At 73.2% G+C, this 49,322-nt stretch carries 42 protein-coding genes (1 of these 42 running past the window's edge); 23 read left to right on the top strand and 19 right to left on the bottom strand.

Annotated features, from left to right (window positions below):
- Nucleotides 1-468 (top strand): HNH endonuclease signature motif containing protein (locus AB0I29_RS22320; RefSeq protein ID WP_357485912.1); only part of this gene is annotated, 468 nt, incomplete at its 5' end.
- Between the two features lie 26 nt (nucleotides 469-494).
- Here the strand turns inward: AB0I29_RS22320 and AB0I29_RS22315 are convergent.
- On the bottom strand, nucleotides 495-1,169 hold the full coding sequence (locus tag AB0I29_RS22315) for a pyridoxamine 5'-phosphate oxidase family protein (protein WP_357485910.1): 675 nt from the start codon (nucleotides 1,167-1,169) through the stop codon (nucleotides 495-497).
- 359 nt (nucleotides 1,170-1,528) lie between these two features.
- On the opposite strand from AB0I29_RS22315, the gene AB0I29_RS22310 reads away from it, so the two are divergent.
- Nucleotides 1,529-2,857 (top strand): PLP-dependent aminotransferase family protein, encoded by a 1,329-nt coding sequence (locus tag AB0I29_RS22310; RefSeq protein WP_357485908.1) that lies wholly within the window; start codon nucleotides 1,529-1,531, stop codon nucleotides 2,855-2,857.
- Nucleotides 2,858-2,867: 10 nt separating this feature from the next.
- On the opposite strand, the gene AB0I29_RS22305 is transcribed toward AB0I29_RS22310, so the two are convergent.
- The 8 genes from AB0I29_RS22305 to AB0I29_RS22270 form a co-directional block, all read right to left on the bottom strand.
- Entirely contained in the window at nucleotides 2,868-4,727 is a 1,860-nt protein-coding gene (locus AB0I29_RS22305; protein WP_357485906.1) for an ABC transporter ATP-binding protein, read from the bottom strand.
- Nucleotides 4,724-6,649 (bottom strand): ABC transporter ATP-binding protein, encoded by a 1,926-nt coding sequence (locus AB0I29_RS22300; RefSeq protein ID WP_357485904.1) that lies wholly within the window; start codon nucleotides 6,647-6,649, stop codon nucleotides 4,724-4,726. Before AB0I29_RS22300 ends, AB0I29_RS22305 begins: the two co-directional genes overlap by 4 nt.
- A gap of 96 nt (nucleotides 6,650-6,745) precedes the next feature.
- Nucleotides 6,746-7,549 (bottom strand): dimethylargininase, encoded by an 804-nt coding sequence (gene ddaH / locus AB0I29_RS22295; RefSeq protein ID WP_357485902.1) that lies wholly within the window; start codon nucleotides 7,547-7,549, stop codon nucleotides 6,746-6,748.
- A 56-nt stretch (nucleotides 7,550-7,605) separates the two neighbouring features.
- On the bottom strand, nucleotides 7,606-10,263 hold the full coding sequence (locus tag AB0I29_RS22290) for a GNAT family N-acetyltransferase (protein WP_357485899.1): 2,658 nt from the start codon (nucleotides 10,261-10,263) through the stop codon (nucleotides 7,606-7,608).
- Between the two features lie 36 nt (nucleotides 10,264-10,299).
- Nucleotides 10,300-12,828, bottom strand: coding sequence for a GNAT family N-acetyltransferase (locus tag AB0I29_RS22285; RefSeq protein WP_357485897.1), 2,529 nt, complete (start codon nucleotides 12,826-12,828; stop codon nucleotides 10,300-10,302).
- Nucleotides 12,825-14,312 carry a SidA/IucD/PvdA family monooxygenase gene (locus AB0I29_RS22280; RefSeq protein ID WP_357485894.1) on the bottom strand — a complete coding sequence of 496 codons (1,488 nt, stop codon included), beginning with the start codon at nucleotides 14,310-14,312 and terminating at the stop codon, nucleotides 12,825-12,827. Before AB0I29_RS22280 ends, AB0I29_RS22285 begins: the two co-directional genes overlap by 4 nt.
- The gene (locus tag AB0I29_RS22275; protein WP_357485892.1) at nucleotides 14,309-15,907 is read right to left on the bottom strand and encodes a pyridoxal-dependent decarboxylase; all 1,599 of its coding nucleotides are present in this window, start codon (nucleotides 15,905-15,907) and stop codon (nucleotides 14,309-14,311) included. Before AB0I29_RS22275 ends, AB0I29_RS22280 begins: the two co-directional genes overlap by 4 nt.
- A gap of 139 nt (nucleotides 15,908-16,046) precedes the next feature.
- Entirely contained in the window at nucleotides 16,047-16,910 is an 864-nt protein-coding gene (locus AB0I29_RS22270) for a universal stress protein (RefSeq protein WP_357485891.1), read from the bottom strand.
- Nucleotides 16,911-16,970: 60 nt separating this feature from the next.
- On the opposite strand from AB0I29_RS22270, the gene AB0I29_RS22265 reads away from it, so the two are divergent.
- Complete coding sequence (locus tag AB0I29_RS22265) at nucleotides 16,971-17,696, top strand: SDR family NAD(P)-dependent oxidoreductase (RefSeq protein WP_357485890.1); 726 nt, start codon at nucleotides 16,971-16,973, stop codon at nucleotides 17,694-17,696.
- Nucleotides 17,697-17,726: 30 nt separating this feature from the next.
- Here AB0I29_RS22265 and AB0I29_RS22260 read toward each other — a convergent pair whose 3' ends face one another.
- Entirely contained in the window at nucleotides 17,727-18,602 is an 876-nt protein-coding gene (locus AB0I29_RS22260; RefSeq protein ID WP_357485889.1) for a helix-turn-helix transcriptional regulator, read from the bottom strand.
- A gap of 130 nt (nucleotides 18,603-18,732) precedes the next feature.
- On the opposite strand from AB0I29_RS22260, the gene AB0I29_RS22255 reads away from it, so the two are divergent.
- The gene (locus tag AB0I29_RS22255) at nucleotides 18,733-19,776 is read left to right on the top strand and encodes an alcohol dehydrogenase catalytic domain-containing protein (RefSeq protein ID WP_357485888.1); all 1,044 of its coding nucleotides are present in this window, start codon (nucleotides 18,733-18,735) and stop codon (nucleotides 19,774-19,776) included.
- 48 nt (nucleotides 19,777-19,824) lie between these two features.
- Here the strand turns inward: AB0I29_RS22255 and AB0I29_RS22250 are convergent, their stop codons facing one another.
- Nucleotides 19,825-20,583, bottom strand: a complete 759-nt coding sequence (locus AB0I29_RS22250) for a DeoR/GlpR family DNA-binding transcription regulator (protein ID WP_357485887.1) — start codon at nucleotides 20,581-20,583, stop codon at nucleotides 19,825-19,827.
- 48 nt (nucleotides 20,584-20,631) lie between these two features.
- On the opposite strand from AB0I29_RS22250, the gene AB0I29_RS22245 reads away from it, so the two are divergent.
- Both AB0I29_RS22245 and AB0I29_RS22240 read left to right on the top strand, forming a co-directional pair.
- Nucleotides 20,632-21,333, top strand: coding sequence for an NUDIX domain-containing protein (locus AB0I29_RS22245; protein WP_357485886.1), 702 nt, complete (start codon nucleotides 20,632-20,634; stop codon nucleotides 21,331-21,333).
- Nucleotides 21,334-21,399: 66 nt separating this feature from the next.
- Nucleotides 21,400-21,768 carry a TraR/DksA family transcriptional regulator gene (locus AB0I29_RS22240; RefSeq protein ID WP_357485885.1) on the top strand — a complete coding sequence of 123 codons (369 nt, stop codon included), beginning with the start codon at nucleotides 21,400-21,402 and terminating at the stop codon, nucleotides 21,766-21,768.
- On the opposite strand, the gene AB0I29_RS22235 is transcribed toward AB0I29_RS22240, so the two are convergent.
- From AB0I29_RS22235 to AB0I29_RS22225, 3 genes are all read right to left on the bottom strand, one after another.
- Nucleotides 21,765-22,514: a hypothetical protein gene (locus AB0I29_RS22235; protein WP_357485884.1), complete on the bottom strand. Its 750-nt coding sequence runs from the start codon at nucleotides 22,512-22,514 to the stop codon at nucleotides 21,765-21,767. The two genes, AB0I29_RS22240 and AB0I29_RS22235, sit on opposite strands and share 4 nt — an antisense overlap.
- 25 nt (nucleotides 22,515-22,539) lie before the next feature.
- Entirely contained in the window at nucleotides 22,540-23,430 is an 891-nt protein-coding gene (locus tag AB0I29_RS22230) for an aldo/keto reductase (RefSeq protein WP_357485882.1), read from the bottom strand.
- Nucleotides 23,431-23,502: 72 nt separating this feature from the next.
- Nucleotides 23,503-24,369, bottom strand: coding sequence for an oxidoreductase (locus tag AB0I29_RS22225; RefSeq protein ID WP_285105958.1), 867 nt, complete (start codon nucleotides 24,367-24,369; stop codon nucleotides 23,503-23,505).
- 74 nt (nucleotides 24,370-24,443) lie between these two features.
- Here AB0I29_RS22225 and AB0I29_RS22220 point away from each other — a divergent pair, with 74 nt between their 5' ends.
- From AB0I29_RS22220 to AB0I29_RS22210, 3 genes are all read left to right on the top strand, one after another.
- The gene (locus AB0I29_RS22220; protein WP_357485879.1) at nucleotides 24,444-25,085 is read left to right on the top strand and encodes a TetR/AcrR family transcriptional regulator; all 642 of its coding nucleotides are present in this window, start codon (nucleotides 24,444-24,446) and stop codon (nucleotides 25,083-25,085) included.
- A 66-nt stretch (nucleotides 25,086-25,151) separates the two neighbouring features.
- Nucleotides 25,152-26,078: a phosphotransferase gene (locus AB0I29_RS22215; protein WP_357485876.1), complete on the top strand. Its 927-nt coding sequence runs from the start codon at nucleotides 25,152-25,154 to the stop codon at nucleotides 26,076-26,078.
- Between the two features lie 334 nt (nucleotides 26,079-26,412).
- Nucleotides 26,413-26,634 carry a hypothetical protein gene (locus AB0I29_RS22210; protein WP_285105964.1) on the top strand — a complete coding sequence of 74 codons (222 nt, stop codon included), beginning with the start codon at nucleotides 26,413-26,415 and terminating at the stop codon, nucleotides 26,632-26,634.
- A gap of 33 nt (nucleotides 26,635-26,667) precedes the next feature.
- Here AB0I29_RS22210 and AB0I29_RS22205 read toward each other — a convergent pair whose 3' ends face one another.
- Nucleotides 26,668-26,937: a hypothetical protein gene (locus tag AB0I29_RS22205; RefSeq protein ID WP_285105965.1), complete on the bottom strand. Its 270-nt coding sequence runs from the start codon at nucleotides 26,935-26,937 to the stop codon at nucleotides 26,668-26,670.
- On the opposite strand from AB0I29_RS22205, the gene AB0I29_RS22200 reads away from it, so the two are divergent.
- Complete coding sequence (locus AB0I29_RS22200; RefSeq protein ID WP_285105966.1) at nucleotides 26,890-27,987, top strand: SDR family oxidoreductase; 1,098 nt, start codon at nucleotides 26,890-26,892, stop codon at nucleotides 27,985-27,987. The two genes, AB0I29_RS22205 and AB0I29_RS22200, sit on opposite strands and share 48 nt — an antisense overlap.
- A 490-nt stretch (nucleotides 27,988-28,477) precedes the next feature.
- Entirely contained in the window at nucleotides 28,478-31,003 is a 2,526-nt protein-coding gene (locus AB0I29_RS22195; RefSeq protein ID WP_357485872.1) for a LuxR C-terminal-related transcriptional regulator, read from the top strand.
- Here AB0I29_RS22195 and AB0I29_RS22190 read toward each other — a convergent pair.
- On the bottom strand, nucleotides 30,981-33,650 hold the full coding sequence (locus AB0I29_RS22190; RefSeq protein ID WP_357485870.1) for a sigma-70 family RNA polymerase sigma factor: 2,670 nt from the start codon (nucleotides 33,648-33,650) through the stop codon (nucleotides 30,981-30,983). The genes AB0I29_RS22195 and AB0I29_RS22190 overlap by 23 nt on opposite strands.
- 218 nt (nucleotides 33,651-33,868) lie before the next feature.
- Between AB0I29_RS22190 and AB0I29_RS22185 the strand changes: the two genes are divergently transcribed.
- Nucleotides 33,869-34,657 (top strand): hypothetical protein, encoded by a 789-nt coding sequence (locus AB0I29_RS22185; RefSeq protein WP_285105972.1) that lies wholly within the window; start codon nucleotides 33,869-33,871, stop codon nucleotides 34,655-34,657.
- Between the two features lie 17 nt (nucleotides 34,658-34,674).
- Here the strand turns inward: AB0I29_RS22185 and AB0I29_RS22180 are convergent, their stop codons facing one another.
- The 3 genes from AB0I29_RS22180 to AB0I29_RS22170 form a co-directional block, all read right to left on the bottom strand.
- Nucleotides 34,675-35,313 carry a sigma-70 family RNA polymerase sigma factor gene (locus AB0I29_RS22180; RefSeq protein ID WP_357485867.1) on the bottom strand — a complete coding sequence of 213 codons (639 nt, stop codon included), beginning with the start codon at nucleotides 35,311-35,313 and terminating at the stop codon, nucleotides 34,675-34,677.
- A 159-nt stretch (nucleotides 35,314-35,472) separates the two neighbouring features.
- Nucleotides 35,473-36,066 (bottom strand): hypothetical protein, encoded by a 594-nt coding sequence (locus AB0I29_RS22175; protein ID WP_357485865.1) that lies wholly within the window; start codon nucleotides 36,064-36,066, stop codon nucleotides 35,473-35,475.
- Between the two features lie 92 nt (nucleotides 36,067-36,158).
- Nucleotides 36,159-37,217: an Ig-like domain-containing protein gene (locus AB0I29_RS22170; RefSeq protein WP_357485863.1), complete on the bottom strand. Its 1,059-nt coding sequence runs from the start codon at nucleotides 37,215-37,217 to the stop codon at nucleotides 36,159-36,161.
- 466 nt (nucleotides 37,218-37,683) lie between these two features.
- On the opposite strand from AB0I29_RS22170, the gene AB0I29_RS22165 reads away from it, so the two are divergent.
- From AB0I29_RS22165 to AB0I29_RS22115, 11 genes are all read left to right on the top strand, one after another.
- Nucleotides 37,684-38,373, top strand: a complete 690-nt coding sequence (locus AB0I29_RS22165; protein ID WP_285105978.1) for a hypothetical protein — start codon at nucleotides 37,684-37,686, stop codon at nucleotides 38,371-38,373.
- Nucleotides 38,374-38,580: 207 nt separating this feature from the next.
- Nucleotides 38,581-40,461, top strand: coding sequence for an acyltransferase family protein (locus AB0I29_RS22160; protein ID WP_357485860.1), 1,881 nt, complete (start codon nucleotides 38,581-38,583; stop codon nucleotides 40,459-40,461).
- A gap of 109 nt (nucleotides 40,462-40,570) precedes the next feature.
- Nucleotides 40,571-41,071, top strand: coding sequence for an Ig-like domain-containing protein (locus tag AB0I29_RS22155; RefSeq protein WP_357485858.1), 501 nt, complete (start codon nucleotides 40,571-40,573; stop codon nucleotides 41,069-41,071).
- A gap of 183 nt (nucleotides 41,072-41,254) precedes the next feature.
- Nucleotides 41,255-41,440 (top strand): hypothetical protein, encoded by a 186-nt coding sequence (locus AB0I29_RS22150; RefSeq protein ID WP_285105982.1) that lies wholly within the window; start codon nucleotides 41,255-41,257, stop codon nucleotides 41,438-41,440.
- Nucleotides 41,437-42,045: an archaeosortase/exosortase family protein gene (locus AB0I29_RS22145; RefSeq protein ID WP_357485856.1), complete on the top strand. Its 609-nt coding sequence runs from the start codon at nucleotides 41,437-41,439 to the stop codon at nucleotides 42,043-42,045. Before AB0I29_RS22150 ends, AB0I29_RS22145 begins: the two co-directional genes overlap by 4 nt.
- Nucleotides 42,042-43,391, top strand: coding sequence for a glycosyltransferase (locus tag AB0I29_RS22140; RefSeq protein ID WP_357485854.1), 1,350 nt, complete (start codon nucleotides 42,042-42,044; stop codon nucleotides 43,389-43,391). The genes AB0I29_RS22145 and AB0I29_RS22140 overlap by 4 nt, the downstream gene beginning before the upstream one ends.
- Complete coding sequence (locus AB0I29_RS22135) at nucleotides 43,388-44,845, top strand: hypothetical protein (protein WP_357485852.1); 1,458 nt, start codon at nucleotides 43,388-43,390, stop codon at nucleotides 44,843-44,845. Before AB0I29_RS22140 ends, AB0I29_RS22135 begins: the two co-directional genes overlap by 4 nt.
- A gap of 100 nt (nucleotides 44,846-44,945) precedes the next feature.
- Nucleotides 44,946-46,124 (top strand): UDP-N-acetylglucosamine 2-epimerase (non-hydrolyzing), encoded by a 1,179-nt coding sequence (gene wecB / locus AB0I29_RS22130; RefSeq protein WP_357485849.1) that lies wholly within the window; start codon nucleotides 44,946-44,948, stop codon nucleotides 46,122-46,124.
- A gap of 229 nt (nucleotides 46,125-46,353) precedes the next feature.
- Nucleotides 46,354-47,406, top strand: a complete 1,053-nt coding sequence (locus tag AB0I29_RS22125) for a LacI family DNA-binding transcriptional regulator (RefSeq protein ID WP_285105990.1) — start codon at nucleotides 46,354-46,356, stop codon at nucleotides 47,404-47,406.
- Nucleotides 47,407-47,531: 125 nt separating this feature from the next.
- Nucleotides 47,532-48,815, top strand: a complete 1,284-nt coding sequence (locus AB0I29_RS22120) for a sugar ABC transporter substrate-binding protein (RefSeq protein ID WP_357485846.1) — start codon at nucleotides 47,532-47,534, stop codon at nucleotides 48,813-48,815.
- Nucleotides 48,812-49,322, top strand: the 5' portion of a protein-coding gene (locus tag AB0I29_RS22115; protein WP_357485844.1) for a sugar ABC transporter permease. Its footprint extends 434 nt past the window's final position; the window shows 511 of its 945 coding nt (coding positions 1-511); it begins with the start codon at nucleotides 48,812-48,814; its stop codon lies beyond the right edge, outside the window. Before AB0I29_RS22120 ends, AB0I29_RS22115 begins: the two co-directional genes overlap by 4 nt.

Here is a 49,322-nt window from a genome sequence, read left to right as displayed (position 1 = left end):
TGCTGCTTCCCCCAGTGCGACCGACCCGCCCAATGGGCAGACCTCGACCACATCCACCCCTACGACCACACGCTCGACCCCACCACACAACCACCGGGCGTGCCCGGACAGACCCGCGCCACCAACCTCCAACCCCTGTGCCGCGCCCACCACCTCGCCAAGACACACGGCGGCTGGAACGTCACCCGTGACCCCGACACCGGGAACACGACCTGGACCGCACCCACCGGCCACACCCACACCCGACCACCCACCCAGGCAGGGCCCACCAGCACCGACCACGCCGGCACCGGCACCGGCACCGGCATCACCAGCCTCGCCGACGACATCCGACACCGCCTCGGACAGCGAGGCCCGGGCAGCTCGACCGACGATCTCGCCGCCAGCACCCCGCCCGGCGCCGGACCTCATGAGACACCCGCTACCGGTGAACCGCGCCGGCTTCTTCCTGAGGAGCCACCCTTCTGATCGTTCGGGCCGCACCCACCGACCCGTCAGACGCGCCCGTCACCACCCAGCTCTGCGGCGCGGCGCAGCACGAGCTCGGGCACCGGGTCGGCGACGTAGTCCTCGGTGAGGGGCGCCGAGGCGACCCGGCGTACCGGCACGAGCCCGGCCCAGCCGTCGAGCTCGAGGTCGCCAGGTTCGAGCGTGGCCCCGCCCGCGCGCTGCTTCATCGAGGCCTCGGCAAGCGGCAGCGCGATCACCACGGTCGCCGCGAGCTCCTTGCGCGTCGGGGGCCGCAGCGTCGCGGCACGCCCAGGCACCATGTGGTCCACGATCAGGTCGAGCGCCCGGCGGCGCTCCCCCGCGTCGGTCACCCGCCGAGGCCGCCCGATCACCACCGCCGACCGGTAGTTCATCGAGTGGTGGAAGCCCGTGCGTGCCAGGACCAGGCCGTCGAGCTCGGTCACCGTCACGCACACGTCCCGCTCGAGTGCCGGTGCGAGCCAGCCGGCCGCGACGGAGCCGTGCAGGTACAGGGTCCCGCCGTCGTCGGGCCCGGCGGGGTCGACGCCGAAGGCGGTGGGCAGGACCACCGGGTGCGCCCCGGCCACGACCCCCAGGTGTGCGATCAGCGCGTCGGCGAGCAAGGCCATGAGCCGGTCCCGCTCGTCGACCTGGCGGTTGCGGCCGCGGGTCGGCGTCGTCCGGTCCGTGGGCGACAACGAGGCTGAGGACGGGCCAGACGTGGACGAGCCAGGCACGGCAATATCGGATGTGGACGAGCCAGACGTGGACGGGGCGGGTTCGGGGCGACCGGGTGCGGCCGGTCCCGGCGTGAGCTGCTGTGTCGTCATACGGTTAGCCTGACCCCGAAGTGGCTTACCGACACGGGCCATTCCGCCGCCAGTTGAACAAGCCACTCGCCCCACGGACACGGGCCATCGGGCTCCCGCACCGCCCCGAACGACCCGCACCGCCCCGAACGACCCGCACGACCCGCACGACCCGCACCACCCGCACGACCCGCACGACCCGCACGACCCGAGACCACACCACCCCACCCCGACCCGAAAGCCGCACCATGCTCCCCGTCCGACTCGACCGCACCCGCGCCGAGCCGCTCCCCGCCCAGCTCGCCGCTGCCGTCCGTGCCCTCGTGACCGACGGAACGCTCGGCACCGGCGACCGGCTGCCCTCCAGCCGCGCCCTCGCGGCCGACCTGGGGGTGGCGCGCGCCGTCGTCGAGCAGGCGTACGACCAGCTCCTTGCCGAGGCGTGGGTCTCCACCCGCCGCGGCGCCGGCACGTTCGTGGCGTTCGGCGAGACGCTCCCCGCCCCGCCGCAGCCGAACCGACCCGCCACGCGAGCCACCGAGTACACGCACCTGGACGCGGGCACGCCCTGGATCGACCCGCGCCAGCTCGCGGGCTGGCGTCGCGCCTGGCGGGAGGTCTCCGCGACGACGCCGCCGCGGGGCTACCCCGACCCGGCCGGGCTCCCGGAGCTGCGCGAGGCCCTCGCCGAGCGCCTCGCGCGCACCCGCGGCCTGACCGTGGGACCCGATGAGATCCTGCTGACCAGCGGCTCCACGGACGCCCTGCGCCAGCTCCTGGGGGCGCTCGGGCCCGGCGACGTCCTGGTCGAGGACCCCGGCTACCGGGCCGCCGTGGAGACGATCCGGACGTCGGGGCGGGACGTCGTCGACCATCCGGCGCTCGCGCCCGTCACCGACCTGGCCGGGTGCGCCGCCGCCTATGTCACGCCCGCGCACCAGCACCCGCTGGGCCGGGTCATGCCCGCCGCGGACCGGCTCGCACTGCTCGCGGCCGCCCGCGCCGCGAGCGCCGTCGTGGTCGAGGACGACTACGACTCCGAGTTCCGGTACGACGTCGCCCCCGTGCCCGCCCTGGCCGCACTCGACCGGTCGTGCGTGGCCTACGTCGGGACGGCATCCAAGTCGGTCAGCCCCGGCCTGCGGCTGGGGTGGCTCGTCGCGCCGCCCGAGGTCCACGACCGCCTGCTGGACCACCGCGCGATCACCCACGACACCCCGCCATGGCCCAACCAGCGCGCCCTGCTGACCCTGCTGCGCGACGGCTGGGTCGACAAGGTGGTGCGCACCGCGCGCCGCGTCTACGCCGACCGGGCGCCCCGGGTCGCCGCCGCCCTGGAGCCGTACGCCGAGCTCGCCGGGCCGCTGGCCGGGATGTACTCGACCTGGCTGACCAGCCCGGAGGCGGCCGCCGCGGCGCGGGCGTCGGCCCGCGCCGCGGGGTTCGAGGTGCGCCTGCTGGAGCTGTACTGCCGGACCGCCGGCCCGACCGGTCTCGTGCTCGGCTTCGGCGGCGTGACCGACGCCGAGCTCGACCGGGCACTGGAGGCGATCGTCAGCGGCCTGCGCGGCCGCTGACGATCGCCGCTCAGACCAGCGAGTCCTGCCACGCCTCGTGCAGCCGGGCGTACCGCCCGTCGCCCGCGATCAGCTCGGCGGGCGTGCCGTCCTCGACCACCCAGCCGTGCTCCATCACGAGCACCCGGTCGGCGATCGCCACGGTGGACAGCCGGTGGGCGATGATGATCGCGGTCCGGTCGGCCAGCAGGGTCTGCAGACCTCGCTGCACGAGCCGCTCGCCCGGCATGTCGAGCGAGGACGTCGCCTCGTCGAGCACCAGCACCGCCGGGTCCGCGAGGAACGCCCGGGCGAACGACAGGAGCTGCCGCTGCCCGGCCGACACGCGGCCGCCGCGCTTGTTCACGTCGGTGTCGTACCCGTCGGGCATCTCGAGCACGAACTCGTGCGCGCCCACCGCACGGGCCGCGGCCTCGATCTCGGCCTGGCTCGCCCCGGGCCGGCCCAGCGCGATGTTCTCGCGCACGGACCCGCTGAAGAGGTACGCCTCCTGGGTGACCATGACGACGGCGCGCCGCAGGTCGGTCGAGGACAGGTCGCGCACGTCGATGCCGTCCAGCCGCACCGCGCCGGTGGACGCGTCGTAGAACCGCGTCACCAGCTTCGCCACCGTCGACTTCCCGGCGCCGGTGGTACCCACCACGGCCACGGTCTGACCGGCCGGGATCGTGAGGTCCAGGTCCGGCAGCACCACGGGGCCGTCGCCGTACTGGAACCGCACATGGTCCAGCCGCAGCTCGCCGCGGGCCCGCTCGCCGGCGGCCGCCAGCGGCGTCGGGTGGGCGGGCTCGACGACGGTGGGCTCCTCGGCGAGCAGGCCCGACACCTTCTCCAGCGCCGCCGTGGCGGACTGGAAGGAGTTGTAGAACATGCCGAGCTGCTGCACCGGCTGGAAGAACCGCTTGCAGTACAGCAGCACGGCCGCGAGCACGCCCACCTCCATCGCCCCGTCCAGCACACGCCAGCCGCCGACGGCGAGCGCCGCCACGACCGTCATGTTGCCGATGAGGATCAGGCCCGGCTGGAACCGGCCGTTGACGCCGAAGATCTGCAGGTTGGCGTCGCGGTAGTCCTCGCCGAGCTTGCCGTAGTCCGCCTCGGTGGTGGGCTCGCGGCGGAACGCCTGCACCGCGCGCATGCCGGTCATGGTCTCGACGAACTTGACGATGAGCCGGGCGGACGCCGTCCGCTGCTCCCGGTAGTAGCGCTGGGACATGCGCTGGAACCAGCGGGTGAGCAGCCAGGCCGGGACGAACGCGACGGCGAGCACGAGGCCGGACCGCCAGTCGATGAGCAGCAGGCTCATGAAGGTGAACACCATGAGCAGCAGCGAGGAGACGACGCCGGTCAGACCGCCGTCGAGCAGCTCGCGCAGTGCCTCCAGGTCGGAGGTCTGCCGGGAGATGATCCGGCCCGAGGTGTAGGACTCGTGGAACTCGAGCGAGAGCCGCTGGGTCTGGCGGAACACGCGGCGGCGCAGGTCGAGCAGCACGGCCTGCGCGATGCGGGCCGCGGCGCGCACGTAGGCTCCGGCGGCCACGCCGCCCAGCACGGCGGCGACGAGGTACCCGGCGCCGGTGAGCACCAGGGGCGTGACCGAGCCGTCCTGCAGGGCGGGCACCGCCCTGTCGATGGCCACGGCGACGAGCCACGGCCCGGCGACCTGACCGAGCGTGGACGCGACCACGAGCACGGCGGCCCAGGCCAGCGCCCGCTGGTGGGAGCGCAGCAGGTCGCCGAGCAGCTGCATGGAGCGGCGCCGGACGGCCTGGGACGCCTCCTTGCCGAGGCGGGTCTCGTCGTCCGCGGCGGCGTCGGTGGGACGACGGCGGCCCCCTGCTTCCGGGGTGGTCTCCGTGGTCGCGGTCATGACAGCGCCTCCTGGCTCGTGGGCTCGGCGTTCCTCGACTCGGTTCTCCGGGGCTCGGTGCCCTCCGGCTCGTGCGCCTCGTAGTCCTCCTCGAGGCTCGAGATGATGTACCGGTAGTGCGGGTCGCCGGCCAGCAGGTCGTGGTGGGTGCCGACGGCGGTGATGCGCCCGCCCTGCAGCATGGCCACCCGGTCGGCCAGGGCCACCGTCGAGGGGCGGTGCGCGATGATCAGGCTGGTCGTGTCCCGCAGCACGTCCCGCAGGCGGGCGGTGACGGCCTCCTCGGTGGTGACGTCCAGGGCGGACAGCGGGTCGTCGAGCACGAGCACGCGCGGCCGTGCGGCGATGGCGCGGGCCAGGGCGAGGCGCTGGCGCTGGCCGCCGGACAGGGACATGCCCTCCTCGCCGATGCGGGTGCCGACGCCGTCGGGCAGGTCCAGCACGAACTGGGCCTGGGCGACGTCGAGCGCCTGCGTCATGAGCGCCTCGCGCTCCGCCTCCGGCAGGTCGTCGGACACGCCGAGCAGCACGTTGTCCCGGACCGAGGCGGAGAACAGGGTCGGGTCCTCGAAGGCGACGGCGACGCGCTCGCGCACCTGGGCGCGGGTCATGTCGCGCACGTCGACGCCGTCCACCTCGACCACGCCCGCCGTCACGTCGAAGAGCCGGGGCGCGAGCATCGCCAGGGTGGACTTGCCGGAGCCGGTGAGGCCGACCAGAGCGGTGGTGGTGCCGGGCGGCAGCTCCAGGTCGACCTGGTCGAGCACGGGGCGCTCGGCGTCGTCGTACCGGAAGGTGACGTTGCGGAAGGCGACGTGACCGCCCCCACCACCCTGGGCAGGTGTCGGCTCAGCGGGCCGCGTCGGGTCCGTGAGCGGGTTGACGGTCTCGATCACCTCGAAGAACCGGTCGACGGCGGTCCGTGCGTTGAGCGTCATCGACAGCGTCATGCCGAGGTCGACGACCGGGCCGTTGATGACCGCGGTGGTGGTGAAGAACGCGACCAGCGCACCGAGCGTCATGTCGCCCTGGGCCACCAGGTAGACGCCGATCACGAGCGCGACCGCCTGCGTGACCTCGGGGATCACGCGCAGCGCGGTGGTCAGTCCGGCGTCGGTGGTGGCCTTGCGGATCTCGGTCTCGCGCAGCTCGGACGCCTGGTCGGTGAACGAGTCCAGGGCGTCCGGGCCGCGGCCGAACGCTTTGAGCACGCGGATGCCGTGCACGGACTCCTCGACGGTGGTGGCGAGGTCGCCCGACTGGTCCTGCGAGAGCCGCGAGATCTTCCGGTACTTGCGGGAGAACCGGAACGCCAGGATCGTCACCGGGATCGCGCCGCACAGGAAGATGATGCCCAGCCAGCCGCCGGTGGCCACGAGCAGGCCGACGCCGACCACGATGGTCACGAAGCTGACCACGAGCTGCAGGATGCCGAAGACGAGCCAGCGGCGCAGCAGGCCGAGGTCGCCCATGATGCGGCTGAGCAGCTGCCCGCCGGGCCAGCGGTCGTGGAACGCGACCGGGAGGTCCTGCAGGTGCTTGAACAGGGCCATGCGCATCACGGCCTCGACCCGCGTGCCGGGGAACATGACGAGCGTGCGGCGCAGGAGGATCAGGCCGGCCTCGCCCGCGCCGAGCAGGGCGACGAGCACGACGGACCAGGCCAGGCCCGTCCAGTCGTGCTCGCGGGCGCCGGCCGTGAGCGGGCCGTCGGTGACCCACTGCAGCACGCGCGGGATGGCGAGCGCCATGAGGCTGGCGCCGAGCGACGCGACCAGACCGCCCACCAGGCGTGGCAGGGCGGGGCGGACGTAAGGGTAGAGCCGGCGGATCGAGGCGAAGGTGCTGCGCTCGTCGCCGGGCGGGCTGCTGGGATCAGAAGAAGGATCGGATCGATTCGAGCGTTCGTCTGTGGGAGGCATCACAGCCATTATCCCGCCGGGCGCAAGTTGTTAGTTTCGGTAAGCACCTTCTTGTGTTGTGACCTGCACCACAGGAGCGCGGGCAGGGAAGCGGCGTCAGCGCACCCGCACCGAGAGGCACGTGACGCAGCCCTCGAGCTTCTCGAACTCGGTGACGGGCGTGGTGAGCACCGTGAGCCCCCGCCCCCGCAGGAGCTCGGCGGTGGCCGGTGCGGACTCCGACAGCAGCACGGTGGTCTCGTCCAGCACGACGACGGCGGTGCCCTCCGCCTCCGGGACGGCCAGGAACGACTCGAACCGGCTCGGGTCGTCGACCAGCGGCACATGACCGATCACCGTGCCGTCCGGCAGGGCGGTCACGGCGGACTTGAGGTGCAGCGCCCGGGTCACGGGCACCTCGACGACGCGCCAGCCGCGGGGTTCGAGCAGCGCGCGCAGCTGCGCCGCGCCCTCGGCGTTCGTCCGCGCCGTCCGCCCCACGTAGACGGTGCGGCCGACCTTGAGGATGTCGCCGCCCTCCAGGGTGCCGGGCTCGATGATCTCGGCGACCTCGCGGCCCGTCGCCTCGGCCACGGGCCGCATCGACTCGATCTCGCCCCGCCGGGACAGGGCGCCGGGCCGGGTCAGGACCATCAGGTCGTCGAACACCACCACGGTGTCCTCGACGAACACCCCGTCGGGGTGCTCGTCGGCTGCGGGGAGCTCGCGCACCGCCCACCCCAGGTCGCGGAACACGTCCGCGTACCGCGCCCACTGCCGCGCGGCCAGGTCCGCGTCGACGGGAACGCGTTCGAGATGCGTCAGCTCGCCGTCGGCCAGGGCAGGCGACGGCGGGCGGACGAGCAGGGTGCGGTGCAGTTCCTCCGGGGCCGGCCGGGCGGCGGGCTGTGCGGTGACCATCCCGCGACGCTACCGCGTCAGGAACGGCATCGGTCCGGCGGTCCCGGTTCCCGGCGCTATCTCTCCAGGTAGGCCATCCGCGCCGTCTTCGGCCCCTGCGGCGACTCGAACGAGACCACCTCGCCCGCGGTGAACCCCATCACCAGCATGCGGCGCAGGGCCTTGTCGTTGTGCGCGTCCGGCTCCCCCACCAGGCGGCGGGTGCCCGCCCCGGCGAAGAGGAACCCACGCATCGCAGGCCCGAGCACCGACCAGGGGTCGGCTGGCGCCCCGTGCCGGGCCGCCGGGCCGCGGCTGCCCAGGAAGAAGTGCAGCCCGAGGTCGCCCTCCCGCACGTCGTAGGCGGTGCCGATCGGGTCGTGCTCCGGGTGGTAGGCCTGCACGAGCACCACGGGCTCGTCGTCCCACCGCACGAGGTAGGCGTGGTGGGTCTCCAGGGAGTCCACGAACGCGTACGTGTCGCGCACCTCGTCGCGCGTGTGCTCCCCCATCCCCCAGAACGCCGCCCGCGGCCGGGTGAACCACCCGTGCAGCAGGTCGGCGTCGGCCTCCGGGTCCAGCACGTGCACGGTGACGAGACCGTCCTCGCCGAAGTCGCGGCGCCACACCTCGGCGCCGCGGGCGCCGTTCAGCAGCCGCAGGCTGGTGTCCGCCGGGCGCAGCCGGTCCCAGTCGGTGACGACGGCGGAGGTGCGGGCGTCAGCCCAGGTGGCGTGCTGGTCGTCGAAGTGCGGGCTGCCCGGGCGGCCGTCGGCGCCGAACGGCACGCCCCACCGGCTGTTCGCGCGGTCGGACAGGTCCCAGACGTACCGCGCCACCGACGCGCGGTACGCGGTGGGCGCGACCCCGGGCGAGCCGCCCGTGCAGCGCACGGTCTCGTTGTTGCCCGAGACCGGGGCGGGCGTCACGTCGAGCGGGCGGCCGGGCACCGCGGGCGCGACAAGGTCCGGCACCGGGAGCAGCGGTGCGGGCACGTGCAGGTCGCCCCAGGCGGGTTCGGCCGGGCCGACGGCGGCCTGCACGGCGGTCGCCTGCACGACCTCGGCCAGCGCCGCGCTCGCCTCCGCCGCGGCATCGATGCGCAGGCGCCTGCCGTCCGGACCCGCGACGACGAGCCAGTCGGCCGCGAGGATCCGCGACAGCCCGGCCCCGACCGCCGTCGGGACGTCGAAGACGCCGCCGAGCACCGGTGTCAGCGCGGGGTCCTGCCCGTGCGGCTCGTGCAGCGGCGCGAAGACGGGGTGGCTCGCGAGCCGGTGGGCCAGGGCGTCGCGCCAGCGCATGTAGAGGGCGGCGTCGGTGGAGGCGGCGTCCACGTGGGCGCCGTCGGCCACCCAGGCGCGCAGGCGGACGGCGGCCACGGAGGCGTCGTCCGCCAGGTGCGCGACCAGGCCGGGCGCGCCGAGGTCGCGGGTGTCGCCGTGGATCCGGGCCTGCGTGGTGGGCGACTCCGGTGCGGTGGCCGCGGCGAGGAGCTGCCGGATGCGCTCCGCGCGGTGGGGCGCGTAGGACCAGCCGAGGTCGTGCGCCTCCCTGCCCGGACGCAGGTCGCGCGGGCCGGATCCCGGGCGCCCGTCCTGACCGGCGGGCCGCTGGGTGACCGGCCGCTCGTTGGCGTCGACCGCGACCTCGGTCACCCGCGCCGGCGCCGGGAGGTCCACGTAGCCGTCCGCCGGCTTGGCGGTCGGCAGCGCGCGCTCCGGCGCGCCGGCCGGCACGTCCGGGACCTTGCCCGCCGTCAGGCTCAGCACCTCGCCGGTGCTGTCGGCCGTGAGCACCCGGTTGACGGGGTCGACCCACCCGCCGAAGGCCTCGGCGACGTCGCGCGCGGTGCGGGCGTGCAGCAGGGCGCGCCACGCCGCCACGCCGACGTCGGACAGCTCGCGGGCCGGCCAGTGCAGGCGCCAGCCCTCGGGGCGGCCGCTGTCCGCGCCGTCCGAGACGACCTCGACGTGGTGCGCCGCGGCGTTGGTGATGCCCCAGGCCACGGCTGACGACGGTCCCGACGCGTGCCCGAAGTGCGGCACCCCGGGCACGCCCGGGAAGGCGAAGCCGACGACGTCGTAGGGCGCGGCCGGGTCGGTGCACGCGAGCCGCACCTGCTGGTACGGGCCGGGCAGCTCCAGCGTGCGGTGCGGGTCGCCCGCGACCAGCGGGCTGCCCGACTCGGTGAACCGGCCGTGCACCGCCCACGCGTTGGACCCGGAGCCGCCGTCGGCCACGAACAGGCCCAGGACCCGGTCCAGCGGCACGCCCGGGACGTGCAGGTGCCGGGCCACGTGCGCCCGCCACAGGATGCTCGGGAACCCGTTGAACAGGACGTGGCTCGCCAGGAAGACGCCGATCGGGGTCCACGGCGCCCACGGCCGGAACGGCACCCCCGCCAGCTCCGGCACGTCGCGGCCGCCCGCCAGCAGCCCGGCGCTGACGCCGTCCGCGTACGCGGCCAGCCACTCGCGCTCGGGCCGGGCCAGGGAGTCGTGGATCGTGCGGGCCGTGGCGGCAAGCCGCTCCCGCGCGGCGAACCGGTCCCACGCCTCCCCCGCCGCGCCGGCGAGCTCGCCGTACCGTTCCTCCGCCCGCATCCGGTCCGCCTCGACCTGCAGCCCGCGGTCCTGGGCGGTCACCCAGCCCTGGCCGTAGGCCAGGGCCGTCTCGGTCGCGGCCCGCACGTGCGGGATGCCGAGGTCGTCACGAAACAGGTCGAAGTCCACGTTCCCTATCATCTCTCCGGGTTCATCTCTCTGGGGTCATCTCTCTGGGCGCCGCACGGGGTTCGCGAGCGTTCCCGCGTAGATCAGCGACTCGGACTGGTTGGTCAGGTCCACCATCTGCAGGGTGTTGCGCAGCTGCAGCCGGTTGAGGCACGAGTGCGCGAACCGCGCGGCCCGCAGGTCGATCCCCGTCCTGGCCCGCACGTCGGGGTGCTCGGCCGCGTGCCGGTCGATCGTCTCGGCCACCAGGGCCCAGAACCGGTCCTCGCCCAGCACGCCGTCCTCGGCGAGGATGCCCGCCAGGTGCCGCAGCACGCCGTCGAACACGTCGGTGAAGATCGCGAGCGCCTTCTCGTCGTCGTCCACGGCGGCCCGGATGCGCTCGACGCCGTCCGGCAGGGGGCCCTGGCCCAGCAGGGCGACCTCCTCGCCGATGTCCTTCATGATGGCGCGCTGCACCACGCCGTCGCGCAGCACCAGGATGAGGTTCTCGCCGTGCGGCATGAACGCGAGCTCGTAGGTCAGCAGGCAGTGCACCAGCGGGTAGACGTAGGCGTCGAGGTAGGCGCGCAGCCACTGCTCGGGCGCGACGCCGGACTCGCGGACCAGGCCCGTGGCGAACGACGCCCCGCTCGCGTCGCGGTGCAGCAGGCTCGCCATGGTCACCAGGCGCTCGCCGTCCGCCAGCCGCGGCACGGGCGACTCGCGCCACAGGGCGGCGAGCATCTTGCGGTGCGGGTTGGGCTGGGGCGTGCGGTGGTAGACGTCGCCCGTGTACCCGACGGAGGCCAGCTCGCGCAGGACGCCGAACCCGGCGCGGCGCAGGGTCTCGTCGCCGCCCACCAGGTCCGCGACCCAGTCGTTGATCGCCGGGGTGGCGCGCATGTAGGCCGGGGACAGACCGCGCAGGAACCCCATGTTCTGGATCGCGAGCGCCACCTTGACGTAGTGCCGCTGCGGGCGGGTGCGGTTGAACATGGTGCGGATCGACTGCTGGGCCTGGTACTCGTCCGAGCCGGGGCCGAGCGGCACCAAGTCGCCGCGCGCGACGTCCGCCGCGAAGGTGACGGCCACGCGGTGCTCCCACTGCCAGGGGTGCACGGGCAGGTAGAGGTAGTCGGCGGGGTCGAGGCCACGGGCGGCGAGGCGGTCGGCGAAGGCGGCGCGCTCGGCGTCGGACAGCTCGCCCGGGGTGCCGGGGCTGCCGTAGTGGCCCGCCTCGGTCTGGTCGGCCGCGAGCGCGAGGTGGGTGTGCTCCCGGCGCGCGGCGAGCCACAGCATGCGCAGCCGCTCCCCGCGCTCGGGCGCGTAGGCGCGGTAGTCCCGCAGGGAGAAGCCGATGCGGCCGTTGTTCGCGACGAAGCTGGGGTGCCCCTCGGACATCGCGGCCTCGACCTGCTGGAACGCCTCGGCGGTGGCGTGCGCGCCGGACGCCGTCCGGGCCGCGTCCAGCAGCCCGCGCACCGAGGGCGTGGTGCCGTCGAGCTCGCGCTCCCGCTTCGCGGCCGCGCTGGCCAGGGTGGCGGACAGCTCCTCGAGGTAGGTCGCGAGCAGGGCGTCGGGCACCTGGAGCAGCGGCTGCAGCTCCGCGATCAGCTCCAGCGCGTCCACGGGCAGGACGACGGCGCCGCGCACCCCGGCGTCGGCCGTGCGGCGGATGGACGCCGGGTCGATGACCCAGTGCTCCAGGGCGTAGCGGCGGGCGGTGAACCGGTAGGTGACGCCGTCGAGATCGAGGCGGTAGGCGCCGTCGGCGCTGTTCCCGTCCGCGCTGTTCCCGTCCGTGCTGTCGTCCGGGGCGTCGTCGGGCTCCGGCGCGAAGAGCCGCTCGTGGGCGAGCTCCGCCAGGGCCTTGGCCGCCAGGTGCCGGTGGGCGTGCTCCATGAGCGGTGCGCTCAGGTGTGTGGCGATCATCGGGTCGGGCCGGTGGGTCGCGGGGTCGCCGTCGGGCGCGAACCCGTCGCCCAGTGCGGACGCCGCGAAGTCGGCGCGGGTCGCGACGCTCAGGGCGGCGCGCTTGGCGTGCGCGCCGCGGCCGAGGTCCACCTCGCGCAGCACACGGAACCCGGCGGCGGCGTTCTTGGCGGCGATCTTCCGGTTGCCGACGTCGGGCTCGACGACGACACGGACGGCGCCCCGGCCGGTTCCTGCCCCCGCGCCCGTAGCCGACAGGCAGAACCGCATGACCGCCGTCATCACGGCGTCGGTCAGCCCGTGCCGCGGGGTCGCGGGCGGGGCGACCAGCAGGTGCATGCCGAGGTCGCCCGGCTGGGTGTCGTGGACGCCGTCGAGCAGCACGCGCGGGTCGTACGTCTCGGTGAGGAACACCGGCTCGCCGTCGAGGCGGCCGAGCCAGGCGTCCTCGCCGGGCCGGCCCTGGATGCCGGCCAGGTACTCGCGCACGTCGTCGACGTGCAGCTCGCTCATCTGCCAGAACGACGACGCCGGGTGCGCCAGCCAGCGCTGCACCAGCTCGGCGTCGCGCACCGGGTCGACGGGTTCGAGCGTCACCTCGCCGAGGCGGGTCGGGGTCGCGAACGTGTGGACCGTCGTCGGGGCGCTCACCGGGCGGCCTCCATCTCGTTGTCGGTCGGGTGCTCGGCCGGTCGCGTACTGCCCCGTCCCGGCCCGTCCCCACCGTCGGGCAGGCCGAACTGCTGGAAGGCGATGCGGCGCTCGATCGGGTACGGCTCGCGGCCCGTGACGTTCGCGAGGATCACGGAGTTGCGCCAGGCGCCGAACCCGAGGTCGGGCGCCGTCACACCATGGGTGTGCTCCTCGCCGTTGACCACGTGGATCCGCCCGTCGTCGTCCACGGTGTAGTCGCGGCGCACTGCGTAACGGCCGCGGGCGTCGAGGTTGACCAGGCCGGGGGCCAGGAACGCGGGTACGGAGGCGGCATAGCCCGTGGCGGCGACGATCGCGCGGGTGCGGTGCTCCGCCGTCGTGCCGAGCTGGGCGTGGCGCAGGGTCAGCACGTACTCGCCCGCCCCGTCCGCACCGTCAGGGTCCGCACCGTCAGGGTCCGAGCCAGCAGGGTCCGAGCCAGCAGGGTCGAACCGCGCCGCGACCACCTCCGTGTTGGACAGCAGCGTGGTCGGCACCTCCGCGCCCAGGGCCGACTTGCGGTACAGGGTGTCGTAGATGTCGTCGATCAGGTCGCCGCTGATCCCCTTGTAGAGGTTGCGCTGCTCGCGCCCCAGCACGTCGCGCTGCTCGATCGGGAGCGACACGTAGTGGTCGGTGTACTCGGGCGACGTCATCTCGAGCGTCAGCTTCGTGTACTCCATGGGGAAGAACCGCGGCGAGCGGGTCACCCAGTCCACCCGGTGCTCCCCCGGCCCGGTGCCGCAGCCCTCCAGCAGGTCGCGGTACACCTCCGCCGCGGACTGTCCGCTGCCGACCACCGTGACCGAGCCTGCCGCGGCGAGCTCCGCGCGGCGCGGCAGGTAGTCGCTGGTGTGCACCACGGGGCCGGCCGCGCCGCCGGGACCGTCCTCCAGGGCAGCAAGGAAGGCGGGTAGCCGCGGCTGGGTGCCGGTGCCCAGCACGAGGTGCTTGGCACAGTATTTCTCGACGCCGTGGGCTGTCTCGGCGGTCACCTCGAACAGGTAGCCGCCCTCGCCGGACGACGGCGCCGGGTCCGCCACCCGGACGACGGCGGTGACTCGCCGCCCCCAGCGCAGCGTCGGGAGCTGCTCGGCCACCCAGCGGCAGTACTGGTCGTACTCGGCGCGCAGCGGGTAGAACGACTCGCGGATGTAGAACGGGTACAGCCGCCCCGTCGTCTTGAGCCATGCCAGGAACGAGTAGGGCGACGTCGGGTCGGCCATCGTCACCAGGTCGGCCAGGAACGGGACCTGCAGCGTGGTGCCCTCGATGAGCATGCCCGCGTGCCAGGAGAAGCCGTCGCGCTGGTCCAGGAAGACGGCGTCGACGTCGTCCAGGGGCTGGGCGAGCGCCGCGAGGCCCAGGTCGAACGGGCCGATGCCGATGCCGAGCAGGTCGTGGACCTTCATCTGTCGGGTACCCGTTTGGTCGGTGCTCATCGCGTCTCCCCCTCGCCGCGCTCCAGCCGCGGGTGCACGTCCCGGCACGGCGGCTCCTCCGTGTCCGCGAGCGCCTCGCCTGCGAGCAGCCCGTGGGCGGCGGAGCGGACCAGCTCCAGCACACCGCGGATGTCGGCGAGCGTGGCGTCGGGGTTGAGCAGGGTGAGCTTGAGGCAGGGGCGGCCGTCGATGACGGTCTTGGCGACCAGGGTGCGGCCCGAGTCGAACAGGACGCGCCGCACCTGGGGCACGAGCGCGTCGGCGCGCTCGGGGTCGAGACCCTCGGGCTCGTAGCGGAACAGGACCGTGGACAGGTCGGTGGTCCCCACGAGGCGGAAGTCGGTGTCGTCGGCGAGGTCCTGGTGCACGGCGGCGGCGAGGTCGCAGACGGCGTCCACCATCGCGCCGACGCCGTCCGCCCCGAGCGCGCGCAGCGTGACCCAGAGCTTGAGGGCGTCGAAGCGGCGCGTGGTCTGCAGGGACTTGTCGACCTGGTTCGGCTCCGCGTTCTCCTGGGGGTTGAGGTAGTCGGCGTGCCATGCCACGGGGGCGAGGTCGGGCCGCTCGCGCACGATGAGCGCGCTGGACGAGACGGGCTGGAAGAACGACTTGTGGAAGTCGACGGTGACGCTGCGGGCCCGCTCGATGCCGTCGAGCAGGTGCCGGCGCGTCGGGCTGACCAGCAGGCCGCAGCCGTAGGCGGCGTCGACGTGCAGCCAGGTGCCGACGGCGTCGCACAGGTCGGCGATGGGGACCAGGGGGTCGATACGGCCGCGGTCGGTGGTACCGGCGGTCGCGACGACGGCGACCACCGTGTCGCCCGTGCGCTCGATGTCGACGAGGGTCTGGCCGAGGGCGTCCGGGCTCATCCGGCCGTCGGCGTCGGTGCCCACCTCGACCACGGCGTCGTGCGGCAGGCCCAGCAGGAGGGCGGACTTGGCGACGCTGAAGTGGCTCGCCGCCGTGGCGAGGATCCGCATGGACTCCAGGCGGACGCCGTCGCGGCGGGCGCGCTCCCGGGCCAGGAACAGCGCCTGGAAGTTGGACTGGGTGCCGCCCGAGGTGAAGATGCCGTCGGCGCCCTGGTGCACCTCCGCGCCGTCGCCGCCGATCTCGCCGTCGACCGGGAAGCCGATCCGGCCCGCCGTCCACTCGACCAGGCGCCGCTCCATGAGCGTGGCGACCGTGGACTGGTCGTAGGTGTCGACCGAGGTGTTGATCGCGGCGAGCATCGTCTCCGCGCCCACGGCGGGCAGCGCGACCGGGCAGTTCAGGTGCGCGGCGTAGGTGGGTTCGTGGAACCAGATCGCATGCTTCGCGTACAGGTCCGCGGCCTCGCGCAGCGCCGCCCGCGTGCCCGACGGCGGGCCGTCCAGGTCGACGGCGTCCACGAGACCCTGCAGCTCGGAGCGGCTGGCGCCCGAGAACGGCTGGGTGACGGAGGTGAGCCGTGCTGCGATGTCGTCGGCGACCGCGCGGACGGTGTCCGCATAGGTGCTCGCGGTGGCCCCGCGCAACAGCGCGGTCGTGTCGTGGCTCGAACCCGAGGGTGCGGTGGGCACTGGCTGCGTCACTGCGGGCAGGTGTGAGGGCATGCGGAAGGCTCCTCGTGCAGGCGAAAGGAACGCCGCCCGGACCGGACGGCGTGGTGGTGCGACTTAGGTTTGCCTGACCTAACTTAATCCTTCGGACACCCGCGTCAAGCCATGGCCGCAACCCGGGACGTGGCGCCCGTCACTCTGCCGGCGGCACGACCGCAACCGGGCAGGGCGCGTGGTAGATCAGGGCCTGGCTGGTGGATCCCAGCAGCAGGCCGCGAAAGCCCCCGCGCCCGCGGGAGCCCACCACCACGAGCCGGGCGCCCTCGGCCCGGTCGAGGAGGGCTGCGGTCGGGCCGTCCGGGGCCACGACCCGCTCGACGCGCACCTCCGGGTGGTCCGCCCTGGCGTCGGCCAGCCAGCGCTCCAGGGCCTCGGCGCCGTGCTCCTGCACGCGCTGGTCCTGCACCCCGTGCCGGGCCGCGGCCGACGCGTCCCGCCACGCGTGCACCGCGACGAGGGGCGCGTCGCGGAGGGCGGCTGCGTCGAAGGCGAAGCGGATCGCCGCCTGGCTCGTGGGCGAACCGTCGACGCCGACCACCACCGGGCCCTCCTGGGCGGGTGTGCCGCGCACCACCACGACCGGGCAGTGCCCGTGCGTGGCCACGGCCACCGCGATCGAGCCCACCAGCAGCCCGGTGAACCCGCCGAGCCCGCGCGAGCCGAGCACCACCAGGCCCGCAGCCGCCGACCTGCCCACGAGCTGGCCTGCCACCGAGCCGCTGGCCAGCCTCGTGCCGGCCGGGACGTCGGGCGCCTCCTGCGCGGCCGCCGCGGCGGCGTCGGCGAGCCACTGGCGTCCCTGCTCGATCAGCCCGTCCTCGTACGGCCCGAGCGTCGCGGCGTGCGGGACGCCCGGGGGCACCGGCGTCCACACGCTGACGAGGACCAGCGGCGCACCACGCCGGGCGGCCTCGCGCGCCGCCCACCGCACGGCCCGTGTCGCCGAGTCCGAGCCGTCCACGCCCACCAGGACCGGTAGGTCTCGCGTATCGCTCACCAGCCCATCGTGACACCGGATCACGGGACCGGCCGGACCGAGGCGATGGATGATCTATCTATGAGCCGCATTCTCGTGACGGGTTCCGCCGACGGCCTGGGCCGCCTCGCGGCCGACGCTCTCCTGGCCCAGGGCCACGACGTGGTCGTGCACGCCCGGAACCCCGGCCGCGCCGAGACCCTGCGGCCGCTGGTCGACCGCGGCGCCCGGCTGGTGGTCGGCGACCTCGCCGAGCGCGACGACGTCTGCGGCCTCGCCGGTGCGCTGGCCGACGACGCCCCGCTGGACGCGGTGATCCACAACGCCGGCGTGTGGAGCGGACGGGCCGTCATGCCGGTCAACGTCGTCGCCCCGTACCTGCTCACGGCCCTGCTGCCCCGGCCTCGCCGCCTGGTCTACCTGAGCAGCGGCTCGCACTACAGCGGCCGCCCGGTGCTCGACGGCGTCGACTGGCAGGGGCGGACGCCGGGCTCGTACGGCGACAGCAAGCTCTTCGTCACGGCCCTCGTGGCCGCCGTCGCCCGCCTGCGCCCCGGGGTGCTGAGCAACGCCGTCGACCCCGGGTGGGTGCCCACCCGGATGGGCGGGGCCGGCGCCCCGGACGACCTGGAGCTGGGGCACCGCACCCAGGAGTGGCTCGTCACCAGCGACGACCCGGAGGCGCTGACGACCGGCGGCTACTGGTACCACCAGGAACGGCAGCAGCCGCACGGCGCGGCCCTCGACGTGGCGTTCCAGGACCGGCTCCTGGCGGCGCTGGCGCAGGAGACCGGCACCCCGCTCTGAGCCGACCCGCGGGGCGGCGGGACAGCCGGGCTACGGCGCCGCCGTCGGCCGCGGCTCCGCGGCGGACCAGGACGCGAGCAGACGCAGGCCCTCGGCCGACGGCGATCCGGGCTCGGCGCTGTAGACGAGCATCACCTGGCCCGGCTCGGCCGTGAGGGCGAGCTCCTCGTAGACCAGGGTCAGGTCGCCGACGACGGGGTGCCGGAACCGCTTGGTGCCGGCGCCGTGCGTGCGCACGTCGTGCTCGGCCCACAGCGTGCGGAACGTCTCGCTGCGCGTCGAGAGCTCGCCGACGAGGTCCTGGATGCCCTTGTCGTGCGGGTCGCGGCCGGCCTCGGCGCGGATGATCGCCACGCACATCCCGGCGAAGAGGTCCCAGTCCGGGTAGAACTCGCGGGACGCGGGGTCCAGGAACTGGAAGCGCGCGAAGTTCGGCGTCCGGCCGCCGTCCCCGATCAGGGGCGAGTAAAAGGCGCGCCCGAGGGCGTTGACCGCGACGAGGTCCTGCCGCTGGTCGCGGACGACCGCGACGGAGTCCGTGATGGAGTCGAGCGTCCACTGCAGGCTCGGCCGGGGCGCTCCGGGGCGGGAGGCCCGACGGCGGCCGCGCCCCGAGGACGGGATGCCGTCGGCCGCACGGGCGAGGTCGAGCAGGTGGGCGTGCTCGGCGTCGTCGAGGCGCAGGGCGCGGGACAAGGAGTCCAGGACCGCCGCCGACGCGCCGCCCAGCGCGCCGCGCTCCAGCTTCGCGTAGTACTCGACGCTGACGCCGGCGAGCCCGGCGACCTCGCCGCGGCGCAGGCCCGCCACCCGGCGGTGCGTGCCCGCGGGCAGCCCCGCCTCCTGGGGCGTGAGCCGGGCGCGACGGGTCATGAGGAACTCACGGACCTCTGCTCGGTTGTCCATGCCTCCAGGCTAGGTCGGACGCCCGGGGCGCGGGGTGCCCTGTCGGTACACCCCACGCCAGGGACTCCCTCTCCCCCGCACCACCGCCAAGACTGAACAGGACACCGCACCGACCGAGGGACCACACACCATGAAGGCCACCGTCATGTACGGCGCGGGCGACGTCCGCGTCGAAACCGTCGCCGACCCGACCGTCCGGCTGCCCACCGACGCCGTCGTGCGCACCGTGCGCACCTGCATCTGCGGCTCCGACCTGCACCCCTACCACTCGATGCCGGGCACCGAGCACGGCCAGACCATGGGGCACGAGCTGCTCGCCGTCGTCGAGGAGGTCGGCTCCGCCGTCACCGCCGTCCGCCCGGGCGACCTCGTGATCGCGCCGTTCGCGTTCGCGGACAACACCTGCCCGATCTGCCGGGACGGCTTCCAGACCGCCTGCCCGCACGGCGGCTTCTACGCGACCCCGCAGACCCCCGGCCTGCAGGCCGAGCTCGCCCGCATCCCGCTCGCCGACGGCAGCCTCGTGCCCGTGCCCGGCGTGACCGAGAAGGACGAGGCGGTCCTGCCCTCGCTGCTGACGCTCTCGGACGTCTACCTCACCGGCTACCACGCCGCGTTCATGGCACGCGTCCGGCCGGGCCAGACGGTCACCGTGATCGGGGACGGCGCCGTGGGCCTCTCCGCGGTGCTCGCCGCGAAGCAGTTCGGCGCCGAGCGCATCATCCTCATGGGCCGCCATATGGCGCGTACCGACCTGGGCCGGGAGTGGGGCGCGACCGACGTCGTCGCCGAGCGCGGCGAGGAGGGCATCCAGCAGGTCGTCGACCTGACCGGCGGCGAGGGCTCCCACGTCGTGCTGGAGGCCGTGGGCCACATGCCCGCCTACACGCAGTCCGTGGGGGTCGTGCGGGCCGGCGGCGTCATCTCCCGCGTCGGCGTGCCGCAGTACGAGGACGCGCCCGTCGGCTTCGGCTCGCTGTTCGGCAAGAACATCACGCTGACCGGCGGGCCCGCCCCGGTCCGCGCCTACATCGAGCAGGCCGTCCCGCTCGTCCTCGACGGCACCATCGAGCCCGGCAGGGTGTTCGACCGCACCCTCTCGATCGACGAGGTGCCCGCGGGGTACGCGGCGATGGACGCGCGCGAGGCGCTCAAGGTGCTCGTCACCGTCTGACGCAGAGGCGACCGCGCCGACCTCCCGTCGGCGCGGTCGCCCGAGGTCTCAACCGGCGGTCAGGACCTCCACGCCCAGCTCCTGGACCTGCCGGACGACCGCGTCGTGCGGGTCGGCGTCGGTGATCACCCCGGTGACCCGCTCCCAGGGCAGCACCCGGAACCGCGAGGCCGTCCCGATCTTCTCCGACGAGGCGAGGACGTAGGTCTCCGCGGCCCGCGCCGACAGAGCACGCTTCATCGCCGCCTCCTCCGCGTCCCCCGTGGTCAGGCCCGCCTCGGGATGCACCCCCGTGACGCCGAGCAGGCAGAGGTCCGCGGAGACGTTCTGCGCCGCCTCGACGGCGGCCGCGCCGTAGGCGACCGCCGAGTGCTTGAAGACCCGACCGCCGAGCAGGAAGATCTCCGCGCCCGGGTGGTCGAGCAGGGCCACCGCGATGGTCGGGCTGTGCGTGATCACGGTGCATCCCAGGTCCGGCGGGAGCGCCCTGGCGACGGCGAGCGCCGTGGTGCCGCCGTCGAGGATCACCGCCCCACCCGGACGCACCAGGCCGGCGGCGACCGAGGCGACCGCACGCTTGCCGTCGGGAGCGACGGACTGCCGGGTCGCGTAGTCGACGACTGCCGGCGAGACCGGGAGCGCGCCGCCGTAGACACGCTGGACGAGGCCCTCGGCGGCCAGGTCCCGCAGGTCGCGCCGCACGCTGTCCTCGGAGATCCCCAGGTCGGCGGCCACGTCCTTGGCCACCACCTTGCCGTCGCGGGCCAGCACTCCGAGCAGGTGATCTCGACGTTCAGCAGCCAGCATCCGCATTCTCTCCCGTTGTTGCACGTTTCTGCATGTACGGTAGCACTCGTGACCGACAAGCCTCAGCCCCTGCACGTGACGAACCGCCCCGGCGTCGACGTGCCCGACCACCGGGGTCGCACGGGCCTCGACCAGGCCGGGCGCGGCCTGGACCGCAACCCCGGCGTCGTGGTCCGCGACGTCGAGCTCACCTCCCGGGGCTGGCACGTCCTGCGGCGCACCACGTTCGACTACCGGCGCCGCGACGGGCGGTGGGAGTCCCAGCAGCGCGAGACGTACGATCGCGGCAACGGCGCCGTCGTCCTGCCCTACGACGTCGCACGCGGCTGCGTGCTGCTGACCCGTCAGTTCCGCTACCCGGCCTACGTCGACGGGCACCCCGACGGCATGCTCGTCGAGGCGGCCGCCGGACTGCTCGACGCCGACGACCCCGACACCGCGATCCGCCGGGAGAGCGCGGAGGAGCTCGGCGTCACGCTCGGGGAGCTCACCCACGTCCTCGACGCCTACATGAGCCCCGGTTCCGTCACCGAACGCCTCCACCACTACGCCGCCCCCTACACGCCGGCCGACCGGACCGGGGCCGGCGGAGGGCTCGAGGAGGACGGTGAGGACATCGAGGTCCTGGAGGTGCCCTTCGCGGAGGCCCTCGCCATGGCTCGCGACGGCCGCATCGTCGACGGCAAGACCATCCTGCTCCTGCAGTGGGCGGCGCTGGACGGACCGTTCGCGCCGCCCGCATCATCGTGAGCAGGGTCCAACATGAGAAGGGCCCATCATGAGCAGGGCTCGTCGGGAGGAGAGGGCGGCAGGGCGATGGATCCGATCACCGAGGTGCGCGGGCTGCTGGTCGCCGACCGCGAGCGGACGTCCGAGCTGATCGCCTCCCTGACCGGGAGCATCGCCTCGATGGTGGAGGCGACACAGCTCTCCGCGTCCGACGACGAGCACGATCCCGAGGGGTCCACGATCGCCTTCGAGCGCTCGCAGGCGAGCACGCTGCTGGCCACGGCGACGGAGCACCTGGCCGACGTCGACACCGCACTCACGCGGATCGCCGCCGGCACCTACGGCCGCTGCGAGCGCTGCGGACGAGCCATCGGCCGCGAGCGCCTGCTGGCGCGACCGACGGCCCGCACCTGCATCACCTGCGCCGCCGCGGGCCAGGCGGGTTCCGCGGGCTAGCCAGACGTCGCCGACCGGGCGAGCGTCGCCGTCGCGGCGTCCAGCACGGCCCGGAGCTGGGCGTGGGGAAAGCCGTCGCCCGCGCCGGTGTCCGGCCCGATCCGGGTGCTGTAGAAGGGTTCGGCGTCGACGTCACGCTCGCCGGTCCACAGGTTGCCGGCCTCGTCGCGCTGCCACGTGACGTTCTCGCCGCGGAAGTCGGCGCGTTCGAGCCAGTCGGTGCCGCGCGGCCAGTAGCCCGCCCAGTCCGCGGGGCGCAGCGCGGCGTACGCCTCGTCGACGGCGGCGAGGGCCTGGTCCACGTCGTCGTCGTCGAAGACGGCGGCGAAGCGGCACAGCAGGGCCAGCGCCGCGCCCGGGGGCAGCTCGGGGTTCCTCGCGGCGATCGCCCGGCAGATCAGGTCGAGCTCCGACCAGCGCAGCGCGTACGGGTGCCAGTGCGCGAGGTCGTCCCAGCCGAGCTCGGCCGGCTCGGTGGTGCCGGGCGTGGTGACGCCGAGGCTGTGGAGGTCGATGGAGACGTCGATGCTCAGCACGACGTGGTGGCCGGCGTCGACCTCGAAGGCCACGTCGAGCGACGTGTCGTCCTCGTCGTCGACGTCGTCGTCAAGGTCATCGTGCTCGTCCAGCAGATCCTGGAGGGCACCGAGCCGGTCCGCGCCCGGGCCGTCCTCATGGGCGAAGGTGTACCGCGCCCAGAACTCGGGGTCGTGCCAGAGCTCGTGCAGGGCTGATGGGGTCGTCACGCGAGAAACATAGGGCACATACCGGTCAGGCTTCCGGGATCTCGCGGCCGAAGGTCTCCAGCGTGACGTCGGCGGGCTCGGGACCACCGCGGCGTCCGGTGTCCAGGGCGTCGATCGCGGCCAGCTCCGTGCCGGACAGCTCGAAGTCGAACACGTCGAAGTTCTCCGCGATGCGGTGCGGCGTGACCGACTTGGGGATGGCGGAGCGGCCCTGCTGCAGGTGCCAGCGCAGCATCACCTGGGCCGGCGTCTTGTCGTGGGTCTTCGCGATGCCGACGATCGTGGCGTCCTCCAGCGTGCTGGTGTGGCCGGCGTCGCGGTAGAACGTGATGCCGCCGATGGGCGACCACGCCTGGGTGAGGATCCCGGCGGCAGCGTCCGCGGCGAGCACCTCGGGCTGCCGGAAGTAGGGGTGCACCTCCACCTGGTTCACGGCCGGCACCACCGTGGTCGCCTCGCCGAGCCGCTCCAGGTGGTCCGGCATGAAGTTGCTGACACCGATCGCGCGCACCTTCCGGTCGGCCAGCAGGGTCTCCAGCGCGCGGTAGGCCTCGATCGTCAGGTCGAACCGGCTCGGCAGCGGCTGGTGCAGGATCAGCAGGTCGATCGTCTCGACGCCGAGCTTGCCCGCGCTCTTGTCGAACGCGTGCAGCGTGGCGTCGTACCCGTAGTCGCTGATCCAGACCTTCGTCTCGACGAAGATCTCGGACCGGTCGACGCCGGAGCGACGGATCGCCTCGCCGACCTCACGCTCGTTGCCGTAGGCCGCAGCCGTGTCGACGTGCCGGTAGCCGACGCTCAACGCGGCCTCGACAGCCGCGACCGTCTCGTCGGGCGGGGTCTGGAAGACGCCGTACCCCAGGGCGGGCAGCGCCACGCCGTTGTTCAGGTTCAGGGTGGGGATGGAGTTCGTCATGACCTCCACGCTACGTACGGCCCGGCCGCAGTGGGAGGCCCTGCCGTTACCCCGAAGTCCCGTCCCCCGCCGTCAGCCGGGAAGCTGTGCGCCGTCCGGGAAGTCCGTGGTGCGGGACAGCTCCGCCCACTGCTGGATCTCCTGGTCGACGGCGGCGCGGCCGTTGGCGACCAGGCGCAGCGCGTCGGAGCCCAGCACCAGGTGGGCGGGCGGGTTCGGGACGCCGACGATCTTCAGGACCGCCTCGCCGGCGGCCCGCGGGTTGCCGAGCTGGCGGCCGTCCGCCGCCAGCCGGCGCTCCCGGACCGGCGTCATGACCTGGTCGTAGTCCGGGACGGAACGCTCCGCGCGGACCATGGAACGGCCCGCCCAGTCGGTGCGGAACGATCCCGGCGCGACGGCGGTCACGTGGATCCCGAAGGGCGCGACCTCCTTGCCGACGGTCTCCAGGATGCCCTCGACGGCGTACTTGCTGCCCTGGTAGAAGGACGTGCCGGGAACGGTGATCAGTCCGGCCATCGACGTGACGCCGAGGATGTGCCCGCGGCGGCGCTCGCGCATGTGCGGCAGGACGGCCTTGACGAACGCGACCGTGCCGTAGACGTTCACCTCGAACTGCCGGCGCAGGTCGGCCATCGTCGACTCCTCGAAGATCCCCTCGTGCCCGTACCCGGCGTTGGCGATGGCGACGTCGACCGGCCCGACCGCGTCCTCGATCTCGTCGACGGTCCGCAAGACCGCGTCGTCGTCCGTGACGTCGAGGGTGCGGGCGACCGATCGGCCCGGAGCCAGGGCCTCGAACGCCTCGGCGTCGGCCTGCCTGCGGACGGTTCCCACGACGGTGTGACCGGCGTCGAGCGCCGCCTGCGCCATCGCCCGGCCGAGCCCGGAGCTCGCGCCGGTGACGATGAAGATCTTCGTGCTGTGGTTGTCTGTCATGACGACGAGTCTACATCGCGCCGACAATAGTCGACACAGTGTCAATTATGTTCGACGGCGGGTAGGGTGACGGGGTGGACGACGAAGTAGGGGCGCGCGGACGTCGCCGGCGCGCGACACCGACCAAGGGCGACCTGCGCGAGCGGGCGATCCTCGACGCGGCCGAGCGGCAGCTGGCCGCCGACGGGTACGACGCCATGACCGTCGCGACCATCGCTCAGGCGGCCGGGATCACCCGCGGGGCCCTGTACTTCTACTTCGGCTCCAAGAACGAGGTCCTCGCCGCCCTGGTCGAGCGGACGGTCACCCGGCTCCGCGCCGAGATCGACGGTACCGACGACGGCGTGGCCCCCGAGGACGCCGTGCGCCAGGGGATCGCGTGGACCGCCCGGATGTGGCGCGAGCACGGGACCGTCATGCGGGCCGCGGTGGAGCTCTCGCCGTCGGTTCCCGCGGTCGAGCAGCTGTGGCGGTCGGCGGTCGTCGCGCTCGCGGACACGATGCGCGGTGTCGCCGAGCGCGCCGGCGTGCCGCACGGCCCGGGGCCGCACGACGCCGCCGCCGTCGTCAGCGCGCTGGTCTGGATGACCGAACGGGCCTTCTACCAGGCGGCCGTCACGGGGGGCCTGGTGGACGAGACCGCCGCCACCCTGGCCCACGTCTGGCTGTCGACGCTGGGCCTGCCCGTCGGCACCGGGAGCCGGCAGGGCACGTAGACGTGCCCTGCCGTCGTCACCACGACGTCCGTGCGTACACACGGACGCCCATGGGAGAGTCGTCGTGTGCCGACGACCGACCTCCCGGACTGGCTGCCCCGATGGTGCGCGGATCAGCTCGGAAGCACGCCCGACGGTGTGCTCCTGCGGGTGCACCAGGTCTCGACGGTGCTCGGTCTCCGCCTGCGCGACGGCACGGACGTGGTGGTCAAGGCGCGTCCCGACGACGGCCGCGCCGCGTCCTGTGTCGCGGCGCAGGCCCGTATGTCCGAGCGCGGCTTCCCGTGCGCCCGGCCGCTCACGCCGGCGACCCGCGTGGGTTCGCTGGCCGTGCACGCCGAGGAGTTCCGGCCCGACGGCGAGATCCTGCACGGGACGTCGCCGGAGATCGCCGTGCGCTGCGCGCGCCTGTTCGCCTGGCTCATGGCCGAGCTGGCGGACGTGACCGTCCCGCCGCCGCTGCCCAATCCGCCGTGGGTGCGCTGGGACCACACCGACGGCGGGGTATGGCCCGCGACCGACGGCACCACGCACGACCAACCCGGTGGCCGGGCCGACGGGGCCCTGCGCGCGTCCGACGTCGACGCCGCCGAGCGGGCCAGACGGCGGTTGCTCGCCGCCGACCTGCCGTCCGTGCTCGGCCACGCCGACTTCGAGGCGCAGAACCTCCGGTGGGTCGGCAGGCAGGTGCGGACGGTGCACGACTGGGACAGTCTCGCGTGGCAACCGGAGGCGGCGCTGGTGGGAGCGGCGAGCGGGGCCTTCGCCAGCGACGGGCCGCCCGTGATGGCCCCGATCGAGAGCTCCGAGGCGTTCTTGGCGGCCTACCAGGACGCCCGGGGTCGTCCGTTCGGCTCCCAGGAGCAGGAGGTCGCCTGGGCGGCCGGCCTCTGGATGGCCGCCTACAACCTCCAGGAGGGACTGGGCGGCGTCGCCTCCCGCGACGCGTTCAGGGCGCAGGCTGCCGAACGCCTGCGCCGGGCGGGCGCGTAGCCAGGGGCGGCACCCGGCCGCGGCCGGGGAAGCCACGGCCGGTGCGAGCCCTGCGGACGGGCTGTCGCCGACGAGCGTCCGCTGGCGCGGCCGACGGCCCGCACCTGCATCGTCGGCGCTGCCGCTGGCTGGTGGCCGGCATCGGCCCGTCCTGGCGAAGGCCGACCCCGGACGGTTCGGAGGCCGAGCCATAGGATCGACCAGATGGCCGTCAGACCACGCCAGGTGCACGACAGGAGACAGCACGATGACCATGGACGCCCGATACGAAGCTCTCAGAACCGCCCTCGAACAGGACCCCGACCGCGACGTCACCGTGCGTGAAGGAGCCCTCGTGGTCCATCAGACAGCGTTCGCGTTCCTTGCGGGCAGCTCGCTCGCCGTCCGTCTGCCCGCCGGCCGCGCGGACGATCTGATCAAGCGTGGGATCGCGGAGCTCCTCAGGCACGACCCCGGCGCCGACTGGGTAACGATCTCGGACCCCGAGGACTGGCCCGAGCTCGCCGCCGAGGCCCACGAGCTCGCCAGCGGCCACCAGCCTGGCAACAGGTCGTGACACGGGTCTGGTGACCGGCAACGGCCACCGGAATCAGAGGCTCATGAGCAGCCGCTCCCGGCGCCGGCCGAGATCCGCGAGCTGCGCGTCGAGCTCAGCCGTCCGCCGTCCGGTTCTCTGGTCCGTCTGCTCGACGATCCCGAGAGTCTCGTGCACCCGGTCGACGGCGCCGTCGATCCGGTCCATGAAGGTCCGGTTGTTGAACCGGTGGTCGAACAAGAAGTCGAACGTCCCGAGGTAGTCGTCGTCCAGCAGGTGATCGATGCGGTCCCGCTCGACCTCGTCGAACTCGCGTGCGAGCACGCGGAGCGCCGCACCGGCCTTCCGGATCAGGCCGACAGCCTGGTCCATCTCGTCGGCCTTCCGTCTCTGGTGGCGGTGGCCGTGGCCGTCCCGCACGACGTCGACGGTCGCGGACTCGATCAGGAACAGGTCGTACCGCTGGTCACCGGTGACGTTCCGAGACCGTCCGTGCGCTACGCGGAGGCGGCCTCTGAGGACCGCTGTCACGATGGACTTCCGGCCGGTACGGCGGCAACCGCAGTCCTCACCTCTCCCGCGGCTCGAAGGGGAACGCAGATGCAGATCGATCTGACCGGACGGGTAGCACTCGTGACCGGTTCCAGTGCCGGCATCGGCCGCGCGATCGCGACCTCACTCTCCCGAGCGGGAGCGGACGTCGTGATCAACGGCCGCGACGCGGAGCGGGTCAGGTCCGTCGCGCAGGAGCTCGGCGGAACGGGGATCGTCGCCGACGTCGGCACCGCTGAGGGCGCTGAGCACCTCGTCAGGGAACTGCCCGAGGTCGACATCCTCGTCAACAACACCGGCGTCTTCCCGGCACGCCCGGTGTTCGACATCGACGACGCCGGGTGGCGGGAGATCTTCGAGATCAACGTACTCTCAGGGATCCGGCTCACCAGGCACTACGCGCGTGGGATGGCGTCGCGCGGTCACGGAAGGGTCGTGTTCATCTCCAGCGAGGCGGGTGTTCAACCACCGACCAACATGGTGCACTACGGCACGACGAAGACCGCGCAGCTCGCGGTGGCGCGCGGCTACGCGCAGGCCCTCGCCGGCACAGGCGTGACGGTGAACAGCGTGCTCGCGGGCCCGACGATGAGCGACGGCGTCCTGGCCATGTGGGACGACATCTATCCGGGACTCAGCCGCGAGGAGCAGGAAGCCCAGTTCATCGAGGACGGCCGCGTCGCCGGATCGCTCATCGGGCGGTTGATCCGGCCGGAAGAGATCGCGCACCTGGTGACCTACCTCGCGTCGGGCTACTCCTCCGCCACCACGGGGCGAGCGCTCGGCGTGGACGGCGGCCTCGTGCCCACGATCCTGCCCTAGGTGTGATGTCCGGGGAGGTTGTTCCTGGATCTGGCTTCCCTCCCCCCGCCGGCACGTGAGCAGGGGTGCGACGGCTTCCCGCGCGGTGAGCGACGACGCGTGGGCCGGTACACGGCACGGACCGTGGTGTGACTCAGGTCACCCGACACGTTGGGAAGGGTGCCGCGTCCTACACGAGTGTGATCGAAGCACTGATCTGGAAGCGCGCGAGCACTGCTCCGCCACATCGTCCGCCCCGAGCCGCCTAGTGGAGAACCGCCCGCCCTGTCGAGTGAGCGGCGCGGCCCTGCAAGGGTCGCTCCTGCGCGCCGAGAGGCTCCTGCCCGCACTCCCACCTGGCGCGCATCGTAGGCCCCATCTTGAGCGCGCCCTCGACCAGGCGCTGTCCACGAACGCCGCCCGGCTGGTGTTGCTGCGTGCACCGCGTGGGGCCGGTCGGCGTACGGCAGTCGCCTTCTGGTCCCACCAGCAGCTCCGCGCCGGCCGGGTCGTGGTCTGGGTCGACGTCGCGGAGTCCGACGCCGTGGACAGCGTCGCGCTCGGGCGAGCCATACGTGCCCGGCTCGGGCACATCACCGACGAGGTCCCCGAGCACGACGCGATCTCCCCCGGGTCCGTTGCCGCCACCCTCGACGCCCACGACGCACTCCTGGTCGTCGACCGGCTCGGCGCGGAATCCGGCCCCGGGCTGGTCTTCGTGGATCAGGTCGCGAGTCTCTTGCGGCGCGGCGGCGTCGTCGCGTTGACAGCGATGCCCCTGCCGGGCCCTGTCCCGACCGCCCACGACTGGGCACGCGACGATCGCCAGGCAAGGGTCTCGCACCTCGGGCGCGCTCGTGACGCGGCCGACGCGGTCTCCGGCCGCACGGAGCTGACCTTGCGCGACCTCGCCGTCCGTGCCGATGAAGCAGAGGCCGCGGCAGCGTCGCTCGGCACGTCGGTCACCCGGTCTCAGGCCCGCTTCCTCGTCACGGCCACGGCGGGGTGGGCTCCATTGGTCTACCAGGCTCTGCGGGAGATCTGTCGTGCGAGCGCTGGCAACGGCCCCGTCACCGACGAGACGGTCTCGTCGGTGACCGCGGCACAGCGCGCCGCGTACGTGCGCGGTGTGCTGCCCGAGGAGGCGATCACCGTCCTGGTCGAGGCGGGCCTGGCCCCACGGTTCAGCCGGGCCGAGCTGTTCGCCACCGGCTTGCTCGCGCCACTCCCGGCCGCCGGCACGTTCGTCGACCGGCTCGTCGCCACTGGCCTGATCCTCGACGACCCCGCCGGGCCGGACGACGTCCTCGCACTGGAGCCGCACACCCGCCGCGCCCTGCTCGACTATGCGCGCGGCCGCGACGGTGAAGAACTGTCGCAGCGAGCCACCAAGGCCGCCCGAAGGCGCGCGCAGTCCGGGGACGCACGCGGGGCGCTCCTGGTCGCACTCGAGTCCGGCGACCCAGAGCTCGTGCGCGACCTGCTCCAGGGCCTGTGGACGCACGTCCTCGACGGCCACGACGCCACTTTGCACGAAGTCCTGTGGGGCGCAGCAGCCTCCGTCCCCGCTACCCACGTGCCAGGCGAGCTGCGGGCCCTGCTGTCCGTGACCCGCCGATTCCCGGGTCGCCCCGGCGATCTCCGGTTCACGCCCGGTCGACCGCCCGGGAACCGTCGACCCGATGTCGGGCACACACCCGACAGGCTGGACGGCAGCGAGCCCAAGGACCCGCTCACCACGTTCATCCACGTCGCAGGCCTCCGCAGGGCGGGTCGGTCCGACGACGCTCTGCGGGCGGCCCGCCGCCTGCTGGACACCGGCGGCGGACCCGATGTGGCACGACTGCTCGTCGAGCTCCAAGCCGCCCTCGCCGCAGCCGAGACTGGTCTGCTCGACGAGTCCCTGCGACGCACGGAAACCGCATACCAGGTGGCGGTCGGGGCCGGCGCGCTGCCGCTGGCTGCCGCCGCGGCGGAGCTGAGTGCCCTGATCCACGCGCTCGACTCAGGAGTTCGGGCAGCGGCCGACTGGTCCGCCGAAGCCACGGCGCTGCCCGACCCGCCTGCCTGGTGGCGGCAGGCCGTGGGCGACCCCGCGGTCCTCGCCTCCGCCCTCGTTCAGCTCGAACACCTCGACGCCGACCCGCCCGGCCCGCTCCTGGCAACCGCGCGGGCAGCCGCCGGGACGGACCTGTGGTTCGCCGGGCTGCACGCCGAGGTGACGCTCGCCGCGCTGCGCCGCCAGGAGGAGACGGCCGTGGACCGGCTGCGGGACGTGCTCACGCAGCGCGGGCTCGCCCCGTCCGACGGCGGCCGAACCGACACCGGCGTGCGGATCCCACCGCTCCTCACGCTCGACCTGGGACTGCTCCTCCTGGCGGTCGGGCGTGGCACCCAGGCCGTCGTCGTCGCCGACGCGCTCACCACACGGACGTCCGCCGCCGCGCTCCTCAACGGCCATATCCACCTGGCTCAGGGCCGGGCGCACGACGCGCTCCGGGATGTGGCTGCTGCGAGCCCAGGGGCTACGCCAGGCATACGCCTCCAGGCGCATCTGCTGGCGGCGTGTGCCCTGGCGGTCGTGCCCGACGGCGACGGCGTACACCGTGAGCTGTCGCGCGCAGCAGCACTGGCGCACGAGGTGGGCGGCTCGTTGCCGTACTGGTGGGCGTCGCCCGCCGTGCTGCGCCGTATCGTGGACGACGCGCCGGCGCCGGTACGCGAGCGGATCGAGCAGGTCCTGTACCGGCGCGGCGAGCCTGCTCCGGTCGAGTTCGTGGTGATCCCGGACCGGCAGCTCGCAGTGCTGCACCGCCTGGCCGAGGGGTTGAACGCGACCGAGGTGGCCAAGGCGTCATTCGTGTCACGTAACACGGTCAAGACGCAGATCCGCGAGTTGTACCGGCGTCTGGGGGTGCACGACCGGACGTCCGCGCTCCGCCGAGCCCGCGAGCTGGGGCTGCTCGATCCGATGGTCCGGGCACGGCTCGGCGCAGACCCCGCAGATGCCCCGCCTAGCTCCCCGTCGCGACCGTGACGACGCCGAGCGTGTACGCGTCCGCCTCGCCCACCGCGACGAGTTCCGCCCGCGGCGCCGCCATGGCCACCGGTTGGAACGGTTTGACGTCGACCCCTAGCGCGTTGGCATACGCGGAGCCCCAGGCTGTGGAGTCGAACGCGTTCCCGGCCGAGCCTGTACCCACCTCCCCGGCGCCACCCCAGAGCATCGGGACCAGCGGCGTGCCGTCCAGCTCGAGACGGTCCGTCGCGCCGGACCGGTCGCCGTCCCAGGCGACGGCACCGATCCGGGCCGTTGTACCCGGCCGGCCCGCCACCGCGAACCGCGGCGGATCGGCGGAGGGCGACACGGCCATCAGCCCGTCGTAAACGATCGCGAGCCCACGACCGGCCGCGCCGGTGCCCGCGGGCCGGTGCAGGACCACGAGCGCCCAACCGGCGTTCGCCCCGACCCCCTCGGTGGCGCACACGTCGGCCACGCCCCATGTCCCGGCGCCGCCGGAGCGGACGAGGCCGGTCACGTCGGCGCTCGCCTGGTAACGCTGGCCGCTGCGATACATGCTCAGCGGCCCGGCGACGGCTTCCGCGACGGCCCCCGGGGCGCCCACCCGGACGGGCGCGACGTCCCCCGCGCACCTCCCCGACCAGTAGAGCCGGGCGGCCACCACCTCGGACCCGGCAGGGAGTGCCAGCTCGGCCGTGGAGGACGCACTCCCCGTGCCCAGGGCGTCGACGGTCACCATGTTCCACGCGTTGTTGTTCTGTGCGGCTCCGGTGGCGGATCCGTCGACGACGGCCGCACACCCGGCCTCCGCCGGGTCGCAGTGCAGTACGGGTGCGCCGACCACGGCGACCTCGACGGGCCCGGTCGCGACATAGCGGGCTGTGAACGGGCTCTGGCTCACGGGCACGGTCGCGTCCACTCCTGCGGGGGCGACGCCGTCACCATGAAGGTCCAGCCGGAGGTCGGCGGCGCCTACGGCGGTGTCAGCGCCGACCAGCACGGGCACCAGCAGGGTGGACGTCCCGCCCGCTGCGACGCCGTCGACGGTGCAGGCAGGGCCGTCCGGCGTCCCGGCGGCGCAGGTCCAGCCGGACACGGCGCGGCTGCCGCCCGCCACGTCCAGCTCGACCCCGGCAGGCAGGGTCACGTCGACCGACACGGTGCCGGTGGCGTCCGCGGTCGGGTTGCGCACGGTGGCGCCCAGCACGCCCGACCGGCCAGGGACCAGGTCGCCCAGGTCGTCGTATTCGACCTCCAGGACGAGCGGCTCCGGCTCGGGCGTGGGCGTGGGCGTCGGATTGGTCGGCGGCGGGGCGGCCGACGGCGCCGGCGTCTGCCCGGGCCCGGGTCCGGGTTCCGGCACGGGCCGCGGTCCCGGGTCCGGTCGCGGGTCGTTGGCCCCGGGTTGCGCAGTGCCGCCGTCGCTCACCCACGAGCTCTGGTCGAACGGCCACCTGTCGTGGGCTTGTCCGTCGCCGGGCCACACGGCCGGCGGTGTGCCGGTCGGCGGAGTGCCTCCGTCACGCCCGCCGCCGGGACGGCTCGGGGTGGGTGCCCCGGGCTCTGGAGGCGGAGTGGCGTCCGGCCCGGCCGTCCCGGCGTCCGCCACAGGCGGGGGCTCGATCCGGCCGGCCGGGTCGAGCACGTCCGACGAGGCGACGGCCGCGAGCGTGAGCAGGCTCATCGCCAGGAACAGGACCGGCAGCAGGACAGCCTGCTCTGTGCCGCGTGGCCTGGGCCACCACGGCCGTCGGAGAGCCTGCACCACCCACCCACCGAGTGCCGTCGCTGCGCCCACACCGAGCATTCCTGCGCCGAGCGCGCCGGAACCCGAACCTCTCCTACGCCTCCGGTCATGCCGGCCACGCGGCTCCGCGACCGCTGCGGCGGGCAGGCCGAACGGGAGCAGCACAGCGCGCATGCGGCGCCTGAGGTCCCGCATCTGCTCGACGGCGGCGGTGCAGTGCTCGCACGCCAGCACGTGCACCCCGACCCGGTGCTGCAGGGGCGCGGCCAGCGTCTCCTCGACGTACCGGGCCAGGTGCGGCGAGTAGTCCTCGCACCCGGGGGCCACTCGGTCCTGGTGTGCCTGCAGGTATTCGCGCCGGAGCCGCTCCCGCGCGCGGCGGACGAGCGTGGAGACGGCGTTGGACGAGATCCCGAGGATCGGGGCGACGTGGGCGGGGGCCAGGTCGTGCACGTCCGCGTACCAGAGCACCCGGCGCCAGCGCGGCGGCAGAGCGGCGAACGCCCGGCGCACGCGGTGCTCGTCGTCCGCCGCGACCAGGGCGTCGGCGTCGTGGTGCGGGCGGTCGACCACCTGGGCCTCGGCGGGCACCGTCCGTTCCCGCGCCCGCAGGTGGCCGATCGCGGCGTTGCGCACACTGGTCAGCAGGTACGAGCGGACGTTCGTCGTCGGTCCGCGCCCGGCGCGGACCGACGAGAGCAGCGACGTGAAGGCGTCGGCCACGACGTCGTCCACGGCCGGACCGCTCCCCACCACCTGCCGTGCGACGCCGTACGCCGTGCGGCGGTGCCGCACGTAGAGGTCGGCGAAGGCCTGGTCCTGGCCGGCGCGCAGGTCGTCGAGCAGGACCTCGTCGGAGACCGGTGCCGCCGGGGACGACCGCCGTGCCGAAGCAGGACGGGGCAGATCGAGCATGCGTACGCACTCCTGAAGCCGTGGTGTAGCGCCCGCACGAGGGCATGACGCTGCCCACCCAGGCCTCTGTGGACCGGGCGTCGTGCACGCCGGATTTCCTCGGATTTTAGGTCGCAAAGCGCCCAAAACGCATATCACAGCGGGGTGATCCGGGGGGTGACCGGGGCGTCCTGGCTTGCGCGCGTCACCAACGGGTGGTTGTCCCGTCTAGCCCCCCGATGGACACCACACCCGCACGAGACGACGCCCTCGGCACCCTCTGCGCACGCTGGCGCAGACGCTCGCTCGCCGACGGCTGGCGCATGCCCGACGACTGGCCGGCGCCCGCCGCGGTGCGACTGGCCGACGCCGTGCTCAACGACCTGCCGGCCGAGACGTACGCCGAGGCGCTGGGCACGGCGCGAGCGCTGAGCGGCGTCGGTGTCACGGAGGGTTTGCGCGACGTGAGCACCCTCTACGCGGTGCACGTCAAACCGGTGCCCCCCTCGGTCCTGCTGGCGTTCGCGGCAGGCTGGGAGGCCGCCGATGCCGGCCTGGGCGAGCTGCCCGCGCATGCGGGGATGAGCGGGTTGCCCCGCCGGGAGGAGTTCCTGGAGCGCGCCACCGACGTCCTCACGGGCGTCCAGAGCGCGCGCGAGGGGAGGTCACCCGTGCTCGTGACCCTCGACGGCAGGCTCGACCGGGACGAAGACGGTGCGCGTGGGCCGGCCGGCGCGGCCACCCAGCTCGCGCACTGGGAGCGTGACGTGCTGCTCGGTGAGGCGGTGCATCTGGCCTTCGACGCCGACCTGCCGGCCGGCTATCACGACGGCGTGGCGATGGTGCTCGGCTGGTCGGAGCCCCGGGGCCAGGTCCGGGCCGCCGTCGAGGTGGCCCGGACCACCTTGGCACGGCTGTCCCGGCACGGTGCGGGTGTGCTGCGCACGCCGGTGCGGATCACCGTGCGGTCACTGCCCGACGACCCAGTGGCACTGCGGAGGCTGGTCGTCGCGGACGGGGCCTCGTAGTGCCCTGGGTCAGGGGGTCAGGACTGCTCGTGCATCCGCCGGGCGACGAACCGCCGGATCGATTCGCGGGCCCGCACGAGCAGGGCCGCGACGGCGTTCTTCGAGATCCCCAGGTCTGCGGCCACCACGGAGATGGACACTCCCTCGAACACCGTGCGCTCCAGGGCGTACCGCTGGCGGGGCGGGCACGCGGCCAGGCCCGCGAGCACGTCGGCGAGCTCCATGGACGACAGGACGGCCACCGCGGTGTCGTCGTGCGCGGGCACCTCGTGTGCCTCGTCGATCACCGTGGTCGGAAGCACCTTCTTGCGCGAGCGGTCGGTCGCGATGTTCCGCACCGTGCGGGCCACGTACGTCTTCGCATACTCTCGCGGCCCCCGCCCCTCGCGCAGCAACGACAGGATCCGGACGAACGCCTCCGCCGCCAGGTCGTCGGCGTCGCCCAGGTCCCGCGTGTAACGGCGTGCGACCTTGAGCGCGTACGAGTAATGACGCCGCCAGACCAGGTCCATCGCCGCGACGTCGCCCGACCGGGCCCGGTCGAAGAGCTCGATGTCGCCTGGGTCGTCCTGGTCGTCCGCCGTGCTCTCCGGACGTCCGACAGGCCTCTGCGAGACACCGACCACCTGCCGCCACGTCACCGTCGTCACCGACATCTGAGCTCCCCTCCTCGCGACGGCCCACCGGTACGTCCCGGCGGAGCCGTCGGCGCACCCGTGTGCGCGATGGTGAAGACGCGACGGACGGCTGATGGTGTCGCACGCCACAGAGGTGATCGGGAGGGTGATTCGCCTGGTCAGAAGGGGTGAGAGCGGTCAGCTACCGCGGCGCAGCAGGCCGAGCCGGGCGAACAGCACGGCGCACACGCCCAGCGTCACGACCATCAGGAACGAACCGACGACGGTGTGCGTCCAGCCGAACCCCTGCGCGCCCCAGCGGGCCTGCGCCTCGGCGATCAGGATCATGCGGGCGGTGTTCACCGTGGCAAGAAGTGCCACGGCGGCCGACGCCGCGGCGAGCACGCGCGGCACGCTGTTACGCCGCGAGAGCAGCAGGAGACCGCCGACCACGAGCACGCCACCCACGTAGAAAGCGGCAGTGCACGCGGTCGTGACAGCGAGCCCCGCCCACGACCCGTCGTCACCGGGTACCTGCTGGTACAGGAACACCGGTTCGGTGGTGAGCGTCCGGGACGGGCGCTCGAGCGGGCCGCCCAGCACCCATGCGGTCCACGCCGCCTCGGCAAACCGGAATCGTTCCTCGACCAGGAAGGTCGCCGCTCCCCCGGCGAGCAGGGCCACGAGCGCGAGCAGGCGGAGCAGTGCGGCGGCGGCGCGACGTGGCCAGGGTGGCCGCGCGGCGAGGTTCTGGGCGGCCAGGACGGCGGGGTTCGGCGGTGGCGTCGTCACGTGCACGTCTTCTCCCTGGATCAGCGAGGTGGGTGGTCGTGGCACGAGCCGTGCCGCGACCACCCACCTCTGTCGGTAGGACCAGTCGTCCGTCAGGCCGTCATGCGCCGACGGAGGCGGAGGGCGCCCGCGCCAACCAGTGCGAGCGCCGCGCCCGTGAGGCTCAGCGCCGGCACCGGCGGCTCCTCGCCCTCGGTCACCGTCACCGTCACCGTCGCCTCGACCTCGACGCCGTCCGGGCCGGTCACCCGGTACGTGAAGGTGTCGGTACCGGTGAACCCGGCCGGCGGGGTGTAGGTGACGGTGCCGTCACCGTTGTCGACGACGGTGCCGCCCTCGGTCGACGTCTCGTCGACCGCCCAGCCTGTCGACCCCTCCGGGATCGTGTCGTTCCCGTCGATGTCGATCGTCGCCGGGGTGTCGACCTCGGTGGACGCCGAGTCGTCGACCAGCGTCGCCGGCTCGCACGCGAACTCACCGGTGAAGCGCGCGAGGAATCCCTCGGCGCCCGGTGCGCTCGTGACCTGCACGATGATGCTGTTCGCGCCGCTCCGCCAGTCGTCACCCAGCGTCACCGAGGCCTGGCCGCCCTCGTGGAAACCGGCGTTCCAGTACGGGTACGGCGACGTCAGCGCGGGCAGACCGGTCGTCTTCGAGCTCTGCGCCGTGTTGTTCACCCACACCTCCATCACCGCGTTGTCGGCGTAGAAGTCCAGGCTCAGCTCCTCCAGCGACACGCCCGGGGCGAGGTTGAAGTCGTACCGGTAGTACCAGCTCGCGGCGACGTTCGGCTGCGTCTGGCCGGGAGCCTCCTTGGACACGTACTGCGCGTCGGAGTACTGCGTGCCACCCGGCCAGTACGGCTCGTGCTTGGCGTAGGCGGCGGTCCACGTCGCGTTCGCCGGGGGCAGAGCCGCGGGCACCTCCGTCACGGTCCGGGAGGCGTTGGTCTCCATCGGGTAGTGCGGGCCAGCGACCTGCCAGTGCTGGTCTCGGCTACCGTTCGGCAGGATGCCGCCCGTCTGCACGTTGTAGCCCGTGTTGAAGATCGCCGGGTCCGTCGAGCAGTCGATCGTCGGTGCCGCAGCTGCGGCAGAGCCGGCGAACGCGACGCCCAGCCCGCCGGCGAGGACCCCGGTCAGCACTCCCACTGCTGCGAGGCGACGGCCCTGGGCCACCGCTCGCGATGTCATACGTCGAGTCACGAGATATCTCCCTTGCTCATGCGCCCTGCGGGGCGCCCTTGCCGCGCGGATGAGGTCCGCGCTCGGGAGAACAGACGAGACCGGTCGCGTGAGATGACGTGCGTCGAAGCAGCGGTGCGCGGGGTCGTCCACGCGGCACGGGCGCGTGCTCGCGCGCTGACAATCGTTCAGGAATTGGGGTGCACGACACTGGCTGGGTGGCAGATCGCGTGTAGGTGAACGTGTCCGTCCCGCCGAAACCTGCCCTCGGGGGTATGTCCTTCGACGGTCCAATGGACCGCCGAAGCGGTGACGGCCGAGGCGGCTCAGGCCACGTCAGCCGTCACCGCCCCGCCCGCGCCCCGTCCATCCGGTTGCAAGCCGCGACACCGCCGTACCTCACCGTCGCGGACGCACACAGAAGGGAAGACACATGAGCAACACCTCTCATGAGATCAAGAGCGGCCGTGGGCTCCTGCGGGCACGCATGGCCGCCGTCGGGCTGGGAGCGGCGCTCCTGCTCGGCACCGGCGCGATGACCGCCTCGGCGGCGCCCGTGACCGAGCCGGTGTCCTGGGGGTCGAACTCCGGCACCACGGCGAACGGCCTTACCTGGACGGGCCGGGGCGGTCTGGCCGGCACCGGGGGGAACGTCCGGGACGACGTGACCCGGACGCTCACGTTCGGCAAGCCCGTCACGGCGACGTTCGACGTGCACAACCTCAACGGCTTTGACGGGGCCTCCCGCGAATGCGCGCAGCTCTCCCCCGGCGTCGTGCTGGTCCGGCTCGACCCCGACAACACCTGGAACCCCAACACGCGCCAGCTCTGCTACCGCGGGGCTCAGGGCACCTCGGCGGACGGCAGCACCAACGGCAACACCGTCTCGTCCTTTCGCACGTCCGAGCCGATCACCCAGCTCTCGCTGACCGGGACCAGCGGCGGGAACCGCCAGAGCACGATAAGGGACCTGTACGTCACCCACGACGTCCAGCCGGCCGTACCGATGGTCGCCCCGGCGTTCGCCGCGGCCGGCCTCCTGGCCACCGGTGCCGCGGCCGGCGTCCGCCGTGTGCGCAGCACCAAGCTGGACGCCGCTCGGACCATGACCACCAAGGCCTGAGCAGGCCCACACAGACCTACGGGAGAGAAGTCCCCCTCGACCCGTAGACCGACGCCCCGTCGCTCTCCTCCACGAGCGGCGGGGCGTCGTGCTGCGCTCCGCGCCCGATCCTCTTCGAGACCAAGGGGGCAGCGTCATCAGCGCAGCCCGACGGCGTCAGTACTTCGCGTGACGACCACCGCTCCCCCCGCCGCGCCCCCTCGCCACGTGCGGTCCGCCACCCTCCCGGTGCCACCGCCCCCGCTGCCGTCGGTGTACTTCCGGGCCGTGGACGGGCTGCGCGGCGTAGCCGTGCTGTCGGTGCTGATGTACCACACGGGCCTGTACGAGAACGGCCTGTTCGGGGTGGACCTGTTCATGGTCCTCTCGGGCTACCTCATCACCCTGACGCTGCTGCGCGAGGAGTCCCGGAGCGCGCGGATCCGCCTCGGGTCGTTCTACTGGCGCCGGGCCAAGCGGTTGCTGGTGCCGCTGCTGGTCACGCTAGGAGCAACCGCCGTGGCGACGACGCTGCTCGGCCGGCCGGAAGAGGCGGACCGCGTGCTGCAGCAGGGCCTCGCCTCCCTGCTCCAGGTCGCGAACTGGGAGCAGATCGCCCGCGGCGAGGCCTACTGGGACGCGATGGGCGTGCCCGGCCCCCTGGCGCACATGTGGTCACTCTCGCTGACCGAGCAGTTCTACCTGGTGTGGCCGCCGCTGCTGGCGCTGGTGTGCGCCGTCGTCACCCGGGGCCGGCGCGCGGTGATCGCGGTGATCGCCGCGGGGCTGGCGATCGCCATGACCACGGTGACCGTGCTGCAGTACGACGGCGGCAACGCCGACCTGATGTACCTGGGCACGCACACGCACGGCGTCGGGCTCATGGTGGGTTCCTGCGCCGCGTTCGTGACCGCCGCGAGCCTGCGGCGCCAGGCGCGCGGACCGGTCGCGCGACGGCGTCTGCCGAGACCGCTCGCGGGCCTGGTCACAGTGGTGCTGCTGGGCGCGATCGTCGTGGTCTCGGTGGGGACCGACACCTACGAGGCGCCGTGGCTGTACCGGTGGGGCGGCCTGACGGTGGTCGCCGTCCTCGGCGCCGCCCTGATCCTGTCCCTCACCCGGGAGGACACCCTGGTGGCCAGGGCGTTCGCGTCGGTGCCGCTGGTGGAGCTGGGGAAAGCCTCCTACTCGCTCTACCTGGTGCACGTGCCGGTCTTCTGGGTCCTGCAGCGCACCGCGGAGGTGCCGGGTCCCGCCACGATCGCCCTCATGGGCATCCCCTGGTCCGTCGTGATCGCCCTGTTCCTGCACCACATCGTGGGCGAGCCCGTACGCCTGCGCCGGTGGAACCGCGCCGGGGGCACGTCGTTCGCCGTGCTGACCGCCGCGGTGTGCGCAGCCCTGGTGGTGTCGCCCACGATGGTCCGTCAGGAGTCGGGTACCGGCGGCGTACGGGTGCTCGTGCTGGGCGACTCGCTCGGCCACGACTTCGCCACGTCGCTCACCACGTTCGCCGCCGATGACTTCTCCGTCACCGACGCCGCCTTCAACGGCTGCGGCATCTTCAGCCCGGAGACGAGCCGCACCACCGCGATCGAGCAGGGCCCGGCGCCGGGCTGCCTGCCCTGGGAGGACCGGTGGCGCGACGCCGTCCGCGAGTCGGCGCCCGACGTCGTGCTGGTCAACCTCGCCTGGGACGGTGCCGAGCAGCGCGTGGGCGGGCGGTGGACGGAGCCGTGCTCGCCCGCCTACGCCGACCGGTACCGGGACCAGCTCGCCTCCGCCCTGGAGATCCTGACGGCGGACGGCACGCAGCGCCAGGTGCTGCTGGCCAGCTCCCGCAGGTTCACGCCCATCGCGACCCCGGAGAACGCCGCCTGTCACACGGACCTGCTCCGAGAGCTCGCCGCGGAGCACCCCGCCACCGTGAGCATGCTCGAGCTCGACGAGTTCGTGTGCACGGACCGGGAGTGCCGTCAGGAGACGCCGGACGAGGCACCGACCTATATCGACACCGTGCACTTCACGCGCGCGGGCATGCGGTGGATCGCGCCGTGGCTGGCGACCTCCGTCCAGGAGGTCACGGGCGCCGAGCCACGCCCGGAGTGACCGGGGGCGGCCGTCACCTGATGCCGCACTCGTCGTCTGCACCTGTGCACGCTCCCGCGTCATGAGGTCACGCGGGCGACATCCCACGGAACGATCGAAGGAGAGAACCATGCAACGCATGCGAACGCTGAGCAGGCTGGCCGCCGGGGTCGGTCTCGGCGCGGCCCTCGCCGCCGCCGGAGCCTGGCCCGCCCACGCGGCCCCCGGCCCCGGGTACGACCTCGAGGACGACCAGGCCACGACGACCGTTGACACCACCGTCGAGATCGACACCCTGGCCAACGACGCCTGGTCGTTGCCGGAGGGCTCGCACGGGTGGTTCGACTACCTGCAGAGCCCCACCGAGCAGGGCGGAACGGTCACGGACGCCGGCTACGGATACGTCTACTACACGCCGCCGCCCGGCTTCGTCGGCACCGACACCTTCGAGTACGGCCGGACCGAGGACGTCACCGGGGAGTACTCGGACACCGCGACGGTGACGATCACCGTGACCGCGGCAGACAACCCTCCGGTTCCGATGATCGCGCCGGGCATCGCGGCCGTCGGCATCCTCGGCGGCGGCGCTCTGCTGGGCGCGCACCGACTGCGCGACCGAGAGCGGGCCTGACCGCCGGCGACGTCCGGACCTGTCCGGCACGGCGCGCTGCCTCCCGACCTTCGAGGGCTGCGCGCCGCGCGGGCGCCGGGTGACCGAGCACACAGAACCGGGCCGTAGTCGGAGCCAACCGGCTGCGTCTGTCCACGAGGAGGGCCGCGATCTGTGCGGCCCACGTACCGAGAGGAATGCGACATGTACAACACCCCTGGCGTCGGCAGCGGCGTCGCGACCGGCGTCGTCGGAGCCGGCACGCTGGCCCAGACCGGCTTCGACGGCCTGTGGCTCGCCGTCGCCGCGATCACGTGCGTCGTCGGCGGATTCATCCTCATCCGGGCGAGCCGGTCGCGCCGTCGGCTCGAAGTGACGGGCGAGCGGTGACCGCCCCGCCCATCCCGGCGGTGGCCGACGGCGGCTCCCCTGCCGCCGCGCCGCCGCCCGCGCGCCGCCGCACGGCGCTGCGAGTCCTGGCCGCGCTGCCGGTCGCGGCAGCCGGTGTCGCGACCATCCTCGTCATGGACCTGTTCCGGCATGGCGAGGCCCTGCTGACGGCCTGGTCCCTGGAGAACCTGCTGGGCCGGGCAGCGAAGGTGTTCCCGGCCGAGGACGTCTTCTACTACCAGGCCGCACGGGGTGCGATCCCCGTGTGGGGCGGCTTCACGATCACCGAGGAGTGCTCCGCGGCCTGGTTCGTGGGCGGTGTTCTCCTGGTCACCGCGCTGCTGCTCGCCGTGTGGCGCCGCGCGGGCGCCGGCCGGCTGCTGGTCGCCGGCAGCGTCACGGTCGTGCTCCTCGTGGTGGTCAACACGGCGCGGATGGTGCTGATCACCGAGGCAACGGTCCACTGGGGCGAGTCCGGCTTCGGCTGGTCGCACACGGTCGGTGGCTCGATCCTCATGATCGCCACCCTGTGCCTGTGCGCGCTGCTCTTCGCACGCATCGCGCTGCTGTCCAGGACCCGGCGAACGAGGGCCGAGCATCCGTGAGCATCGTCAGTCTCATCGCCACGCTGATCATCACCTCGTCGATGGCGTACTTCGCGCTGCTCATGTGGTCGGGGATCAAGGAGATCCGCCGCAGCGGAACCCGCCTCGACCACCTGGGCGGCACGAGCTACGGCACAGGACCGGCCGCCGCGGCACCTGATCTCGCGGTGTACTTCCTGGTGCCGTGCCTCAACGAGGCCGAGGTGGTCGGCCGGACCGTGGCCGGGCTGACGATCAACCCGGGCACCACCACCATCGTCATCGACGACGGGTCCGACGACGACACGGCCGCCATCGCCCTCGCCGCGGGGGGTGCCCGCGTGGAAGTGGTCCGGCGCGACCTGCCCGATGCCCGGCAGGGCAAGGGCGCAGCCCTCAACGCGGGGCTCGCCCGGATCCGGGAGATGGTCGACACCCTCGGACAAGACCCCGGCCGGGTGGTGGTGTGCGTGATGGACGCCGACGGGCGGCTCTCCGCGGGCGCCCTGCACCACGTGCTGCCGCTGTTCGACCGGCCCGGCGTCGGCGGTGTCCAGCTCCAGGTGCGCATCCGCAACCGCACCTCGTTCCTCACCCGCTTCCAGGACTTCGAGTTCTGGGGCGCCTCCAGCGTCACCCAGATCGGCCGCTCCGCGACCGGCACCGTCAGCCTCGGCGGCAACGCCCAGTTCAGCCGGCTCTCCGCGCTCGACTCTGCCGGTGAGCACCCCTGGACCGACTCCCTGACCGAGGACCTCGACCTGGCGATCACTCTCGCCCTGCGCGGCTGGGAACTGACCACCACTCCGTTCGCGTCCGTCGAGCAGCAGGCCGTCGAAAAGGTGTCGCTCCTGCTGCGCCAGCGCACCCGCTGGTACCAGGGCCACATGATGGCGATCAAACGCCTCCCGGAGATCTGGCGCTCACCCCACCTGTCGCACGTGGCGGCACTGGAGCTCTCCTTCTACTGCCTCTCGCCCTGGGTCCTGACGCTGCCCTGGTCGATCCTGTTCCACGTCTGCGTGGCGGACCTCGTCCTCAACGGGTCGGCCCTGCTCGACTTCGCCTCGACGCCCGTCGCCATGGTGCTGGTGATCCTCGCCTGGTACCTGCTCGCGTTCGCCCCGGCGGTGTTCAACGGGTGGCTGTACTGGCGCCGCGACCACAAGGTGGGTCTGCTGCGCGGACTCGCGATGGGCAACTACATGGTGCTCACCAACTACCTCTCCTTCGCGTGCGCCTGGAAGGCGCTGGCCCGGGTGCTGCGCGGCGAGACCGCCTGGGCGAAGACAGCCCGGACGCGGGAGGCGCCCGCACCCGCGAGCCAGCAGGTACCGGTGCTCGCGGCCACGGTGCCCGTGCCATGAGCGCGCTGCACTCCCCCGCCCGCCGGCCCGCCGCCGCGCGCGGGTGGCTCCCCGGCCTGGCATGGGCCCTGCTGCTGTTCGCCCTCGGCCTGGTGCGCATGTTCGTCCCGCGTGCCATCGGGCTCGCGGACAGCGGCGGTAGCGCAGGTCTCGCCTGTCGTCTCGGCATCGCCCCCGAAGGCGGCACACAGTATTTCACCTTCGCGATGTTGCGTTGGGTGGCCGACGACAGCTCGTCGTGCGACGCGGCCGGGACGCCGCCCCCGTGGCCACAGCTCGCGGGTCTCACGATCGCCCGGGCCGTGTCCACGACGCTCGGTCTGGGCACGCTCGACCTGCGTGTGTCGTCCGTCGCCTACTGCGCGCTGGCCGCTCTCGCCGCCGCCCTGGTGGGCCAGGCCGCTCGCCGGCGCCGCTACGGCCGCGCCGTCGCGACGGCGCTCACCTGGATCCTCCTGATGGACGCCTCGTTCGCGGGATACGCGGCAAGCCTGTACCCGCAGGCGGCCGGGATCGTCGGACTGGTCCTGTGCGGCATGGGCTGGCTCCTGCTCGACGCCTCCCGCCGCATCCGCTGGGCCGGCCGGTTCGCACTCGGCCTGGGCAGCGCGGTCCTCGTGTCCTCCGGGCCGGTGCCCGCGCTCGCCGTCGTGCCGCTCGGCGTGGCGCTGGCCGTGCGCGCCCACCGTTCGCGCGAACGGGGCGGCCGTGCCGCAGCGGTGGTGCTCATGGTCGCGCTGACCGCGCTCGCGGCCGGCACCTTCCTGGGCGTCTCCGCCGAGCAGCGCAAGAATGACACCTGGGACTACGTGAGCACGGGGATCCTGGCGGACGCCGCGCGGCCGGGTCCCGAGCTGGAGGCCATGGGGCTGCCGTCCGACGCCGCGCGATTTCTCGGCATCCCCGTCTGGTCTCCTTCCTCGATCCGAGGCTGGGAACGCTGGCCCGACGTCGACCCGAACCCGGTCCGCGTCTGGGGTTACGTCCTGTCCCATCCGGCCGTGCTGTACGACCGGCTCGACGGCACGGTGCGCGCCATGAACGACGGCCGGCCAGGCAGCCTCGGCTCGTTCGACGCCACCAGCGGACTGCCCGGCGAGCAGGAGCAACGGGTGACGCTCTTCTCGGGCCGCCAGGCCCAGCTCGCCCCGCTCGGAATTCCTGGGGCGGCCGTCCTCGGCGTCCTGCTCGCCTGGCTGGCGCTCGTCATCGCGCGTTCACCGGTCCATGGCCGCCATGCGCGCCGCCTCGCCTCGACGGCGCTCGTCCTGGTGGGCATCGCGGCGAGCCAGGTGGTCGGCACCGCGTTCAGCGAGGCCACCGAGGTCGCCCGTCACGTCGTCGTCGGAAACCTCGCCGGGCTGCTCGGTCTGTGCCTGCTCGTCACCGCGGGCCTCACCTCGCGTGCTCTGGACGCCGCTGCCCGGCCCGAGGTCGAGCGGTCGCACGCATGAAGGACAGATCACGGACGTGGCCGTCACCGGTCCCGCGCGGCTGCGTCGGTCACGTTGGCTCGACCTCTGCGGGCCGTACGCACGAGCAGAAAGAAGCACCATGCACCGCACCGCTCGCCGCCAGATCGCAGTGCTCTACGGGACTCGGCCCGAGGCCGTGAAGCTCGCCCCGGTCGTCAACGAGCTCAGACGCCGTGACCAGCACACGCCTCTCGTGGTCACGTCCGGCCAGCACCGGGGCATGCTCGATCAGGTCAACCGCCTCTTCGAGATCGTCCCCGACCACGATCTGGGCCTGTTGAGGCGCGGGTACTCGCTCGACGACGTCCTGGTCGGCGCGATCCGCGGCTTCAGCGAATACCTCGACGCGCACCCGGTCGACGCCGTCGTCGTGCAGGGCGACACCACCACCGCCTTCGCCGGCGCCCTGACCGCCTATCACCGGCAGATCCCGGTCGTGCACGTCGAGGCAGGGCTGCGCACCGGCGACGTCTACTCGCCGTTCCCCGAGGAGGGGAACCGGAAGTTCATCAGCGCGATCGCCGCCCGGCACTGCGCGCCGACGTCGCTGGCCGCCCGCAACCTGTCCCTCGAGCACGTGGCGGAGCAGGACGTCATCGTGACCGGCAACACCGTCATCGACGCACTGATGCACACGGTGTCCCGTCCAGGCCGGATCAGCGACCCCGAGCTCGCCGCCGCGCTCGACCAAGGGCGGCGGCTGGTCCTGGTCACGGCACACCGCCGCGAGTCCTGGGACAACGGGATCGCCCAGATCGCGCAGGCCGTCGTCCAGGTCGCAGAGGCGTTCCCGGACGTGCTGGTCGTGGTCCCCCTGCATGCCAACCCCACGGTGCGCGAGGCGATCGTTCCGACGGTCATGCACACAGCGAACATCCTGCTCACCGAGCCGCTGCCCTATACGGAGTTCTGCCAGGTCCTGGCACGGGCCACCGTCGCCGTCACCGACTCCGGCGGCATCCAGGAGGAGGCCCCCGCCTTCGACGTGCCCGTCGTGATCACCCGCGAGACGACCGAGCGCCCCGAGCTCGTGGAGTCGGGCGGCGGCGTGCTGGTCGGCACCGACGCGGCCCGCATCGCCGACACGGTGTGCAAGCTGCTGACCGACGAGGCACTGCATCAGCGCATGGCCTCCGCTCCGAACCCGTTCGGCGACGGCCACGCCGCCGAACGGGTGGTCGACGTGATCGAGTCCATGATCCACGACCGCCGGCTGGACAACGACAATCGCTGGGCGTCGGCCGCCCTCGCCCGCTAGGACGCCTGGTCCGCAAACCTCCCAGGGACCACCGGCCCCTGTGGGGTGGATCGAGGCACCAGCCACGCCGGAGGCCGGATCCGGGAGGATCTCGGCCTCCGGCATGGTGGTTCACGGCCGCACGCCGGAAGCGGCCGACGCGCAGGTGAAACTCTTCCCCCAGGCACAGGACGAGTCTCGCAGGAGGACCGACAGGTAATGTGGGCGGTCGGAATCAGAAGGGGGCATCGTGCGCAAGGTGACGGTCTATGACGTGGCGGAGCTCGCAGGAGTCTCCATCGCCACCGTCTCGTTCGCCTTCACCCGGCCGGACAAGGTCAAGGCGCAGACGCTCCGGAGCGTGATGGAGGCCGCGGACCAGCTCGGCTATGTGCCCAGCGGGAGCGCACGAGGCCTGGCCCGCGGCCGGACCGGCGCGATCGGCATCTATTCCTACGACTACCTGCTCGACCCCGACGAGGACAAGCCGGCCACCGACACGGAGACACCGGTACCTGACGGGCGCCTCTTCCCGCTCTACGCCGACGAGGTGCAGCGGGGCGTGCAGATCGAGTGCCGACGCCGCGGCTACGCGCTCATGCTCGGTGGCAACCGGGCCTCCGACCACCTGCCCCACGTGATCGAGGTGGCCGGACGCGTCGACGGGCTCATCGCGTTCGCCGGAGCGCTGACGGACAACGCGCGCCGCCAGGTGACGGCGCGCATCCCGGTCGTCGAGCTCGGGGGCCTCGAGCGCGACGACGCACGCACTGTCCTCGTCGACAACGAGAGCGGCATGCACGATCTCACCCTCCACCTCGTCGAACAGCACCACCACCGGCGCTTCGCCTACGTGGGCGAGCTCGGGACCGAGGAGTTCAAGGCCCGGCGGCGCGGCTTCGAGCGCGCTCTGGGCACCCATGGCATCACCGCACCGGAGATCGTCCCCGCCCACGCGGGCGACGACGCGTCCACGCTCCGCGCCGTCGCGGAGATCCTCGCGCGGCCCGAGCGGCCGGAGGCCATCGTCTGCGACACCGACCAGTCCGCCCTCGCCGCGATCGTGGCGCTGCGGGCAGCCGGGCTTCGCGTGCCCGACGACGTCGCCGTGACCGGCTTCGACGGCATCCTCGCCGGGCGGATCGCCGCTCCGGTGCTGACCACCGTCCGCCAGCCGATGGAGCAGATCGGGCGTGCCGCCGTCGAGATCCTGTCGCGGACGCTCGACGGGCAGGACGCCGTCGCCCCGGCGCCCGTGCTGACCTGCGAAGTCTTCGTCGGAAGCAGCTGCGGCACGCACTGACGTCACCCACGGGTGTCACATCTGCCTCTTGCGCCGAGAAATCTAAGCGCTTAGATTCTGCAGGACGGCCCGCCCGCAATGCCGCGAGCGAACGTCACCCCGCACGCACCGATGAAGGAACAACGATGATCCGACACAGACTTCTGGCCGCGTTCGCCGTAGCGACCGCTTCCACCCTCCTCGTCTCAGGCTGCGGACGAGCCGAGAGCCCGGGACAGACCGGCGGCGCCGCTGCCGAGCTGAGCGACGGTCCCGCGACCGGCACCGTCACCGTCTGGGCCCAGGGCACCGAGGGAGAGGCGCTGCAAGACTTCGTCAAGCCGTTCGAGGAGGCCAACCCCGACGTCCAGGTCGAGGTCACGGCCGTGCCGTGGGACTCGGCGCAGAACAAGTACCAGACGGCGATCGCCGGCGGCACGACGCCCGACATCGGGATGCTCGGCAGCGACTGGATGCCCGGGTTCCGGTCGGCCCTGACGCCCGTGCCCGAGAGCATCGACACCTCCGACGTCTTCCCCTTCGCGCTCGAGTCCACCGAGTTCGACGGCGCTTCCTACGCCGTGCCGTGGTACGTGGAGACCCGGGTCATCTTCTACCGGACCGACCTGCTCAAGGAGACAGGTTTCGACGACTTCCCCACCGACTGGGCCGGCCTGAAGGACCTGGCCAAGGCGTACCAGGACGAGACCGGTGCCGAGTTCGGCATCTCGCTGCCGTCCGGCGGGTGGAACGCGTTCCTCAGCAACCTTCCGTTCGCCTGGTCGAACGGCGCCGAGGTCATCAACGAGGACCAGACCGAGTGGACGCTCGACAGCCCGCAGATGGTCGAGTCGCTCTCGTACCTCAACTCGTTCTTCGAGGAAGGGCTCGCGGACAAGAGCCCCGACACCGAGTCCGGTTCCGCCTCGGCCGATCTCGTCAGCGGCGACGTCCCGATGTTCCTCAGCGGCCCCTGGGACATCCCGGGTCTCGAGCTGGCCGGCGGTGAGGGGTTCGAGGACAAGTTCGGTGTGGCGACGATCCCGGCCGGCCCGGACGGCACCTCGACGTCGTTCGCCGCCGGCTCGAACCTCGGGGTGTTCAAGGACGCCGAGAACCCGGACGCCGCCTGGAAGCTCATCCAGTGGCTGAGCCAGCCGGACGTCCAGGCGCAGTGGTTCGAGACCGTCAACGACCTCCCCGCCCAGCAGGCGGCCTGGGACGACGAGGCACTGACCGCCGACCCCCGCGTCGCCGTCTTCGGCGAGCAGCTCCAGAGCGTCAAGATCGCCCCCACGCTCGTCTCGTGGACCCAGGTCTCGGCCGCCGCGGACACCCAGATCGAGCAGGTGTTCCGGGGCGGCAAGAGCGTCGAGGACGCGCTGGCCGAGCTCCAGTCCACCGCCGACTCGCTGGGCACCGGGCGATGACTGTCCTCACCCGGGCCGTGGCCCCCGCTGCGCGGGAGCGCAGCGCGGGCCACGGCCCGGCCGCCGCGAGACGGCGCCGCACGGCGGTCGTCGCCTACCTCTTCTCGTTGCCGTTCATCGCGAGCTTCGCGATCTTCATGGTCTTTCCGCTGATCAGCTCGCTCGGGATGTCGTTCACCGACTTCCGCAGCACGGACATCCCCACGCCGTTCGCGGTGGCGTTCGTCGGTCTGGACCAGTACACGGCCCTGTTCCAGAACGAGCAGTTCGTGCGCTCGATGGTCAACACGCTGTACTTCGTCGGCGTCGGGATCCCGCTGACCATGGCCGTCGCGCTCGCCCTCGCGGTCGCCCTGAACGGCGCGATCACCCGCTTCCGGACCGTGTTCCGCGTCGGGTTCTACGCCCCGGTCGTCACCAGCATCGTCGCGGTCGCCGTGGTGTGGCGGTTCATCCTGCAGCCCGACGGCCTCCTCAACACGCTGCTGGCGGCGATCGGCATCACCG

It is taken from the genome of Promicromonospora sp. NPDC050262 (assembly GCF_040655935.1).
Classification (GTDB): Bacteria; Actinomycetota; Actinomycetes; order Actinomycetales; family Cellulomonadaceae; genus Promicromonospora.
This window is presented reverse-complemented; position numbering and strand designations above follow the sequence as displayed.

Excerpts from the sequence above, each read along its gene's own strand:
- ddaH (WP_357485902.1), bottom strand. The coding sequence starts at position 7,549 with ATGGTCACCGCACAGCCCGCCGCCCGGCCGGCCCCGGAGGAACTGCAC.
- AB0I29_RS22250 (WP_357485887.1), bottom strand. The coding sequence starts at position 20,583 with ATGCTGGCTGCTGAACGTCGAGATCACCTGCTCGGAGTGCTGGCCCGC.
- AB0I29_RS22225 (WP_285105958.1), bottom strand. The coding sequence starts at position 24,369 with ATGACAGACAACCACAGCACGAAGATCTTCATCGTCACCGGCGCGAGC.
- AB0I29_RS22190 (WP_357485870.1), bottom strand. The coding sequence starts at position 33,650 with ATGCTCGATCTGCCCCGTCCTGCTTCGGCACGGCGGTCGTCCCCGGCG.
- AB0I29_RS22260 (WP_357485889.1), bottom strand. The coding sequence starts at position 18,602 with ATGGACAACCGAGCAGAGGTCCGTGAGTTCCTCATGACCCGTCGCGCC.
- AB0I29_RS22310 (WP_357485908.1), top strand. The coding sequence starts at position 1,529 with ATGCTCCCCGTCCGACTCGACCGCACCCGCGCCGAGCCGCTCCCCGCC.
- AB0I29_RS22180 (WP_357485867.1), bottom strand. The coding sequence starts at position 35,313 with ATGTCGGTGACGACGGTGACGTGGCGGCAGGTGGTCGGTGTCTCGCAG.
- AB0I29_RS22275 (WP_357485892.1), bottom strand. The coding sequence starts at position 15,907 with ATGCCCTCACACCTGCCCGCAGTGACGCAGCCAGTGCCCACCGCACCC.
- AB0I29_RS22135 (WP_357485852.1), top strand. The coding sequence starts at position 43,388 with ATGAGCGCGCTGCACTCCCCCGCCCGCCGGCCCGCCGCCGCGCGCGGG.
- AB0I29_RS22230 (WP_357485882.1), bottom strand. The coding sequence starts at position 23,430 with ATGACGAACTCCATCCCCACCCTGAACCTGAACAACGGCGTGGCGCTG.
- AB0I29_RS22155 (WP_357485858.1), top strand. The coding sequence starts at position 40,571 with ATGCAACGCATGCGAACGCTGAGCAGGCTGGCCGCCGGGGTCGGTCTC.
- AB0I29_RS22255 (WP_357485888.1), top strand. The coding sequence starts at position 18,733 with ATGAAGGCCACCGTCATGTACGGCGCGGGCGACGTCCGCGTCGAAACC.
- AB0I29_RS22280 (WP_357485894.1), bottom strand. The coding sequence starts at position 14,312 with ATGAGCACCGACCAAACGGGTACCCGACAGATGAAGGTCCACGACCTG.
- AB0I29_RS22265 (WP_357485890.1), top strand. The coding sequence starts at position 16,971 with ATGAGCCGCATTCTCGTGACGGGTTCCGCCGACGGCCTGGGCCGCCTC.
- AB0I29_RS22150 (WP_285105982.1), top strand. The coding sequence starts at position 41,255 with ATGTACAACACCCCTGGCGTCGGCAGCGGCGTCGCGACCGGCGTCGTC.
- AB0I29_RS22120 (WP_357485846.1), top strand. The coding sequence starts at position 47,532 with ATGATCCGACACAGACTTCTGGCCGCGTTCGCCGTAGCGACCGCTTCC.
- AB0I29_RS22305 (WP_357485906.1), bottom strand. The coding sequence starts at position 4,727 with ATGACCGCGACCACGGAGACCACCCCGGAAGCAGGGGGCCGCCGTCGT.
- wecB (WP_357485849.1), top strand. The coding sequence starts at position 44,946 with ATGCACCGCACCGCTCGCCGCCAGATCGCAGTGCTCTACGGGACTCGG.
- AB0I29_RS22300 (WP_357485904.1), bottom strand. The coding sequence starts at position 6,649 with ATGCCTCCCACAGACGAACGCTCGAATCGATCCGATCCTTCTTCTGAT.
- AB0I29_RS22165 (WP_285105978.1), top strand. The coding sequence starts at position 37,684 with ATGAGCAACACCTCTCATGAGATCAAGAGCGGCCGTGGGCTCCTGCGG.
- AB0I29_RS22240 (WP_357485885.1), top strand. The coding sequence starts at position 21,400 with ATGGATCCGATCACCGAGGTGCGCGGGCTGCTGGTCGCCGACCGCGAG.
- AB0I29_RS22185 (WP_285105972.1), top strand. The coding sequence starts at position 33,869 with ATGGACACCACACCCGCACGAGACGACGCCCTCGGCACCCTCTGCGCA.